This is a genomic window from Streptomyces sp. NPDC034043 (genome assembly GCF_055575675.1).
Window position 1 is genome coordinate 1 of record NZ_JBVISF010000027.1, and the last position, 41,332, is coordinate 41,332.

40 protein-coding genes are annotated in these 41,332 nt (G+C 73.2%); 25 read left to right on the top strand and 15 right to left on the bottom strand.

Annotation, left to right across the window (positions count from 1 at the left end; translation table 11 throughout):
• Positions 1-103: 103 nt before the first annotated feature.
• A complete protein-coding gene (locus ACZ51S_RS33260; protein ID WP_468963014.1) occupies positions 104-1,225 on the bottom strand; it encodes a threonine aldolase family protein in 1,122 nt (373 codons plus the stop codon).
• Between the two features lie 139 nt (positions 1,226-1,364).
• Here ACZ51S_RS33260 and ACZ51S_RS33265 point away from each other — a divergent pair, with 139 nt between their 5' ends.
• The 12 genes from ACZ51S_RS33265 (at position 1,365) to ACZ51S_RS33320 (ending at position 10,480) form a co-directional block, all read left to right on the top strand.
• The gene (locus ACZ51S_RS33265; protein ID WP_468479454.1) at positions 1,365-2,279 is read left to right on the top strand and encodes a Rossmann-like and DUF2520 domain-containing protein; all 915 of its coding nucleotides are present in this window, start codon (positions 1,365-1,367) and stop codon (positions 2,277-2,279) included.
• Positions 2,276-3,283: a pantoate--beta-alanine ligase gene (gene panC / locus ACZ51S_RS33270; protein WP_468479453.1), complete on the top strand. Its 1,008-nt coding sequence runs from the start codon at positions 2,276-2,278 to the stop codon at positions 3,281-3,283. Before ACZ51S_RS33265 ends, panC begins: the two co-directional genes overlap by 4 nt.
• Complete coding sequence (locus tag ACZ51S_RS33275) at positions 3,280-5,010, top strand: L-aspartate oxidase (protein ID WP_468804172.1); 1,731 nt, start codon at positions 3,280-3,282, stop codon at positions 5,008-5,010. Before panC ends, ACZ51S_RS33275 begins: the two co-directional genes overlap by 4 nt.
• A gap of 2 nt (positions 5,011-5,012) precedes the next feature.
• On the top strand, positions 5,013-5,981 hold the full coding sequence (nadC, locus tag ACZ51S_RS33280; RefSeq protein ID WP_468479456.1) for a carboxylating nicotinate-nucleotide diphosphorylase: 969 nt from the start codon (positions 5,013-5,015) through the stop codon (positions 5,979-5,981).
• A gap of 3 nt (positions 5,982-5,984) precedes the next feature.
• Positions 5,985-6,794, top strand: a complete 810-nt coding sequence (locus tag ACZ51S_RS33285) for a type III pantothenate kinase (protein ID WP_467896161.1) — start codon at positions 5,985-5,987, stop codon at positions 6,792-6,794.
• 156 nt (positions 6,795-6,950) lie between these two features.
• Positions 6,951-7,703, top strand: coding sequence for a GntR family transcriptional regulator (locus ACZ51S_RS33290; protein WP_388944808.1), 753 nt, complete (start codon positions 6,951-6,953; stop codon positions 7,701-7,703).
• Positions 7,704-7,840: 137 nt separating this feature from the next.
• On the top strand, positions 7,841-8,032 hold the full coding sequence (locus ACZ51S_RS33295; protein WP_388944811.1) for a DUF397 domain-containing protein: 192 nt from the start codon (positions 7,841-7,843) through the stop codon (positions 8,030-8,032).
• An 89-nt stretch (positions 8,033-8,121) separates the two neighbouring features.
• The gene (locus ACZ51S_RS33300; RefSeq protein WP_468479451.1) at positions 8,122-8,715 is read left to right on the top strand and encodes a hypothetical protein; all 594 of its coding nucleotides are present in this window, start codon (positions 8,122-8,124) and stop codon (positions 8,713-8,715) included.
• Positions 8,716-8,729: 14 nt separating this feature from the next.
• On the top strand, positions 8,730-8,897 hold the full coding sequence (locus ACZ51S_RS33305; RefSeq protein ID WP_388944818.1) for a hypothetical protein: 168 nt from the start codon (positions 8,730-8,732) through the stop codon (positions 8,895-8,897).
• Between the two features lie 81 nt (positions 8,898-8,978).
• The gene (locus ACZ51S_RS33310) at positions 8,979-9,434 is read left to right on the top strand and encodes a BlaI/MecI/CopY family transcriptional regulator (protein WP_468479450.1); all 456 of its coding nucleotides are present in this window, start codon (positions 8,979-8,981) and stop codon (positions 9,432-9,434) included.
• A 9-nt stretch (positions 9,435-9,443) separates the two neighbouring features.
• On the top strand, positions 9,444-9,977 hold the full coding sequence (locus ACZ51S_RS33315) for an amino-acid N-acetyltransferase (RefSeq protein WP_388944823.1): 534 nt from the start codon (positions 9,444-9,446) through the stop codon (positions 9,975-9,977).
• Positions 9,978-10,141: 164 nt separating this feature from the next.
• Positions 10,142-10,480: a histone-like nucleoid-structuring protein Lsr2 gene (locus ACZ51S_RS33320; RefSeq protein ID WP_361599506.1), complete on the top strand. Its 339-nt coding sequence runs from the start codon at positions 10,142-10,144 to the stop codon at positions 10,478-10,480.
• On the opposite strand, the gene ACZ51S_RS33325 is transcribed toward ACZ51S_RS33320, so the two are convergent.
• Complete coding sequence (locus ACZ51S_RS33325; RefSeq protein ID WP_468479449.1) at positions 10,459-11,046, bottom strand: SCO3374 family protein; 588 nt, start codon at positions 11,044-11,046, stop codon at positions 10,459-10,461. The genes ACZ51S_RS33320 and ACZ51S_RS33325 overlap by 22 nt on opposite strands.
• 451 nt (positions 11,047-11,497) lie before the next feature.
• Here ACZ51S_RS33325 and ACZ51S_RS33330 point away from each other — a divergent pair, with 451 nt between their 5' ends.
• Both ACZ51S_RS33330 and ACZ51S_RS33335 read left to right on the top strand, forming a co-directional pair.
• Positions 11,498-14,023, top strand: a complete 2,526-nt coding sequence (locus ACZ51S_RS33330) for an ATP-dependent Clp protease ATP-binding subunit (RefSeq protein WP_468804171.1) — start codon at positions 11,498-11,500, stop codon at positions 14,021-14,023.
• A gap of 452 nt (positions 14,024-14,475) precedes the next feature.
• Positions 14,476-15,144, top strand: a complete 669-nt coding sequence (locus ACZ51S_RS33335; RefSeq protein WP_468479447.1) for a M23 family metallopeptidase — start codon at positions 14,476-14,478, stop codon at positions 15,142-15,144.
• Between the two features lie 6 nt (positions 15,145-15,150).
• Here ACZ51S_RS33335 and ACZ51S_RS33340 read toward each other — a convergent pair whose 3' ends face one another.
• The 7 genes from ACZ51S_RS33340 to ACZ51S_RS33370 form a co-directional block, all read right to left on the bottom strand.
• Positions 15,151-16,284, bottom strand: a complete 1,134-nt coding sequence (locus ACZ51S_RS33340; protein ID WP_468479446.1) for a LamG-like jellyroll fold domain-containing protein — start codon at positions 16,282-16,284, stop codon at positions 15,151-15,153.
• A gap of 154 nt (positions 16,285-16,438) precedes the next feature.
• The gene (gene cseC / locus ACZ51S_RS33345; RefSeq protein WP_388944839.1) at positions 16,439-17,752 is read right to left on the bottom strand and encodes a two-component system sensor histidine kinase CseC; all 1,314 of its coding nucleotides are present in this window, start codon (positions 17,750-17,752) and stop codon (positions 16,439-16,441) included.
• Positions 17,753-17,762: 10 nt separating this feature from the next.
• Positions 17,763-18,476: a two-component system response regulator CseB gene (gene cseB, locus ACZ51S_RS33350; protein ID WP_468479445.1), complete on the bottom strand. Its 714-nt coding sequence runs from the start codon at positions 18,474-18,476 to the stop codon at positions 17,763-17,765.
• An 85-nt stretch (positions 18,477-18,561) separates the two neighbouring features.
• A complete protein-coding gene (locus ACZ51S_RS33355; RefSeq protein ID WP_468479444.1) occupies positions 18,562-19,212 on the bottom strand; it encodes a hypothetical protein in 651 nt (216 codons plus the stop codon).
• 38 nt (positions 19,213-19,250) lie between these two features.
• A complete protein-coding gene (locus ACZ51S_RS33360) occupies positions 19,251-19,811 on the bottom strand; it encodes a SigE family RNA polymerase sigma factor (RefSeq protein WP_007264805.1) in 561 nt (186 codons plus the stop codon).
• A gap of 243 nt (positions 19,812-20,054) precedes the next feature.
• On the bottom strand, positions 20,055-20,948 hold the full coding sequence (locus ACZ51S_RS33365; protein WP_388944850.1) for an HhH-GPD family protein: 894 nt from the start codon (positions 20,946-20,948) through the stop codon (positions 20,055-20,057).
• A gap of 23 nt (positions 20,949-20,971) precedes the next feature.
• A complete protein-coding gene (locus tag ACZ51S_RS33370; RefSeq protein WP_468479442.1) occupies positions 20,972-21,592 on the bottom strand; it encodes a phosphatase PAP2 family protein in 621 nt (206 codons plus the stop codon).
• Positions 21,593-21,752: 160 nt separating this feature from the next.
• Here ACZ51S_RS33370 and ACZ51S_RS33375 point away from each other — a divergent pair, with 160 nt between their 5' ends.
• The gene (locus tag ACZ51S_RS33375) at positions 21,753-22,553 is read left to right on the top strand and encodes a hypothetical protein (protein WP_468888896.1); all 801 of its coding nucleotides are present in this window, start codon (positions 21,753-21,755) and stop codon (positions 22,551-22,553) included.
• 273 nt (positions 22,554-22,826) lie between these two features.
• Here ACZ51S_RS33375 and disA read toward each other — a convergent pair whose 3' ends face one another.
• Positions 22,827-23,951, bottom strand: coding sequence for a DNA integrity scanning diadenylate cyclase DisA (gene disA / locus ACZ51S_RS33380; protein ID WP_388944859.1), 1,125 nt, complete (start codon positions 23,949-23,951; stop codon positions 22,827-22,829).
• Positions 23,952-24,238: 287 nt separating this feature from the next.
• Complete coding sequence (gene radA, locus ACZ51S_RS33385; RefSeq protein WP_388944863.1) at positions 24,239-25,654, bottom strand: DNA repair protein RadA; 1,416 nt, start codon at positions 25,652-25,654, stop codon at positions 24,239-24,241.
• A 554-nt stretch (positions 25,655-26,208) separates the two neighbouring features.
• On the opposite strand from radA, the gene ACZ51S_RS33390 reads away from it, so the two are divergent.
• On the top strand, positions 26,209-27,765 hold the full coding sequence (locus tag ACZ51S_RS33390; RefSeq protein WP_468963017.1) for a BACON domain-containing protein: 1,557 nt from the start codon (positions 26,209-26,211) through the stop codon (positions 27,763-27,765).
• A 56-nt stretch (positions 27,766-27,821) separates the two neighbouring features.
• Here the strand turns inward: ACZ51S_RS33390 and ACZ51S_RS33395 are convergent, their stop codons facing one another.
• Positions 27,822-28,619, bottom strand: a complete 798-nt coding sequence (locus ACZ51S_RS33395) for a DUF3109 family protein (RefSeq protein ID WP_468963018.1) — start codon at positions 28,617-28,619, stop codon at positions 27,822-27,824.
• A 61-nt stretch (positions 28,620-28,680) separates the two neighbouring features.
• On the opposite strand from ACZ51S_RS33395, the gene ACZ51S_RS33400 reads away from it, so the two are divergent.
• The gene (locus ACZ51S_RS33400) at positions 28,681-29,607 is read left to right on the top strand and encodes a Ppx/GppA family phosphatase (protein ID WP_468479438.1); all 927 of its coding nucleotides are present in this window, start codon (positions 28,681-28,683) and stop codon (positions 29,605-29,607) included.
• A gap of 33 nt (positions 29,608-29,640) precedes the next feature.
• On the opposite strand, the gene ACZ51S_RS33405 is transcribed toward ACZ51S_RS33400, so the two are convergent.
• Positions 29,641-30,387: a hypothetical protein gene (locus ACZ51S_RS33405; protein ID WP_468804166.1), complete on the bottom strand. Its 747-nt coding sequence runs from the start codon at positions 30,385-30,387 to the stop codon at positions 29,641-29,643.
• 66 nt (positions 30,388-30,453) lie between these two features.
• Between ACZ51S_RS33405 and ACZ51S_RS33410 the strand changes: the two genes are divergently transcribed.
• The 3 genes from ACZ51S_RS33410 (at position 30,454) to ilvD (ending at position 33,865) form a co-directional block, all read left to right on the top strand.
• Complete coding sequence (locus ACZ51S_RS33410; protein ID WP_467896110.1) at positions 30,454-31,278, top strand: sugar phosphate isomerase/epimerase family protein; 825 nt, start codon at positions 30,454-30,456, stop codon at positions 31,276-31,278.
• The gene (locus ACZ51S_RS33415) at positions 31,275-31,892 is read left to right on the top strand and encodes a TetR/AcrR family transcriptional regulator (RefSeq protein ID WP_388944876.1); all 618 of its coding nucleotides are present in this window, start codon (positions 31,275-31,277) and stop codon (positions 31,890-31,892) included. The genes ACZ51S_RS33410 and ACZ51S_RS33415 overlap by 4 nt, the downstream gene beginning before the upstream one ends.
• Before the next feature lie 122 nt (positions 31,893-32,014).
• Positions 32,015-33,865: a dihydroxy-acid dehydratase gene (gene ilvD, locus ACZ51S_RS33420; RefSeq protein WP_468479435.1), complete on the top strand. Its 1,851-nt coding sequence runs from the start codon at positions 32,015-32,017 to the stop codon at positions 33,863-33,865.
• Positions 33,866-33,890: 25 nt separating this feature from the next.
• On the opposite strand, the gene ACZ51S_RS33425 is transcribed toward ilvD, so the two are convergent.
• The gene (locus tag ACZ51S_RS33425; protein ID WP_468963020.1) at positions 33,891-36,008 is read right to left on the bottom strand and encodes a serine/threonine-protein kinase; all 2,118 of its coding nucleotides are present in this window, start codon (positions 36,006-36,008) and stop codon (positions 33,891-33,893) included.
• Positions 36,009-36,114: 106 nt separating this feature from the next.
• Between ACZ51S_RS33425 and ACZ51S_RS33430 the strand changes: the two genes are divergently transcribed.
• The 5 genes from ACZ51S_RS33430 (at position 36,115) to proC (ending at position 39,546) form a co-directional block, all read left to right on the top strand.
• Positions 36,115-36,420 (top strand): peptidase, encoded by a 306-nt coding sequence (locus ACZ51S_RS33430; protein ID WP_468480154.1) that lies wholly within the window; start codon positions 36,115-36,117, stop codon positions 36,418-36,420.
• Positions 36,421-36,515: 95 nt separating this feature from the next.
• Positions 36,516-37,034, top strand: a complete 519-nt coding sequence (locus ACZ51S_RS33435) for a hypothetical protein (protein WP_388944887.1) — start codon at positions 36,516-36,518, stop codon at positions 37,032-37,034.
• Between the two features lie 70 nt (positions 37,035-37,104).
• A complete protein-coding gene (locus ACZ51S_RS33440; protein ID WP_468804164.1) occupies positions 37,105-37,899 on the top strand; it encodes an ABC transporter ATP-binding protein in 795 nt (264 codons plus the stop codon).
• The gene (locus tag ACZ51S_RS33445; RefSeq protein ID WP_468480156.1) at positions 37,896-38,633 is read left to right on the top strand and encodes an ABC transporter permease; all 738 of its coding nucleotides are present in this window, start codon (positions 37,896-37,898) and stop codon (positions 38,631-38,633) included. Before ACZ51S_RS33440 ends, ACZ51S_RS33445 begins: the two co-directional genes overlap by 4 nt.
• Positions 38,634-38,736: 103 nt before the next feature.
• A complete protein-coding gene (proC, locus tag ACZ51S_RS33450; protein WP_388944895.1) occupies positions 38,737-39,546 on the top strand; it encodes a pyrroline-5-carboxylate reductase in 810 nt (269 codons plus the stop codon).
• 53 nt (positions 39,547-39,599) lie between these two features.
• Here proC and trpS read toward each other — a convergent pair whose 3' ends face one another.
• The gene (gene trpS, locus ACZ51S_RS33455) at positions 39,600-40,598 is read right to left on the bottom strand and encodes a tryptophan--tRNA ligase (RefSeq protein WP_468963022.1); all 999 of its coding nucleotides are present in this window, start codon (positions 40,596-40,598) and stop codon (positions 39,600-39,602) included.
• Positions 40,599-41,332 lie beyond the last annotated feature (734 nt).

Here is a 41,332-nt window from a genome sequence, read left to right on the forward strand (position 1 = left end):
GCCCTTGAGGGACCGGCACGAACCGGAAGGACGATGGGACTGACGGGAAACCCCCAAACCAGCCCTGACCCCGCCCCACCAGCACCCCGCCCCCCGCAGTCCCCTACAGCCGCGCCAGGAACTCCGCCGCCGCCTCGCGGACGTCCTCCGGGGTCCACGTCAGGCCCGGCTGCGTGATCTCCAGCTCCGTCACCGACAGCCCCGGCGGGCCCTCCGCCGACCAGCGGCGGAACAGGGCCGTGCCGGTGTCCTCCGCCAGGCGGGCGCCCGCCTCCGTGAGGCGGTCCGCCTCGTATGGGAGCCACACCTGGAACTGGTGCGTGTGCGGTACCTCCGGGTGGATCCGGGACCACGGCACGCCCGCCTCCGCGAAGGCCTCCGCCAGCGCGGCGGCGACGGTCCGGGCCTGCTCCACGTACGCGGGGAGGCGCGGCAGCTCCCGTTCCAGCCCGGCCAGGGCCGCCAGGGCCTGGGGGAACTGGCGGAAGACCTGGCCCCCGTACCGGTGGCGCCACACCTGGGTCTCCTCCACGAAGTCCCGGGACCCGGCCAGGCAGGCTCCGCTCAGCCCGCGCAGCGACTTGTAGAAGGAGACGTACACCGAGTCCGCGAGCCCCGCGATCTCCGGCAGGGGCCGGCCGAAGTGGACGGTGGTCTCCCACAGCCGGGCCCCGTCGAAGTGGACGACGGCGTCCCGCTCCCGGGCGGCCTCCACCAGCCCCTCCAGCTCCTCCCACGCGGGCAGCAGGAACCCGGCGTCGCGCAGCGGCAGCTCCAGCATCAGCGTGCCGAAGGGCTCGGGGTGCTCCCGGACCTCCTCCGGCGTCGGCTGGCGCGGCTCCGTCACCGGGTGGGTGGTCCGCAGCCCGGCCAGCGCGGTCAGGGCTCCGCCTTCCCACCGCTCCGGGTGGCTCATGGGGTGCAGGGCCACGACCGGGTTCCCGGTACGTCCCGCCCAGCAGCGCAGCGCGATCTGCTGGGCCATCGTGCCCGAGGGGAAGAACGCGGCGTCCTCGGTGCCGAGCAGCTCGGCGACCCGCCGCTCCAGGTCGGCGACGACCCCGTCGCCGTAGACGTCCGCCGGGGCGTCCAGGTCGTACGGGGCGTCGGAGAGCCCGGCCAGCAGCTCCCGGACGGTGTCCCCCCGGCCGCCGTGCGTCAGGGCCCGGCGGGCGCCCTTCCAGGCGGCCGCGAGCCGCTCCGTCCGCTCCGCGTCGTCGGTCATGCCCCTGATCATCGCCGAAGGCCCGGCCGCCCCGCCCCGCCCCGGGCGGGCCTGACCGGCACCGGCGTGCCGAAAGGGCCTAGCATGGCGACGTATCGTCCGGTACCCCCCGCGGACTGGAACGGAAGGCCCTCCCCGCGTGAACTCATCCCAGGAACCGCGTCCCGCCCGGCTCACCGTCGGAGTCGTCGGCGCGGGCCGTGTCGGCCCCGCGCTGGCCCGTGCCCTCCAGCAGGCGGGCCACCGTCCCGTCGCCGTCTCCGGGGTCTCCGACGCCTCCCGGCGCAGGGCCGAGCGGATGCTGCCCGACGTGCCGCTGGTGTCCCCGGCGCAGGTGCTGGAGCGGGCCGAGCTGGTGCTGCTCACCGTCCCCGACGACGCCCTGCCGGGCCTGGTCGAGGGCCTCGCCGGGACCGGCGCCGTGCGCCCCGGCCAGCTCCTCGTGCACACCTCGGGGCGTTACGGGACCGCCGTCCTGGACCCGGCGCGCCGGGCGGGCGCGCTGCCGCTGGCCCTGCACCCCGCGATGACCTTCACCGGTACCGAGGTGGACGTGCAGCGCCTGGCCGGGTGCTCCTTCGGCGTGACCGCCCCCGAAGAGCTGCGGCTCGCCGCGGAGGCCCTGGTCATCGAGATGGGCGGGGAGCCCGAGTGGATCGCGGAGGAGAGCCGTCCGCTCTACCACGCGGCCCTCGCCCTGGGTGCGAACCACCTGGTCACCCTGGTCGCCCAGGCGCTGGAGCTGCTGCGCACGGCCGGTGTCGAGCACCCCGACCGGATGCTCGGCCCGCTGCTCGGAGCGGCCCTGGACAACGCCCTGCGCTCGGGTGACGCCGCGCTGACCGGCCCCGTCGCCCGTGGCGACGCCGGCACCGTCGCCGCGCACGTCTCCGAGCTGCGCAAGCACGCCCCCGCCACCGTCGCCGGGTACCTGGCGATGGCCCGTACGACCGCCGACCGCGCCCTCGCGCACGGCCTGCTCAAGCCCGAACTGGCCGAGGACCTCCTCGGTGTGCTCTCGGACGACGCCGACCCGAAGGATGCCGAGCGATGACCGGCCCGCTCCAGCTGCTGAACACCGCCGAAGAGCTCCACGCGCTGCCGCGCGGCGGCCGCCGCGCCGTCGTGATGACGATGGGCGCCCTGCACGAGGGCCACGCCACGCTCATCCGCACCGCCCGCGAGGAGGTGGGGCCGCAGGGGCAGGTGGTGGTCACCGTCTTCGTCAACCCCCTCCAGTTCGGGGCCGGCGAGGACCTGGACCGCTACCCGCGCACCCTCGACGCCGATCTGCTGGTCTGCGGAGGGGCGGGCGCCGACGCCGTGTTCGCGCCCGCCGTGGACGAGGTCTACCCCGGCGGGGATCCCCAGGTGCGGATCGCCGCCGGCCCGATGGGCGAGCGCCTGGAGGGTGCCACCCGCCCCGGCCACTTCGACGGCATGCTGACCGTCGTCGCCAAGCTGCTCCACCTCACTCGCCCCGGCCTGGCCCTCTTCGGCCAGAAGGACGCCCAGCAACTGGCCTTGATCCGGCGCATGGTGACCGACCTGAACTTCCCCGTGGAGGTGGTCGGCGTACCGACGGTCCGCGAGGACGACGGGCTCGCCCTGTCCTCCCGCAACCGTTACCTCGGCCCGGCCGAGCGCCGTACCGCCCTGGCCCTGTCCCGCGCCCTGTTCGCGGGCCGCGACCGGCTCGCCGCGCAGGCCGCGCTGTGCGCCCGCGCCGAGGCCGCTCCCGCCGGCGGCGGACGCGCCACCGCGCTGGCCCGGCTGGGCGAGATCCGCGCCTCCGCCGACGCCCACGCCGTGTCGGCGGCGGCCACCGGCGGCACCGGCCTGCCCGACGCCGTACGGGCCGCCGCGCGGCACGTGCTGGAGGAGGCGGCCCGGTACGAGCCGCCGCTGGTCCTGGACTACCTGGCCCTGGTGGACCCGCAGGACTTCACCGACGTCGGCCCCGACTTCACCGGACGGGCCGTGCTGGCCGTCGCGGCGAAGGTCGGCACGACCCGGCTGATCGACAACATCCCATTGGAGTTCGGAGCACACGCGTGAGCACCACAGGCAACCCGGGCACCGCCGGTACCGGCATACGGCTGCACGCCCCCGCCCCCGGCTGGGCCCTCGACGCGGACGTCGTGGTCGTCGGTTCCGGCGTCGCGGGGCTGACCGCCGCGCTGCGCTGCGCCGCCGCGGGCCGCCGTACGGTCGTGGTCACCAAGGCGCGGCTCGACGACGGCTCCACCCGCTGGGCGCAGGGCGGCATCGCGGCCGCCCTCGGCGAGGGCGACACCCCGGAGCAGCACCTGGACGACACCCTGGTCGCGGGCGCGGGCCTGTGCGACGAGGCGGCCGTGCGGCTGCTGGTCACCGAGGGTCCCGGCGCGGTGCGCCGGCTCATCGCGGCCGGTGCCGTCTTCGACACCTCCGCCGAGACGGGCGAGATCGAGCTGACCCGTGAGGGCGGCCACCACCGCCGGCGCATCGCGCACGCGGGCGGCGACGCCACCGGTGCGGAGATCTCCCGCGCGCTGGTCGAGGCGGTGCACGCGGCGGGCATCCGTACCGTCGAGAACGCGCTCGTACTGGACCTGCTCCAGGACGCCGAGGGCCGTACCGCCGGCGTCACCCTGCACGTCATGGGCGAGGGCCAGCACGACGGCGTCGGTGCCGTCCACGCGCCGGCCGTGGTGCTGGCGACCGGCGGCATGGGCCAGGTCTTCTCCGCCACCACCAACCCGGCCGTCTCCACGGGCGACGGGGTGGCGCTGGCGCTGCGGGCCGGCGCCGAGGTGTCGGACCTGGAGTTCGTCCAGTTCCACCCGACGGTCCTCTTCCTCGGCCCGGACGCCGAGGGGCAGCAGCCGCTGGTGTCGGAGGCGGTCCGCGGCGAGGGCGCGCACCTCGTCGACGCGGACGGGGTCCGCTTCATGGTGGGCCAGCACGAGCTCGCCGAGCTGGCCCCGCGCGACATCGTCGCCAAGGGGATCATGCGCCGCATGCAGGAGCAGGGCGTCCAGCACATGTACCTGGACGCCCGGCACTTCGGCGCCGAGATGTGGGAGAACCGCTTCCCCACGATCCTGGCCGCCTGCCGGGCCCACGGCATCGACCCGGTGACCGAGCCGATCCCGGTCGCCCCCGCCGCGCACTACGCCTCGGGCGGTGTCCGCACCGACCTGCACGGACGCACCACCGTGCCCGGTCTGTACGCGTGCGGCGAGGTGGCCTGCACGGGCGTGCACGGCGCGAACCGGCTGGCCTCCAACTCCCTGCTGGAGGGCCTGGTCTTCGCCGAGCGGATCGCCGACGACATCGCCGCCCACCCGCCCGTGGGCGGCGGCCCGGGCATACCCGTGCCCGCCACCGGCCCGCTCCAGCCGGCCGAGGCCCGGTACGAGGTCCAGCGCATCATGACGGACGGCGCGGGCGTGCTCCGCTCCGCCGGTTCCCTCGCGGCGGCCGCCGAGGCGCTGGAGAGCCTGTACACGACGGCCCTGGGCGAGCTGGAGAGCCGGGGCAAGACCGCCGTGCCGGGCGTGGACACCTGGGAGGCGACCAACCTGCTGTGCGTGGCCCGCGTCCTGGTCGCCGCCGCCCAGCGGCGCGCCGAGACCCGCGGCTGCCACTGGCGGGAGGACCACCCCGACCGGGACGACGCCGCCTGGCGCCGCCACCTCGTGGTGCGGCTCTCGCGCACCGAGCGGCGGGCGCTGGTCGTCACCCCCACCGACTCCGCGGACTTCCCGTCCGTAGACCACCCCCTCAGCCTGGAGAAGTGACCGTGAGCACCCCCGAACTCCCCCTGATCGAGCAGAACGAAGGCGGCTGCGGCGACGACTGCGGCTGCGGCGACGGCGAGGAGAGCGGTCTCGACCCGGCGCTCGCCCAGCTGCTGGCGGACGCGGGTCTGGACCCGATCGAGGTCGAGGACATCGCGCACATGGCGCTGTCCGAGGACCTGGACGGCGGGGTCGACGTGACCACCGTCGCGACCGTCCCCGAGGACGCCGAGGCCATCGCCGACTTCGTGGCCCGCGAGGCCGGCGTGGTGGCCGGTCTGCGGATCGCCGAGGCCGTGTTCTCCGTGGTCTGCACGGAGGCCTTCGAGGTCGAGCGGCACGCCGAGGACGGGGACCGGGTCGAGGCCGGCCAGGTGCTGCTGTCCGTCCGCTCCCGTACCCGCGACCTGCTGACCGCCGAGCGCAGCGCCCTGAACATCCTGTGCCGCCTGTCCGGCATCGCGACGGCCACCCGCCGCTGGGCCGACGTGCTGGAGGGCACGGGGGCCAGGGTCCGCGACACCCGCAAGACGACGCCGGGCCTGCGTTCGCTGGAGAAGTACGCGGTCCGCTGCGGCGGCGGCGTCAACCACCGCATGTCGCTGTCGGACGCGGCGCTGGTCAAGGACAACCACGTGGTCGCGGCGGGCGGCGTCGCCCAGGCCTTCAAGGCCGTCCGCGAGGCGTTCCCGGACGTGCCGGTGGAGGTCGAGGTCGACACGATGCACCAGGTCCGCGAGGTCGTGGACGCGGGTGCCGACCTGATCCTGCTGGACAACTTCACCGTCCCGGAGACGGAGGAGGCCGTGACCATCGTCGCGGGCCGCGCCGTCCTGGAGTCCTCGGGCCGGCTGACCCTGGAGACGGCCCGCGCCTACGCGGAGACGGGTGTGGACTACCTGGCGGTGGGCGCGCTGACGCACTCCTCGCCGGTCCTGGACATCGGCCTCGACCTGCGCGAGGCGGTGTAGGCCGTGCTGCTCACCATCGACGTGGGCAACACCCACACGGTCCTGGGCCTGTTCGACGGTGACGAGATCGTCGAGCACTGGCGGGTCTCGACCGACCCGCGCCGGACGGCCGACGAGCTGGCCGTCCTGATGCAGGGCCTGATGGGGATGCACCCGATGCTCGGCAGCGAGCTGGGCGACGGGATCCACGGCATCGCGATCTGCGCGACGGTCCCCTCCGTCCTGCACGAGCTGCGCGAGGTCACCCGCCGCTACTACGGCGACGTGCCCTCCGTGCTGGTGGAGCCCGGGATCAAGACGGGCGTGCCGATCCTGATGGACAACCCGAAGGAGGTCGGCGCGGACCGCATCATCAACGCGGTGGCCGCGGTCGAGCTGTACGGGGGCCCGGCGATCGTCGTGGACTTCGGTACGGCGACCACCTTCGACGCGGTGTCCGCGCGGGGCGAGTACGTGGGCGGGGTGATCTCCCCGGGCATCGAGATCTCGATGGAGGCGCTCGGTGTGCGCGGGGCGCAGCTCCGCAAGATCGAGCTGGCCCGGCCGCGCAACGTGATCGGGAAGTCCACGGTCGAGGCGATGCAGTCGGGCGTGGTGTACGGGTTCGCGGGCCAGGTCGACGGGATCGTGAACAGGATGGCGCGGGAGCTGGCGGGTCCGGGCGGCGACCCGGACGACGTGCGGGTCATCGCGACCGGCGGGCTGGCCCCGATCGTCCTGGGCGAGGCGTCGGTGATCGACGACCACGAGCCGTGGCTGACCCTGATCGGTCTGCGGCTGGTCTACGAGCGCAACGCGCCCAACTTCGAGTGAGGGCGCGGCCGGTGGGGCCCCGCGACGGCGGGGCCCCACCGGCCGGTAGCGGACCGTCAGGCGGAATCCTCAGCTTGAACCTGATCGGTTAGCTTGTCGGCGTCGGACGCACACCCTCCCGACGCGGCACAGCCGAGACGGCACAGGACGGCCCAAATGCCCCGTAAATCGCCTTACTTGCAGGTGGTCGAATCGCTCCGGAACCGCATCGAGGCGGGCGAGTGGGCGATCGGCGACAGACTGCCCTCGCGCGCCCGCTTCGCGGAGGAGTACTCCGTCGGGCAGGGCGTGACCCAGCGGGCCATGGAGCAGCTGATCATCGAGGGCTTCCTCGAGGGCCGGGCCGGCTCGGGCACCTACGTGCGCACCCCGCGACGGCGCATGCGGATGCTCCGCACCCGCCGTCGCGTCCCCGGATCCGGCAACACCTTCCGCTCCGAGGCGGCCGCGCACGGCATCGCCGCGTCCTGGGACTCCAGGACCCTGCCGCAGGTCCCGGCGCCCGAGCGGATCGCCGCCCGGCTGGCCATCGAGCCGGGCTCCCCCTGCGTGATGACCCGCTACGAGTTCATGGCCGACGGCAGCCCCGCCGAGCTCTCCGAGTCCTGGGAGCCCCTCGCGATCACCTCGGGCACCCCGATCGTGCTGCCGGAGGTCGGCGAGCTGCGCGGGGCGGGGGTGGTGGCGCGGATGCGCTCCATCGGCATCACCGTCACCTCCGTGGTCGAGGTGCCGCGCCCCTCGCGGGCCAACCAGAACCAGGCCAACCTGCTGGGGATCAGCCTCGGCGCGCTGATCACCGAGATCGAGCGCACGTACCTCGATTCCGACGGCCGCCCCGTGGAGACCGCCGACCTGGTGATCCCCGACTCGCGCTACGAGATCGCGTACGCCTTCCCGGTGGAGTGACCGGTGGCGCGTAGGGTGGGCGGCCGTACTTTCCGACGGCCGGGTTTTTTTACCGGAACCGGCCGGAGCGTGCCTCTCGTGGAGATAGCGTCTCGCTCGAGAAGCACCGCGACCTCGTCCACTGCGGAGGAGACACCATGAACGCGACCGCTCGCCCCGACTGGCGCAAGTCGTCCTACTGCGGCGCCGGCGACGCCTGCGTCTACGTCGCCGCGGCGCCCGGCACCCTGGTGCGCGTCGCCGACCGGGCCGACCCGGCGCACCTGGTGATGGCCACCACCCACGCCGCCTGGGCGCGATTCGTCGAGGCCGTCAAAGAGACCGGCTGATCCATCCGGAGGGGGCGGCGCGTGCCTGCGCCGCGCCGCGACCCCGCACCCTCAGGGGATTTTGTCCGATTAGCGCGTATCTTCGCCCCATGCCCACGCCCTACGGATCCCGCGGCGGCATGGCGTTCAGCGCCGCTGAGCTGCACGTGCTCAGGCGCTCCCTCGCCCACGCCCTCCAGTCCTCCACGGCCCCCCTGACGGCCTCCGAGGTGCAGGACTGCCTGCGCCTCGCGGCGTCGGTGGACGAAGCGGTCCTGGAAGCGGGCCGGCTCAGAGCCTTCCTGCTCGACGACCTGGCCCGCTACCGCGACGCCCTGCCCGGGAGCCTGTCGGGCTACCTGGAGCTGCTCCAGGACGCCCTGGCCGCCGGGTACGAGCCCGGGCCCGACGACCTCGCCGCCCTGCGCGCCCTGCGGGCCAATCCGGTCGCGGCGGCCGTGCTGGAGCGGGCCCGGGCCGTCGCGGGGCGCTCCGTGCGGCGCAGGCTCGCGGCGGCGACCGCCCCGGCGCCCCGCACCCGTCTGCTGGCCCTGGCCGGCGGCAAGGAGCAGCCGTCCCCGCCGGAGCCCGCGCCCGCCCCGCCGAAGGAGCCTCCGGCCCGCCCGGTGCCCACCCCGGGCGAGGTCTTCCCGCCGCGCCGCAAGCCCAGCCCGCCCCCGGCGGCCGGACGCACGGCGGTATAGCTACGCTGGGGGGCATGGACTACGTCTCCGCGCTCGTGCCCCCCTTCGTGATGGCCGCGTTCTTCATCGCCCTCGTCGTGACGATCGTGAAGAGCCAGGGCGGTTCCAACAAGGCCAAGGAGGACGCGGCCGTCGACGCCGCGATCGCCCGCGCCGAGGCCGGCCCGCAGCAGCAGAAGTGAAGTAACCCCTGCCGGGGTTTTCCACCGCGCGTTGCGGCGAATAGTCGGGCAATTCGCCGCAATCGACACTATTGTGCTGCTGTGCCTCGCCCCTTGGGAGAACTCGAAGACGCAGTCATGACGCGGGTGTGGCAGTGGAACCGCCCGGTCACCGTTCGGGAAGTCCTGGAAGACCTCCAGCAGGAACGGTCCATCGCGTACACCACGGTCATGACCGTTATGGACAATCTCCACCAGAAGGGCTGGGTCCGCCGGGAAGCCGAAGGCCGCGCCTATCGGTATACGGCGGTCTCCACCCGCGCCGCCTACTCGGCCGCACTGATGAACGAAGCCTGGTCGACCAGCGACAACCCGGCGGCCGCCCTCGTCGCCTTCTTCGGCATGATGTCCCCCGAACAGCGCGAGGCACTCCGCGCCGCCGTGCACATCGTCCAGCACGACGAACCCGCCCCCGAGAGCGGCACCGCCGGCGAGCGCCCCGAGGGGACCGCGGCGGAAGAGGACTCCGGCGCGCAGGGGAGCGACCCGGGGCGATAGCGTCCGGGTATGGGAGAGCTTTCCACCACAGACGACGCGAAAACAGTGACGATCCGCCGCGCGCGCACCAGTGATGTTCCCGCGCTGCGCCGCCTGCTCGACCAGTACGTGCAGCAGCGGATCCTCCTCGACAAAGCCCCCGTGGTCCTTTACGAGGACATCCAGGAGTTCTGGGTCGCGGAACGCGACTCCGACGGGCAGGTGGTCGGCTGCGGGGCCCTCCACGTCATGTGGGAAGACCTCGCGGAAGTGCGCACGCTCGCGGTCGACCGCGACTTGAAGGGCGCCGGTGTGGGGCACCGGGTGCTCGACAAGTTGTTGGAGACCGCCCGCCGGATCGGGGTCAGCCGGGTATTCTGCCTGACCTTCGAAGTGGACTTCTTCGCGAAGCACGGCTTCGTCGAGATCGGCGAGACCCCGGTGGAGACCGACGTCTACATGGAGCTCCTGCGTTCCTATGACGAGGGAGTCGCCGAGTTCCTCGGTCTCGAACGAGTGAAGCCGAACACCTTGGGCAACAGCCGGATGCTGCTGCACCTCTGATCGATCGCGGCGGCTATTACGGGCCCGGCCCGGTGGTGGCCTATGTCCGAATCGCGCACGTTTCCCGCCTTGTTGAGGTCCTGAACCTCTCGACGGGGGTTTGTGTTTTCCAGGCAAAAGCGGTTTCCTTTCCGCGTACTGCATTTTCGATGAAAGGAAATCCGGTGGCACAGAAGGTTCAGGTCCTTCTTGTCGACGACCTCGACGGTGGCACGGCGGACGAGACCGTGACGTTCGCTCTGGATGGCAAGACCTACGAGATCGACCTCACCACCGCAAACGCTGAAAAGCTCCGCGGTGCGCTGGAGGACTTCGTGAAGGCCGGCCGCCGCACCGGCGGGCGCGCCTCCGCGGGCCGCGCCAAGGGCCGCGCCGCCGCTTCGCCCGGCAGCCCGGACACCGCCGAGATCCGCGCGTGGGCCAAGGCCCAGGGCCTCAGCGTCAACGACCGCGGCCGCGTCCCGGCCGAGATCCGTGAGGCCTACGAGAACGCCAAGGGCTGAGGCGTACGCCGCCCCAGGCGGGCGCGGTGGCATTCCGTCGCCGCCGCGGCCACCAGGCGTACGAGATCGGGCCCGGCCGGCTCCGCACAGAGTCCGGGCCCGGCCCCGGTGCCCTGCCCCGGAACGGGCAGGGCGGGCAGCGATGCCTCACACCCCAGCTCGGGGGGCCGCAGCCACACGGCGGCCCCCTGAGGGTTTTCCCCCGCCCGCCCGGGAGGCACGGGGGCGGTGATCCTGCCGCCCGCGCCCAGGGCGGTCAGGTCCAGCGCCACCCCGCCCCACTCCAGCCAGTCGAGCAGCCCCTCCAGCTCCTCGGCCGCGCCCGGGGCGACCAGGAACCGCATCCGGCGCCCCATCACGGCCACCGGACCGGTGGCGACCCGGCGCCGCAGCACCGCGGCCCCGGCGTCCGAGGGCAGCTCCAGCACGTCGAACCGGATCCCGGTGACCAGCTGCGGGGGCGGCCCGCCCGCGCAGCTCCAGCCGAGCACGCGCTCGTACCAGGCGCGGGTGCCGTCCTCGGACGGGACGCGGGGCGAGGGGACGCTCACGGCGCTCAGGGACATGACCGGAGCAACTCCGGCCGCCGCCCGGGGGTTACGGGGTGCGCCCGCATCGATGCGGAGAGTAAACAGGGGGCGGGTGGAGTCCCACATTCGGGACGCGGGCTTGTTCGCCCGTAGCGGAGGGGACCCCGTCCAGCGGCATGGAGTGTCAGTCCTTACGGGTAAGACATTCCTAGTGGATCGGGGCGACACGCTGATTTGAGCGGGTTCCGTTCGCCATCGGCGTACACCTGTGACGGGTATCTGCCTGGCCTGCGGGAACATCGTCTCGCACCATCGAGTTGGAGCAGTAGTCGGCTCTTACAGCCGGTTTTCCTCACCGACGTGGGGGTGAGCCGTGGACGGATGTCGGCAGTTGGAATGAGCTGTCCCGTCCCGCGGGACTAGCATGCGGAAGGACAGGGCGGGGACCGACCCCGAACTGCCCGACCGCTCTGAGGAGCGATAAACGATGTTCGAGAGGTTCACCGACCGCGCGCGGCGGGTTGTCGTCCTGGCTCAGGAAGAAGCCCGGATGCTCAACCACAACTACATCGGCACCGAGCACATCCTCCTGGGCTTGATCCACGAGGGTGAGGGTGTCGCCGCTAAGGCCCTGGAGAGCCTCGGGATTTCGCTCGAGGCTGTTCGCCAGCAGGTTGAGGAGATCATCGGTCAGGGGCAGCAGGCCCCGTCCGGCCACATCCCCTTCACCCCGCGGGCGAAGAAGGTCCTGGAGCTTTCGCTCCGAGAGGCCCTCCAGCTCGGCCACAACTACATCGGCACCGAGCACATCCTGCTCGGCCTGATCCGCGAGGGCGAGGGCGTCGCCGCCCAGGTCCTCGTGAAGCTGGGCGCCGATCTGAACAGGGTCCGGCAGCAGGTCATCCAGCTGCTCTCCGGCTACACCGGGGGCGGCAAGGAGTCGGCCACCGCAGGCGGCCCGGCCGAGGGCACCCCCTCGACCTCGCTGGTCCTCGACCAGTTCGGCCGCAACCTCACCCAGGCCGCCCGTGAATCCAAGCTCGACCCGGTCATCGGGCGCGAGAAGGAGATCGAGCGGGTCATGCAGGTGCTGTCCCGCCGGACCAAGAACAACCCGGTCCTCATCGGCGAGCCCGGCGTCGGCAAGACCGCCGTCGTCGAGGGCCTGGCACAGGCGATCGTCAAGGGCGAGGTCCCCGAGACCCTCAAGGACAAGCACCTCTACACGCTCGACCTGGGCGCCCTGGTCGCGGGCTCCCGCTACCGCGGTGACTTCGAGGAGCGCCTGAAGAAGGTCCTCAAGGAGATCCGCACCCGCGGCGACATCATCCTGTTCATCGACGAGCTCCACACCCTCGTGGGTGCGGGTGCCGCCGAGGGCGCGATCGACGCCGCCAGCATCCTCAAGCCCATGCTGGCCCGTGGTGAGCTCCAGACCATCGGTGCCACGACGCTCGACGAGTACCGCAAGCACCTCGAGAAGGACGCGGCCCTCGAGCGCCGCTTCCAGCCGATCCAGGTGGCGGAGCCTTCCCTCCCCCACACGATCGAGATCCTCAAGGGCCTGCGCGACCGCTACGAGGCCCACCACCGCGTCTCCATCACGGACGAGGCCCTCGTCCAGGCGGCGACGCTGGCGGACCGGTACATCTCGGACCGCTTCCTGCCGGACAAGGCGATCGACCTGATCGACGAGGCCGGCTCCCGGATGCGCATCCGCCGGATGACCGCGCCGCCGGACCTCCGCGAGTTCGACGAGAAGATCGCGGCCGTCCGCCGCGACAAGGAGTCGGCCATCGACTCCCAGGACTTCGAGAAGGCGGCTTCGCTCCGTGATTCGGAGAAGCAGCTGCTCACCGCGAAGGCCAAGCGCGAGAAGGAATGGAAGGCCGGCGACATGGACGTCGTCGCCGAGGTCGACGGCGAGCTCATCGCCGAGGTCCTCGCGACCGCGACCGGCATTCCCGTCTTCAAGCTCACGGAGGAGGAGTCCTCCCGCCTCCTGCGCATGGAGGACGAGCTCCACAAGCGCGTCATCGGCCAGAAGGACGCCATCAAGGCGCTCTCCCAGGCCATCCGCCGTACCCGTGCGGGTCTGAAGGACCCGAAGCGTCCCGGTGGCTCGTTCATCTTCGCCGGCCCGTCCGGTGTCGGTAAGACCGAGCTCTCCAAGACGCTGGCCGAATTCCTCTTCGGCGACGAGGACGCGCTGATCTCCCTCGACATGTCGGAGTTCAGCGAGAAGCACACGGTTTCCCGCCTCTTCGGTTCGCCCCCCGGCTACGTGGGCTACGAGGAGGGCGGCCAGCTGACCGAGAAGGTCCGCCGGAAGCCGTTCTCCGTCGTCCTCTTCGACGAGGTCGAGAAGGCGCACCCGGATATCTTCAATTCCCTTCTCCAGATCCTGGAGGACGGTCGCCTGACCGACTCCCAGGGCCGGGTCGTGGACTTCAAGAACACGGTCATCATCATGACGACCAACCTGGGTACGCGGGACATCTCCAAGGGCTTCAACCTGGGCTTCGCGGCCCAGGGCGACGTCAAGACCGGTTACGACCGGATGAAGGCGAAGGTCAACGAAGAGCTCAAGCAGCACTTCCGGCCCGAGTTCCTGAACCGTGTCGACGACACGGTCGTCTTCCACCAGCTCAGCCAGGAAGACATCATCCAGATCGTCGACCTGATGATCGCCAAGGTGGACGAGCGCCTCAGGGACCGCGACATGGGCATCGAGCTCAGCGGTGACGCGAAGCAGCTCCTGGCCAAGCGCGGCTACGACCCGATCATGGGTGCCCGCCCGCTGCGCCGGACCATCCAGCGCGAGATCGAGGACCTGCTGTCGGAGAAGATCCTCTTCGGCGAGCTGCGCCCCGGTCACATCGTGGTCGTCGGCGTGGAGGGTGAGGGCGAGAACGCCAAGTTCACCTTCCGCGGCGAGGAGAAGTCGGCCCTGCCGGACATCCCCCCGATCGAGGCCACGGGCTCCGGCCCGGACCTTTCCAAGGGCGCGTAAGCGCCGGCGGCGCTTGCCGCGGGCGTAGGGGCGGCCCCGGGACCCACGAGGTCCCGGGGCCGCCCCTTTGCGTGCCCGGCCGCGGGCGGGCGCCTGGACGGGCCGGATGGGGGGCGGGGTGGGTGAGCGGGGTGGGTGAGCGGCCCCCGCGGGGCCCGGGGTGCCGCGTAGGGGCCGGGGGCCGGTGACAAGCCGCACAGGGCAAAACGGACCTACTAGGAACTCTCGTAGATTTGGCTGCCCCGATTTGTCCCCGCGCTTGCCCAGTACGGACGCCGTCAAGGGCCCGGAGATCCACCGGGCAGCTACGAGCCGGGGTAGTAAAAGGGACGTTTGGGGAAGCCCGGGGGCACGGGTTACCAAGGTGGGGCAAGCCCGGCAGCAGCGGTTCGGTCCGCAGGCGCCGGGATCTTTCTTGCCACCGCTCCTGTCCCCGGCCCCGGAGGTCTCCCATGTCCGCGAAGCGCGTCAGCACCCGCCGCACCCGTACCGCCCTCGCCGCCACCGGCCTCGGTGTGCTGCTGGCACTCGGGGCCGGGACGACCGCCGCCTTCGCCGACGAGGCCCCCGCCGCCGTGTCCGCCGAGGCCGCCGCCCTCCAGGCGCAGGCCGACGCGCAGGCCAAGGCCGCCGCGCAGGCCAAGGCGGCTGCCGCGAAGGCCAAGGCCGCCGCGAAGGCCAAGGCGGCTGCCGCGAAGCCCGTCCTGTGGGCCAAGCCCGTCGTGAGCTACACGCTGTCCGCGACCTTCGGCAGGGGCGGCAGCATGTGGGCGCACAAGCACTCCGGCCAGGACTTCGCCGTTCCCACCGGCACCCCGGTCCGCGCCGCGGGCGCCGGCACCGTCGTGAAGGCCGGCCCGAACGGCGGCGGCGACGGCCCCGCGTACGGCAACGCCGTCGTGATCAAGCACGCGAACAACACGTACTCCCAGTACGCGCACCTCTCGAAGATCCAGGTCCGGATCGGCCAGAAGGTCTCCGCCGCCCAGCGGATCGCGCTGTCCGGCAACACCGGCAACAGCAGCGGCCCCCACCTGCACTTCGAGATCCGCACCACCCCGAACTACGGCTCGGCCGTCAACCCGGTGGCCTTCCTGCGCAACGCCGGCGTCACCATCTGACCCCGGTCAGATCAGCCAGGAGTGGGTCGGCTTGATCTTCCCGGTCTTGTTGTTCTTCAGACCGGTGATCTGCTCCTGGCCCAGCGCCTGGTCGAAGATCCGGATGTGGTCCAGCGGCCCGTCCCACGCGGCGCTCCAGATCGCGTGGTGGCGGGCACGGCCCAGCTGGAGCGGCCCGGGGCCGGGCCAGATGCCGGAGACCTGCGCCTGGCCGCCCTGCTTGTCGTCCACCCACAGCGCGATGGTCTTCTTCTCCGCGTCGTAGGTCCCCGTCAGCAGCACCCACTGCCGCGTGGTGTCCACGCTGTCCACGACCACCTGCTGGGCGGTCGCCGCCTGGCCCTTGTCACCGGTCTGCACCCGGAACACCCAGGCCTTCTTGCCGTTCACGACCTCGAAGCCCAGCTCGAAGGAGTACGAGACCCCGTCGCCCTGGCTCACCGCCATGCGGGAGCCGGTCTCGGCCACGTTGTAGGCGCGGGTGGAGACGGTGAAGCTCTTGGTGACGTCCACGGCCGGCTCGGCGCCCTGCGCGTAGGAGTCCGGCGTGCCCTTGAAACGGACCTCGGTCCGCTTGGCCAGCTCGCCCAGTGAGGCGCCGGGGCCCAGGGCTATGCCCATCTTCCCGCTGCGGTCGCGCAGCAGGTTCGGCTCGCCCGGCACGGTCGGGGAGTCGTCCTCGGGGGTCTTGCCGTCCGGGGACGGGGAGGAGTCGCCCGACGCGCTCGGCGAGCCCGAGGAGGCGACCGCCGGCGGGTTCTTCGGGTCGTCGCCGGAGCCGTTCAGTACGAAGAACCCCGCGCCGCCCGCGACCAGGACGACCGCGAGCGCCCCGATGCCGATGGTCAGCCGCCTGCGCTTGCGCCGCTGGGCCTCGGTGGCGTCGGCCATGGCCTGCCAGTCGGGCGTGGAGGGCGTCGAGGGCGTCGAGGGCAGGGAGAACGGTTCAGCGCCACCGCCGCCGAGCGGGGCCTCCGTCTGCGGCTGCGCCGGAGGCGGCCCGAAGCCCCCGCCGGACGGCTGTCCCTGGGCGGGCCCCGGCTGGTAGGGGTTCGGCGTCTGCGGCGGGAAACCGTAACCGCCGCTCCCGGGGGCGGGGCCGGGCTGGGGGCTGTTCGGGAGATCCGTACCGTCAGTCATGGCACGGATGCTAGAACATCGCCCCGAACGGGGGAGCGCCCGGCACCGATCCCGCTCCCCGGCCCGATCCGGATCCGCTCGCACCGATCCCGGTTCCGGCTCCGGTCACGGGCCCGCGTCACGGGCCCGGCCCCGGCGGGGTACGGAGCCCGGGTCAGCCCGGCAGCTGGATGACCGGGAAGCTGCCCGTCGCCGTCGGCGCGTGCTCCGGCAGCCACAGCACCGCCACCGCCCCGGCGGCGGCGCCCTCGTTCTCCGCGCCGCCCCGCGCCGCGACGTTGCGGAACGTCAGCCGCGCCCCCAGCACCCGGGCCTGCCCCTCCGCGATGGTCAGCCCGAGCCCGTGACCCACCCCGGCGCGGTCCGTGGACCCGGTCCGGAAGCGGCTCGGGCCCTCGCGCAGCAGCGCCTCCGGGAAGCCCGGCCCGTGGTCCCGGACGCGTACGACCCGGCCCTCGACGTCGACCTGGATCGGGGCCCGCCCGTACCGCGAGGCGTTCGCCAGCAGGTTCCCGAGGATCCGCTCCAGCCGGCGCGGGTCCGTGCTGACGATCTCGTCCGCGACGACCCGTACCGAGGCCTCCGGCATCAGCGAAGCCACCCGGCGGCTCACGAACTCGCCGAGCGCCACGTCCTGGAGTTCCGCCCGCTCGGAGGCGCTGTCCAGCCGGGCCACCTCCAGCACGTCCTCGACCAGCGCCCGCATCGCCTGCGCGCGGTCGCGGACCAGCTCCGTCGGCCGGCCCGGAGGCAGCAGCTCCGCCGCCGTGAGCAGGCCCGTCACCGGGGTCCGCAGCTCGTGCGCGATGTCCGCCGTCACCCGCCGTTCGGCCTCCAGCCGCTGCTGGAGGGCGTCGGCCATGGCGTCCACGGCGTGCGCGAGGTCGTCCGTCTCGTCCCGTACGACACCGCCCACGGCGTCCCGTACGCGTACCTCGGGGTCCCCGTGCGCCACGCGCTGGGCGGCGGCGGCGGCCTGGCGCAGCCGACGGGAGATCTGGCCGCCGATGAGCACGCCCATGGCCGAGCCGCCGATCACCACGGCCAGCGAGCCGACGACGAGGGCCCGGTCCAGGTCGCGCACCATGTTGGCGCTCTCGCGGAACGGGTGGTGCATGGAGAGCACCTGCCCGTTGCCGAGCGGTACGGCCGCCCACACCTCGGGGACCCGCTTGGGGGACTCGTGGATGTAGGTGCCGCGCCGCCCCGAGCGGGCCTTCTCGCGCAGCTCCGCGGGGAGCTCGGGGTCGTTGACCTTGGCGCCCCAGATCGGCTTGCGTCCGGCGTCGGGAGTGCGGGAGACGTACTGGACCCGTTCCAGCTCCTGCTCGCGGGCGCTCTCCAGCATCGACACGCGGGCAGCGCTGTGCACCACCAGGCTCAGCGCGAGCGCGGTGAGCGCGCCGACGGCGGCGATGGCGAGGGTGATCTTCCAGCGGATCCCCGTGCGGAGGGTGACACGCCTCATGCGGTTCTACTCATGCCTTGAGCTTGTATCCGAAGCCGCGGACCGTCTCGATCCGGTCCTGCCCGATCTTGGTGCGCAGCCGCTGGACGTGGACGTCCACGACGCGGGTGTCGCCGCCCCAGTCGTAGTCCCAGACCCGTTCCAGGAGCCGGTCGCGGGAGAGGACGGTGCCCGGCGCGGAGGAGAACTCCAGCAGCAGCCGCATCTCGGTGGGGGTCAGGCCCACGGGGGCGCCGGCCCTGCGGACCTCCATGCCCTCCGTGTCGACCTCCAGGTCGCCGAAGGACAGCACCCCGCGCTCGTCCGGGACGTCCGCGCCGGAGGAGCCGTTCGCGCCGTTCCGCGTGCCGCCGGCGTGGCCGAAGCGGCGCAGCACGGCGCGGATGCGGGCGACGAGGACGGAGCCGTCGAAGGGCTTGGTGACGTAGTCGTCCGCGCCCGCCTCCAGGCCCAGGACCACGTCGATGCTGTCGGCGCGCGCCGACAGCATGATCACGGGGACGGTGGACTCGTCGCGGATGCGGCGGCACAGGCTCACGCCGTCCATGCCGGGCACCATCACGTCGAGCAGGGCGATGTCGGGCCGGTGCGCCCGGAAGGACTCCAGGCCGGACAGGCCGTCGGGCATGGCGGTGACCACGAAGCCGTCGCGCTCCAGCGCCAGGGTCGTGGCCTCGCGGATGACGTCGTCGTCCTCCACGAACAGCACGTGGGTCTCGGCCATGCCCAGCCTCACTCCGGTTCTTCCGCTCGGTCGTTCTGTGCGTCGCGCGCGTCCGGTACCACCGCGCGCCGGGTTCTTCGGGCGTTCAGTTCTTCGGGGAGACGGCCGGGGCCGGCTGCATCCCGGGGTTGTACACGTTGCTGTACTCCGAGTGGACCCGGTCCTGCTCGGTGAACCTCTCGCCGTTCCAGTGGTACGTGATCACGTCCTCGCCGGACGGTTCGGACGGCGCGGCGTCCTGCCCGTACACCGGCTTGCTGACCACCAGGTCGCCCCGGTCGATCTCCGCGTAGACCGGCTTCTGCTCGTCCGCGAACACATTCTCGTACTTCCCGCCGTCCGAGCGGTACACGTACGAACCGCGCCCCAGCGCATCGGCGCAGGACAGGACGTTGACCACGACGTCGACGACGGTGCCGCCGGTGATCTTCCCGTAGCTCACGTCGACCGGGTACTCCTTGCCCGTGCAGGGCTTGAGGTCCCGCTTGATCTCGGCGCTGACCCTGGGGTCGGCCTTCAGCAGGGCCACCGGGTCGACCCGCTTGACCTGGCTGCCGGTGGACGCGGCGGGGGAGTGCCCCGGGGCCGGCGGTTTCGAGGCGCCGCCCGTGGGCTGGTTGCTGCGCGCCACCGACTCGGTGCGCGCGGGCCCGCCGTCGCGCAGGCCGGTGCCGCCGGTGGAGCATCCGGCCGCGAACAGCACTGTGCCGACGAGGACGAACGTCCCCGTCGACATGAGTACCAGCGAGCTCCTGCCGCTCAGAAGTTGGCCGTTCAGGCCGCGCACCGCTCCCGCCCCTCGTAGCGCGTGGTGTGGTCACCGCGTTCCAGGGCACGCATGTCCAGGTCCCGGCTCTCCAGCTCCTGTCGGAGCCTGGCCAGGGCGCGGTGCAGTGTGCTCTTCACGGTTCCCGCCGACATACCGAGCGCCGCGGCCGTCTCCTCGGTGCTCATCTGCTCCCAGTGTCGCAGCACCACGACACTGCGCTGCTTGGGCGCGAGCACCTTGAGGATGTCCATCAGCAGGGCGCGGTCGGCGCGCTGGTCCGAGCCGTCCTCGACGGACGCGTCCGGGAGCTGTTCGGTGGGGACCTCGTCGAGCTTGCGGGCCCGCCACCACTCGGTCCGCGTGTTGATCATGACCCGGCGCAGGTAGGCGTCGGCCAGGGACTTGTCGGCGATGCCGTCCCAGCGGCCGTAGGTGCGCACGAGGGCGGTCTGGAGCAGGTCCTGGGCGTCCGTGGGGTCCGGGACCAGGCGCCGGGCGCTGCGCAGCAGGGCGTCCTGCCGGGTGCGTACGTACTCCTCGAACTCGAGTACCTCTCCGTGCGCCATTCAGACCGCCTCCACTGCGTCCCCGTCTCCGCTGTCTTACGGGTCCGAAGTTACGGAGGGGTTGTCACGGCACTGTGCGGGTCAGCCTGCGGTGGGCGCACGGACACCCGTAGGTTGTGTAACAGCGCCGCTGAGCTGCGGTTTCCCGGCTCGAAACGGAATCTGCGAGTCAGCTTCGAGTGGATCCCGGTCCGTGTCCGGGACACGGGCCAGGTCCGCCGGCCGGGGCCGGTCCGCAGGCCGTCAGCTCTGCGGCAGCCGGTACATCCCCTGCGCGAGGGGCTCCACCAGCCCGTCCGACACGAGCCCGTCCAGCGCCCGGGCCCGCTGCACCGGCTCGTCCCACACGGTGTCCAGCACCGCCTGCGGAACCGGACCCACCGCCTCCCGGAGCACCGCCAGCAGCTTGCCGCGCACCTGCCGGTCCGTCCCGGCGTACGTCTGACCGCGCCGCGGCGGCCCGTCGTGCGCCGGCTTCCCCGCGAGCCGCCACGCGCACTGCGCCGCGACCGGGCAGCGCACGCAGTCGGGGCTCTTGGCGGTGCACACCAGCGCGCCGAGCTCCATGGAGGCCGCCGCCCAGCGCGCCGCCGTCGCCTCGTCCTCGGGCAGCAGCTCCCGCGCCAGCCGCCGCTCGGCGGCGGTGGTGGCGTTCGGGGGGTACTCGACCCCGGTCGCGGCGCGCGCGAAGACGCGGCGCACGTTGGTGTCCAGCACCGGGTGCCGCTGCCCGTACGCGAAGGAGGCCACCGCGGCGGCCGTGTACTCGCCGATCCCGGGCAGCGCGAGCAGCTGCGCGTGGTCGCGGGGTACGTCGCCCCCGTGCCGTTCCGTTATCGCCGAGGCCGCGCCGTGCAGGCGCAGGGCCCGGCGGGGGTAGCCCAGCCGCCCCCAGGCCCGTACGGCCTCGCCCGGCGCCTCGGCGGCCAGGTCCGCGGGCCGGGGCCACCGGGCGAGCCACTGCTCGTACACCGGCAGCACCCGGCTGACGGGGGTCTGCTGCAGCATGAACTCGCTGACCATCACCCCCCAGGGGCCGGCCTCGGGGCGGCGCCAGGGAAGGTCGCGGGCGTGCTCGTCGAACCACGCGATGACGGGGGTGTGCAGCGCGGAGGTGTGTGTGGGAGATGCAGTCATGACAGACGGCATCCTGGCACGTTTCAGGGCCGGCGCGCGGGGCCCGGACCGGTGAACCAGACGGCCGCGCGGTTGCCGCTGCCCTGGACGGCGGTGGTGATGGCGGTCATCGGACCGGTCAGTGCCGCCACGGCGATCACGGCCAGCGAGGCGCCCAGCAGCAGGCCCATGCCGACGTCGTGGGGGTAGTGCACCCCGACGAAGACCCGGGAGAAGGCCATCAGCAGGCCCATCGGCACCGTCAGCCACGCGAGCCGGGGAACGGCCAGCGCCAGCGCGACGGCGGCGGCGCCGGCGATGGCGGAGTGGTTGCTGGGGAAGGACCAGTCGCCGTACGGCGGGCAGGGGATCAGGGAGGCGGCCGCACCGGCCACCGCCCGGCAGGGCCGTTCCTCATCGATGGTGGACTTCACCAGCTCCGAGGCCACGTACACGAGCGCGGTGACCAGCGGCGCGAGCACCGCCAGCGCGAGGGCCCGCGGCTCGCCGCCGCGCTGTCCGCGCGCGCGCCACCACACGGATATGAAGAGCAGACCGAAGAGGAGGAGGCCGTATTCGGTCCAGACCTCGACCGTCAACTGCGCCCAGGAGGGCGTGTCGTGGGCGAAGTCGGTGATGTCGCGGTAGAGGTCGGAGCTGTCCATGGTCACTGACCGTACTGGTCGCCCCGACGGGACCGCGCCGGGCCCCTGGCCGGTTATGGCCGTTCACGGGTGACCCCGCAGGATGATCATCGGCAAAACCTGCCGGATACGCGGCATGTGGGGCGCGGAACGCGGCACGAGTTCTCGTAAGGTTCGGTGCGTGGGATCTCTGCGCAATCCGGTCGGGCCGCTCCCCTCCTCCATTTACTGGCGGCGGAGGGCCGTGCTGGCGTCCGTCGCCGCGCTCGTCGCGCTGCTCGCCGTATGGTTCGTCAGTTCCGGTGGCGGGGGCACGAGTACGAACGGCAAGGGCGGCGGCGACGGCTCCGGACCCGTGCGCACGATCACCCCCGGCCCCTCCGGATCCGGCCCGGCGATCAGTCAGGCTCCGGGCGGACGCGCCGAGTCGGGCTCCGGCTCCGGCAGCGGCGGCGGCTCCCAGGGCCCGGGCGGGAACGACGCCCCGGGCGGCACCGGCGCGGCCTCCGGCTCGGGTGCGGGCTCCTCGGGCTCCTCCGGCTCCTCCCCCGCGCAGGTCCCCGCGGACTCCCCGCTGCCGACGTGTCCGGCGAGCGCGCTGCAGTGGGAGGTCAAGAGCGTGAAGAACGAGTACGAGACGAACGAGAAGCCCCGTCTCGAACTGCTCGTCCGCAACACCTCGGGCAGCACCTGCAAGTTCGGGCTCGGCCCGAAGCAGGCGGTCGTGACCATCTTCCAGACGACCGGAGCCAAGGCCGTCTGGTCCTCCGCCGACTGCCCGACGGGCGCGGCCAACGCCTTCTACCGGCTGCCGGCACAGGGCGAGACCAAGCAGACGGTGGAATGGGACCGCAAGCCGAGCGCGGCGGACCAGTGCCAGAACCCCCCGCAGGGCAGCCCGGCCCCCGACACCTACGTGGTCGAGGTCAAGTCCCCGGGCCTCCCGGTGGCCCGCACGTCCTTCGTCCTGAAGCAGGACTGATTTTTTTGACGTGCCGCTCGCGCGGCTCGGCGCCGGGGCGCCTTCCCGGCTTCGCGCCGCTGCGCCGGCCTCCGGCCGTCGGCCCGCCCGGCGGGGCCACGGGCGGTGCCGGTGCCGGTGGGTCTTCCGCGGATGCCGTGCCGCTGCGCGGGGCTTGGCGTCGTCCTTCCGGCCCCGCCGGCGTTTGAGGCGCGGGGCCCGGGGCGGCGCCCCGGGGAACGGGCGAAGGGCGGGTAGGGGGCCGCTCAGCGCGGCGGGAACCCGCCCACCGGCTTAGACGTACCGTTCCAGGATCGAGGACTCCGCCAGGCGGGACAGGCCCTCGCGGACGCTGCGGGCACGGGCCTCGCCGACGCCGTCCACCGTCTGGAGGTCGTCCACGCTGGCCGCCAGCAGCTTCTGCAGCCCGCCGAAGTGCTCCACCAGCCGCTCGATGATCGCCCCCGGCAGCCTGGGCACCTTCGCCAGCAGCCGGTACCCGCGGGGCGACACCGCCGAATCCAGCGTCTCCGGCGAGCCCGTGTAGCCCAGGGCCCGCGCCACGATCGCCAGCTCCAGCAGTTCCGGATGGGTCAGCGCGTCCAGGGCCGGCAGCGCTTCCTCCACCGTGCGGGAACGCTTCGCCGTCGGTTCCGGAACGTAGTCCCGGATCACCAGCTCCCGTTCCTGCTCGATGCCGACCGTCAGCTCGTCCAGCTGGAGCGACAGCAGTCGCCCGTCCGTGCCCAGTTCGACCACGTACTCGGCGATTTCCGTCGCGATCCGGCGGACCATTTCCAGCCGCTGGGCGACGGCGGTGACGTCGCGGACCGTGACCAGGTCCTCGATCTCCAGCGCCGACAGCGTGCCCGCGACCTCGTCCAGGCGCAGCTTGTACCGCTCCAGCGTGGCCAGCGCCTGGTTCGCCCGGGACAGGATGGCCCCGGACTCCTCCAGGACCCGCCGCTCCCCGTCCACGTACAGCGCGATCAGCCGCATCGACTGGGACACCGACACCACCGGGAAACCGCACTGCTTGGAGACGCGGTCCGCCGTGCGGTGGCGGGTGCCCGTCTCCTCCGTGGGGATCGAGGCGTCCGGCACCAGCTGTACGCCGGCCCGCAGGATCTTGGTGATGTCCTTGTCGAGGATGAGGGCCCCGTCGAGCTTGCACAGTTCGCGCAGCCGGGTCGCGGTGAACTCCACGTCCAGTACGAAGCCGCCGGTGCACATCGACTCGACGGCCTTGTCCATGCCCAGGACGATCAGGCCGCCCGTATTGCCCCGGACGATCCGCTCCAGCCCGTCGCGCAGGGGCTGACCAGGCGCGACCGCGCTCAGCGAGGCGCGCATCAACGCCTCGTGCTTGGAGCTCGCGCCGGACTTCCCGGGTGCTGCTGCCCCGTCCTTGGCTGCCACTGCACTCCTCCGGTCGCGGGTTGCGCCGCCGCGTACGGCCGGGCGGACCAGCCCAAAGTCTACCGGCGCACGCTGTGCGCCCGCCGGGGCTTGGCCCCTACCGCCGCCAGGAGGCCCCGTACGCGCCGTGCGCGCCGGCCCCCGGGGTCGCCCCCGGCCGGGCCTGCCGTCCGGCTCGCGTCCGCCCGCTGACCTGCTGCGGGACCCGCCTGCGGAGGCGTGGATTCCGCTGCTGTCCGCGCCGCCGTGGGCGCGGTCGGCCGTTCCGCCGCCCGCTCCCGGGCCGGCTATTCCGCCGCCGCCCGCTCCCGGGCCGGCGTGCGCGAACGCCCGCGCGGCAGGACCCGCAGCGCGTCCCCCATGTCCGCCACCTCGGTCACCTTCATCCCCGCCGGCACCTTCCCCGGGTCCGCCGGGACCAGCGCGTGCGTGAAGCCGAGCCGGTGCGCCTCGGCCAGGCGGCGCTGGACACCGGTCACCCGCCGCACCTCGCCGGCCAGACCGACCTCCCCGATGGCCACCAGGTTCTTCGGCAGGGGCACATCACTGGCCGCCGAGGCCAGCGCCAGCGCGATCGCCAGGTCCGCCGCCGGCTCCGTCAGCTTCACCCCGCCCACGGTCGCGCTGTAGATGTCCCGCTTGCCCAGCGCGGTGATCCGGCCGCGCTGCTCCAGCACCGCCAGCATCATCGAGACGCGCGAGGTCTCCAGACCCGAGGTGGTGCGGCGCGGGGAGGGGATCTGTGAGTCGACGGTGAGCGCCTGCACCTCGGCGACCAGCGGGCGCTTGCCCTCCAGGGTCACGGTCAGGCAGGTGCCCGGCACCGCCTCGGCCCGCCGGGTCAGGAACAGCCCGCTGGGGTCGGCGAGCCCGGTGATGCCCTCGTCGTGCAGCTCGAAGCAGCCGACCTCGTCGGTGGCCCCGTAACGGTTCTTCACGCCGCGCACCAGGCGCAGCCGGGCGTGCCGGTCGCCCTCGAAGCTGAGCACCACGTCCACCAGGTGCTCCAGCAGGCGGGGGCCGGCGATGGCGCCGTCCTTGGTGACGTGGCCGACGAGGAGGGTGGCCATGCCCCGCTCCTTCGAGGCGCGGATCAGCGCGCCGGCGACCTCGCGCACCTGGGCCATGCCGCCGGGCGCGCCGTCGATCTCGGGGGAGGCGATGGTCTGTACGGAGTCCAGGACCAGCAGCGACGGCCGCACCGCGTCGAGGTGGCCCAGCACCGCGGACAGGTCGGTCTCGGCGGCGAGGTAGAGGTGGTCGTTGAGGGCGTTGATCCGGTCGGCCCGCAGCCGCACCTGGCTGGCCGACTCCTCGCCGGTCACGTACAGGGTGCGGTGGTCACCGGTGGCCGCCTTCGAGGCGACGTCCAGCAGCAGCGTCGACTTGCCGACGCCCGGCTCGCCCGCCAGCAGCACCACCGCGCCGGGGACGAGGCCGCCGCCCAGGACCCGGTCCAGCTCGTCCACGCCGGTGCTGCGGGCGGCGGCGGTCCTGCCGTCGACCTGGCCGATGGGCAGCGCGGCCGCGGAGACGCGACCGGCCGCGGTGGTACGTACGGCGGGCGCGCCCATCTCCTCGACGGTCCCCCACGCCTGGCACTCGGGGCACCGGCCGAGCCACTTCGCGGTGGTCCAGCCGCACTCGGAGCAGCGGTAGGACGGCCGGTCCTTGGCGGATGAACGAGATGTACGGGCAGCCATGGCGCCCACCGTAGCCGCCGCCGCCGACAACGCCCGACGCGCTGGGCGCGCGGGCGGCCGCCGGACCACCGGATCCGCGCGCGGCGGGGCCGCGCGTCAGGGCCGCTGTCAGCGGAGTGCCGATCTGTTCACCCTTAAGGGCTAAAACCCCGGAAGGCTTCCGGAGCGTTACCGGCGCGCCGCCTACGGTTCGCCGAGTGAACAGCAGCGACCAGGGAGAGTCCGTATCGCGCACCGGCGCACACCCCGCGCACGGGCGCACGCCCCGAGTGGAATGGGCGGGCCCGGCGGGCGATACGGGTGGTGCGGAGGTTACGCCAGTTGCCGGTGATCCTTCCTATGGGGTAGGAGCGGCGGCAGAAGCGGGTGGTGCCGGTGGTGCGGCCGGTGCAGGTGGTGCGGCCGGTGCCGGTGCGGCTGATACCGCCGGCACCGTCCGGCCCGAGGACCCCGTCCCCGGCGGGGAGCCCCCGCCCCTGCGGCACGAGCCCCATCTGGACGGGCTCTTCACGTACTGCCTGTCGGTCCTGTGCGACCACGACGCCGCCACCGAGGTGCTCGGCGACGTCCTCGCCGTCGCCGAGCGGTACCCCGGCCGATGTCCCGACGAGGGCGACCGGCGGGCCTGGCTCTACGCGCTCGCCCGCTGGGCCTGCCTGCGCCGGCTGGCCGAGCGGCGGCGCGTACGCCAGGGAGCGCATTCCGCCCCGCGCACGCTGGAGCACACGGACCCCGAGCGCGCGCCCCGGGCGCACCGCCCGCTCGACGTGAGCGCCTACCGCCGTACCGAACTCGCCCGGCTCGCCTGGCCCGAGGCCGCCGGGACCACCCCCCAACAGCGCGAGGCCCTCGAACTCTCCGTCCGCCACCGCCTCGGCGTCACCGAACTCGCCGCCGTCCTCGGCACCGCCCCCACCGCCGCCCGGGACCTGCTCTCCGGCGCGGCCTGCGAGGTCGAACGCACCCGCGCCGCCCTCGCCGTCGTCGAGACCGCCAACTGCCCGGCCGTCTCCCGCATCACCGGCGACGACGGCGACGGCCAAGTACTGCTGTCCACCACCCTGCGCGCCGAGCTCGTCCGCCACGTCGACGACTGCCCGCGCTGCCGCCGCGCCGCCGAACGCGTCGGCGCCGCGGCGCCCTGGCCGGGCTCCGGCATCAGCGCCGTCCTGCCCCTGGTCCCCGCGCCCCGCACCGCCGTCCACGCCGCCATGCTGCGCTCCTGCCGGCGCCGCGGCGGCCGCCCCGGCCCGCGCTTCGACCGGACCGGCTTCCCCATGGACCCCAAGGACCGCGCCGCCCGCCGCGAGCGGCTCCGCGCCCGGGCCGTGACCACCACCGTCGTGGCCACCGTCGTCGCCGCGCCCGTACTCGCGCTGTGGGCCGCGTACCGGGGCGCCCCCTCCACCGGCGAGCCCGTCGGCGGCGACGGCAGCCGCGTCTCGGCCAGCGAATCGAAGATCCCGCCCCCCTACGTCGGGGGCCGCCCCTTCACCGGGTACGAGAACACCGGCAACACCACCCACACCACCGGGGAGCCCGGCTTCGCCGCCGGCAGCGCGGCTCCCGACGTCTCCGTCAAGGTCATCAGCGCCGGAAGCCCGGCCGGCCCCGAGGCCGTCGGCCCCGGCCGCCTCACCGTCGCCGCCACCACCCGGGGCGCCACCACCCTGCTCACCCTCACCGCCTCCGGCGGGAACCCCGTCGACTGGCGGCTCTGGTCGGACGCGCCCTGGCTGCGCGCGAGCGAGACGGCGGGCACCCTCGCGCCCGGAGAATCGGTCACCCTCCGGATCACCGTCGACACCGGGGCCCAGCCCGTCGGCGCCTGGACGGCCCGGGTCGGCGTCGATCCCGGCGGGGCGGTGGTCTCCCTCCAGGGCCGCGGCCGCCCCGCGCCCGCCCCCGAGCCGACCCCGCCGGCCCCGGACCCCACCCCGACGCCCACCCCGGACCCCACGCCCACCCCGACCACGCCCGCCCCCGACCCCACGCCGGCCCCGGACCCGACGCCGACCCCGGACCCGACGCCGGCCCCGACGGACACGGCGACCCCGGAACCCCCCTCAGGAGGAACGGTTTCCCCCGACCCGGGGACGCCCGGGGGCTGAGGCCCGGGTCCGGGGCACGGCCGCGGTGCCGCGTACCGGTTCGCGGCGGCCCGGGTCTACGCCGGGTCGGCGGGGTGCGGGGCCACCGGCAGCAGCGAGGCCAGCCGCGCCTCGCACAGCTTCACCAGCTCCTCGTAGGCCTCCTTGCCCATCAGCTCCGTCAGCTCCGCCCGGTACGACTCGTACACCGGCCGGCCGGCACCGTGCGCGGAGGTCGCCGACGTGCACCACCAGTGCAGGTCGTGGCCGCCCGGGCCCCAGCCGCGCCGGTCGTACTCGCCGATCGATACCTGGAGGACCCGGGTGTCGTCCGGCCGGTCGATCCAGTCGTAGGTCCGCCGGATGGGCAGCTGCCAGCACACGTCCGGCTTCGTCTCCAGCGGCTCCTGGCCGCTCCTGAGCGCCAGGATGTGCAGGGAGCAGCCCGCGCCGGCCGGGAAACCGGGCCGGTTCAGGAAGATGCAGGCGCCGTCCCAGCGGCGGGTCTGCTTCTCCCCGTCGTCGTCGAGCTGGGTCCAGCCGGACTCGCTCCCGACGTCGTGGAACTGCCACAGCTCCGGCGTCAGGCGGGCGACGTGCCCGGCGACCCGCTTCTCGTCGTCCTCGTCGGAGAAGTGCGCGCCGAGGGTGCAGCAGCCGTCGGACGCGCGGCCCGCCTGGATGCCCTGGCAGCCGCTGCCGAAGATGCACGTCCAGCGGGAGGTCAGCCAGGTCAGGTCGCAGCGGAAGACCTGCTCCTCGTCGGCCGGATCGGGGAACTCCACCCAGGCGCGGGGGAAATCGAGGCCCTTCTCGTCCGACACCCGGGTCTTCTTCTTGGTCTCGCTCTTGCTGGCCTTCTTCGTATTTGGCACAAGCCCAGCCTAAGCGCCCCTTCCTCCACCGCTCCGCGTCCGGCCCAGTAGCGTTTCCCGTATGAGACTCGGTGTCCTCGATGTGGGTTCGAACACGATCCATCTGCTGGTGGTGGACGCGCACCCCGGCGCGCGCCCGCAGCCCGCGCACTCGCACAAGGTGCAGCTGCGGCTCGCGGAGCTGCTCGACGCGCACGGCGCGGTCAGCCCGGAGGGTGTCGAACGGCTCGTCGCGGCGATCGCCGGCGCGGTGCAGGCCGCCGAGGACAAGGGCTGCGAGGACGTCCTGCCCTTCGCGACCAGCGCGGTGCGCGAGGCCCCGAACGCCGACGCCGTCCTCGCCCGGGTCAAGGCGGAGACCGGCATCGAGCTGACGGTGCTCAGCGGTGAGGACGAGGCCCGGCTGACCTTCCTGGCGGTCCGCCGGTGGTTCGGCTGGTCCGCGGGGAAGCTGCTGGTCCTCGACATCGGCGGGGGCTCGCTGGAGGTCGCGTACGGGATAGACGAGGACCCCGACACGGCCGTGTCCCTCCCGCTGGGCGCGGGCCGCCTCACCTCGGCCTGGCTCCCGGGGGACCCGGCGGACCCGGCGGACGTGAAGGCGCTGCGGCGGCACGTGCGGGCGCGGATCGCGCGGACGGTCGGCGAGTTCAGGCGCTTCGGGTCGCCGGACCACGTGGTGGCGACGTCGAAGACCTTCAAGCAGCTGGCCCGCCTCGCGGGCGCGGCCCGCGAGGCCGACGGGCTGTACGTGCAGCGCGAACTGAGCCGCAAGTCCCTCGAGGAGTGGGTGCCCCGCCTGACGGTGATGACCACGACGGAGCGCGCCGCCCTCCCGGGCGTCTCGGAGGGCCGCGCCGCCCAGCTCCTGGCGGGGGCACTGGTGGCGGAGGCGGCGATGGACCTCTTCGGCGTGGACGAACTGGAAATCTGCCCCTGGGCGCTGCGCGAAGGCGTCATCCTCCGCCGCCTGGACCACCTGCCGTAACCGCCCCGGGGACGGGTCCCCCCGGCGGCGCCGTCAGGCCGTCGCCGCGGCCCACGCCTCCGGGGCGTGGCGGTGGTTGCGGTGGCCCGCCGCGAGGACCGCGCGGAGCGGGGCGAGGTGTTCCGTGGCCGGGGGGAGGGCGAGGCGGTCGAGGAGGGTGAGGGCCGCGGCGGGGTCCAGGTCGCCGTAGAGGTCGTGGTAGCCGGCGCGCAGCGCCCTGAAGAGGGGCTCGTGGAGGGCCGGGAGGCGGGCCGCCGTTTCGTACGCGGGGTGCTTGACCTCCCACGGGACCGGGCCCGAGTCGGCCAGGACGCGGGCGGCGCGGCGCAGGGAGGGCGGCGCGGGGGCGGCCACGATGGCGGCGATGTCGTCGCCCAGGACCTCGGCGAAGGCCGTGGCGGAGGTGGAGCGGTCCTCGAACCAGTCGACCCAGAGCGAGTAGCGCACGGGCTCCGGATCCCGCTCCGCCTCCAGGCGCGTGCGGTAGCCCTCCCAGAGCGGGCCGGCGGGCAGCGGGCCGTCCGGGCCGTCGTGCGCGAAGCCGATCTCGCAGGTGACCCAGTACGCGTCGAGGAGGTCCAGCAGGCCGAAGGCCATCCGTACCGCCGCCGCCCCGTCGAGGTCCTCGTCCACGAAGACCTCGTACGCCCAGGAGTGGGCGATCTCGTCGGCGGTTCGGGGAGCGCCGGGCCTGTCCGGGTCGGTCCAGCCCCCGGGGGTCTGGACGACGCCGCGGTCGGCCAGCCACTGCCGGGCCCGCGCGGTCCCTTCGGTTTCCATCCGAAAAGTATGACGAGAGTGCCGCCGTGTGCGTCCCGCCGGGGAGGCGCCCCGTAATCTGTCACCGTGGCAGATCCACTCCGTATCCCGAGCAGCCGGACCCCGAAGGTCGCCCTGTCCACCGCCTCCGTCTACCCGGAGTCCACGGCGACCGCCTTCGAGATCGCCGCGCGCCTCGGCTACGACGGGGTGGAGGTCATGGTCTGGACGGACCCGGTGAGCCAGGACATCGACGCGCTGCGCCGCCTGTCGGACCACCACCAGGTGCCGGTCCTGGCCGTGCACGCGCCCTGTCTGCTCATCACCCAGCGCGTGTGGTCGACGGATCCGTGGACCAAGCTCCACCGGGCCCGGGCGGCGGCCGAGCGGCTGGGGGCGTCCACCGTCGTGGTGCATCCGCCGTTCCGCTGGCAGCGCCAGTACGCGCGGGACTTCGTGTCCGGGATCTGGCGGATGGCCGACGAGACCGACGTCCGCTTCGCCGTCGAGAACATGTACCCGTGGCGCTACCGGGACCGCGAGATGCTCGCGTACGCGCCCGAGTGGGACGTGACGAAGGACGACTACCGGCACTTCACCGTCGACCTGTCGCACACCGCCACCGCCCGCACCGACGCCTCCGCGATGATCGACCGGATGGGGGACCGGCTGGCCCACGTCCACCTCGCCGACGGCAACGGATCGGCGAAGGACGAGCACCTGGTCCCCGGGCGCGGTACGCAGCCCTGCGCCGAGCTGCTCGCGGGGCTGGCCCGGAGTTCCTTCGACGGGCACGTGGTGATCGAGGTGAACACCCGGCGCGCCATGTCCTCCGCGGAGCGGGAGGCGGACCTCGCGGAGGCGCTGGCCTTCACGCGTGCGCACCTCGCGAAGCCGGCCGGCCGCCGGTGACGGAGCCCGCGAAGCGGCGGCGCGGCCCCGGCCGGCCGCGCCAGGACGAGGCGGACGAGGGCCCCGGTACGCAGGAGCGCATCCGCCTCGCCGCCCGCGAGGTGTTCGCGGAGCGCGGGTACGACAAGACGTCCGTGCGCGGCGTCGCGAAGGTCGCGGGGGTGGACCCGGCGCTGGTGCACCACTACTTCGGCAGCAAGGACGACCTCTTCGCCGCTGCCATCGAGGTGAGCCTGGAGCCGGCCCTGGTGGTTCCGGCCATTCTCGGGGAGGGCCCCGACGGCATCGGGGAGCGGCTGGTCCGCTATTTCCTGGGGGTGTGGGAGAACCCGGTCACCCGGGTGCCGCTGCTGGCCGTGATCCGGTCGGCGCTCACGCACGACGCCGCCGCGAAGGTGCTGCGCACGCTGGTGCTGCGCCGCGTGCTGGAGCGGATCGCCGCCGACCTCGACGTCCCGGATCCGACGTTCCGCGCCGAGCTGGCCGCCTCGCACATGGTCGGGATCGCGATCCTGCGGTACGTGGTCCAGGTGGAGCCGCTCGCGTCGGCGGACGCGGAGGACATCGTGGCCCTCGTCGCTCCCACCCTCCAGCGCTACCTGACCGAGGAATGACCCCCGCGTCCCGGCATCCGGACGAGGTGTCCGGATCGCGGGCGGTGGGCGTAGCCTCGTAACCGAGCCATATCCGCAGTCGCGGCTGACCGTACAGCCGCACTCATGGGGAGTGAAACCGCATGCCCGAGCTGAGGTCCCGCACCGTCACCCACGGCCGCAACATGGCAGGCGCTCGTGCGCTGATGCGCGCGTCGGGCGTAGCGAGCGAGGACATCGGCAAGCCGATCATCGCGGTCGCCAACTCCTTCACCGAGTTCGTCCCCGGTCACACCCACCTGGCGCCGGTCGGCCGCATCGTCTCGGACGCCATCCGCGCCGCCGGTGCGATCCCGCGCGAGTTCAACACGATCGCGGTCGACGACGGCATCGCCATGGGCCACGCGGGCATGCTGTACTCCCTGCCCTCGCGCGACCTGATCGCGGACAGCGTGGAGTACATGGTCGAGGCGCACTGCGCCGACGCCCTGATCTGCATCTCCAACTGCGACAAGATCACCCCCGGGATGCTGATGGCCGCCATGCGCCTCAACATCCCGGTGGTCTTCGTCTCCGGCGGTCCGATGGAGGCCGGGCAGGCCACTCTGGTGGACGGCACCGTCCGCAAGCTGGACCTGATCGACGCCATGGTCGACGCCTCCAACGAGAACGTGTCGGACGAGGACGTCCTGCGCATCGAGGAGAACGCCTGTCCGACGTGCGGTTCGTGTTCGGGCATGTTCACCGCCAACTCGATGAACTGCCTGGCCGAGGCCATCGGCCTGGCCCTGCCCGGCAACGGCTCCGTCCTCGCCACGCACACCGCCCGCCGCGCCCTGTACGAGGACGCCGGCCGCACGGTCGTGGAGATCACCAAGCGCTACTACGAGGACGGCGACGAGTCGGTCCTGCCGCGCAGCATCGCCTCCCGCGAGGCCTTCGAGAACGCCATGGCCCTGGACATCGCCATGGGCGGCTCGACCAACACGATCCTGCACCTGCTGGCCGCCGCGCAGGAGGCGGGTCTGGAGTACGACCTGACGGACATCGACGCCGTCTCGCGCCGCGTCCCGTGCCTGGCCAAGGTCGCCCCGAACGTCGCGCCCGGCGGCACGTACTACATGGAGGACATCCACCGCGCCGGCGGCATCCCCGCCATCCTCGGCGAGCTGCACCGCGGCGGGCTCCTCAACAAGGACGTCACCACCGTCCACTCCAAGGGCCTGGAGGACTGGCTCGCGAAGTGGGACGCCCGCTCCGGCACGGCGTCCGAGGAGGCGATGGAGCTGTGGCACGCGGCCCCCGGCTGCAAGCGCTCCGCCACCGCCTTCTCCCAGTCCGAGCGCTGGGACACCCTCGACCTGGACGCCGAGGGCGGCTGCATCCGCTCCGTGCAGCACGCGTACTCCAAGGACGGCGGCCTCGCCGTCCTGCGCGGCAACATCGCGGTCGACGGCTGCGTCGTGAAGACGGCCGGTGTCGACGAGTCGATCTGGACCTTCGAGGGCCCGGCGGTCGTCTGCGAGTCGCAGGACGAGGCCGTCGAGAAGATCCTGACGAAGCAGGTCCAGCCGGGAGACGTCGTCGTCATCCGTTACGAGGGCCCGCGCGGCGGCCCCGGCATGCAGGAGATGCTCTACCCGACCTCCTTCCTCAAGGGCCGCGGCCTCGGCAAGGTCTGCGCCCTGGTGACGGACGGCCGCTTCTCCGGCGGCACCTCGGGCCTGTCCATCGGCCACGCCTCCCCGGAGGCGGCCTCCGGCGGTGACATCGCGGTCGTCGAGGACGGCGACCGGATCCGCATCGACATCCCGAACCGGTCGATCGAGCTGCTGGTCTCCGCCGAGGAGCTGGCCGCCCGGCACGCGGCCCTCGGCGGCGTGTACGCCCCGAAGACCCGTGAGCGCACCGTCTCGGCCGCCCTGCGCGCCTACGCGGCGATGGCCACCAGCGCCGACAAGGGCGCGGTCCGCGACGTGTCGAAGCTGGGCTGAGTACTCCGGGCCCCGCCGGTGTGGTTCACCACCCGGCGGGGTTCCGCGCGTCCACGGCGAAGACGGTGCCGTCGGGGGCGGACGCGTAGACGTGGCCGCCGGTGACGACGGGGGCGGGGAGGGTGGCGCTGAAGGTGCCCTGGGCCGCCATGCGCGGCCTGGTCTGCCCCACGAGCCGCCCGGCCGCCGCGTCCACGGCCAGCAGCCGGCCGTCCCCGGTCATCAGGAAGACCCGCCCGTCCGAGACGACGGGCCCGGAGCCGCTGGCCGCCCCGGTTTCCAGCCGCCAGAGCTCCCTTTCCGCGCCGACCGCCACGAGCGCCCCGCCGCTGCCGAAGGCGTAGACGGTCCCCTCCGGTCCCACGGTCGCCTCCGCGTCGAACAGCGGTGCGGGCAGCTGGGTCCGGCGGACGGTCCGGGCCGCCACGTCGACCCTGACGATGCCGGCGGTCCTGGCCCCCGCGTCGCTGTCCAGCAGCTGTACCGCACCCTGCGCCACGCCGACGGGCCGCAGCTTTCCCGAGGCCCGCGTCTGCCAGCGCACCGCTCCCGTCACCGGGTCGACCTCGGCGAGCTGCGTCGATCCGCCGTCGAGGGCCGCGGTCGCCACGTACAGTACGGGCGCCCCCGCCGCCCCCGGGCCGCCCCACCACACGGACCCGGCGTCACCGATCCTCCGCGTCCAGCGCGGCGTGCCGCTCGCGGCGTCGAGGGCGGTGACGTTGCCGTTCGCGGTCACGGTGAGCGCGTACGGGCCCGCGGTCACCACGCGCGTGCCGCCGGACAGCTTCCGCTGCCAGCGTTCCGTGCCCGTGGCGGGGTCCAGTGCCTGGAGCCGCTCGCTGCCGGGTGCCGTCACGAGGACCAGCCCACCCGCGTGGAGCGGAGCACCGGCGGACGTCAGGCCGTGGCCGGGGGCGTTCGCGCGGACCGTCCACGCCGTCGAGCCGTCCGCGGGGTCGAGGCGGGTGGCGGCCACGCCGCGCCCGGAGCAGTACAGTCCGCCGGCCTCCGCCGAGCAGGACACCGCCGGGGTGCCCGGTGCGGTCGACCAGGGGGAGAAGCCCTTGCCCGGCTTCCCCGAGGCATGGGAGACCGGCTGCTCCGGCGCCCCGGTGCCGGGCGCCCACCACAGGTAGCCGCCGACCGCCCCCGCGGCGAGCAGCACCCCGAGCCCGGCCGCCGTCAGCACCCGCCCGCGGCGGCGGGGAGGCGTCCGGTCCGTCGGGATCCGCTGCCGCAGGTGGGTGGCCTCCTCCTCCTCCTCCTCCTCCGCCGCCTTCGGCCGGCGCGGCCGCGGGATGAAGGCCTGGGTGTCCTCGGACGTCGGGTACGCGACGGCGCGCATCTCGGCGATCAGCGCCTCGGCGGTCGGCCGCTCCGCCGGATCCTTCGCCAGGCACCGCGCCACGATCGGCACGAGCCGGGCGGGCAGCCCGGTCAGATCGGGCTCGCTGTGCACGACCTGGTACGCCACGAGGTAGTGGCTGTCGGAGTCGAAGGGCCCGCGCCCGGTCGCCGCGTGCACCAGCACCGCGCCCAGCGCGAACACGTCCGCGGCCGTCCCCACCTCCCTCGGCCGCTGGAACTGCTCCGGCGCCATGAACGGCGGAGTCCCGATCAGCTTGCCGGTCTCGGTGCGCAGGTCGCTGTCGGCCGGGCGCGAGATGCCGAAGTCGATGACCCGGACCCCGTCCGGGGCCATCAGCACGTTGCTCGGTTTCAGGTCCCGGTGCACCACACCGGCCCGGTGGATGTCCCGCAGGGCCTCCGCCAGCCCGGCGGCGAGCCGGGTCAGCTCGACGGGGTCGAGCACGCGTTCCCGTACCCGCTCGGACAGGGTCGGGGCGTCGATGAACAGGGTGGCCATCCAGGGCCGCTCGGCATCGGGGTCGGCGTCCACGACGGGCGCGGTGAAGGCGCCGCTCACCCTCCGCGCGGCCGCGACCTCCTGCCGGAACCGCGCCCGGAACTCCGCGTCCACGGCGTGCTGGGCGTGGACGACCTTGACGGCGCGTTTCAGCCCGGAGCTGGAGGTGGCCAGATGGACGACGCCCATGCCGCCGGAGCCGAGCACGGATTCGAGCCGGTACTGCCCGGCGTACTCCGGAAACCCGGCGTAGTCCGCGTGCAGTGACTGCACCGCTCACCACCCCCGCCGGAGCCTAGTCGATGCCCCGTGCGACCATCCAAGGGCTTGCTACCCTGCGCGCGTCGCGCAGAGCAACACCCACGGGGGGAGTTCTCACATGTCCACTGACAACGTTTCCAGCCAGGCGCAGAGCCTCGCGGCCGCCGACTCGGGTTTCCAGTCCTACCCGACCGCGCCCGGCTACCGGGTCAACATCCGCAGCGGCCCCGGCACCAACTACCCGATCATCGACGCGGTACCCGTCGGCGGTTACGTCACGATCCGCTGCCAGTGCCCCGGCACCACCGTCTCGGGCCCGTACGGCACCACGGACCTGTGGGACTGCGTCGGCAACGGCCGCTTCGTCTCCGACGCCTACGTGCGGACCGGCGCCGACGGCTACGTCGCCGGCCGCTGCGGCTGACCGCGTCACCGCTTCGCCGGCGGGGGCACCCCCGGCGGGTCCGCCCGCCGGCGGGGGTCCCCCCGAGCGGTGGCCGGGGGGAGATAATCGCTGCTGTGAGCGACGCAGAGCAGCGAGACGAGACCACCCCCGCCGCGCCGGCCCCCGGGCCGCGGCCCGAGCCGATCCGGTTCTTCGGCACCTCCTGGGTGGACCACGACAACGGCTACGCCCTGCGCCGCGCCGGCGTGGCCGCCGGCTCGCTCGCCGCCGCCGTCATCGGCGCCTTCCTCCTGCGCTTCGCCTACGAGGGCCTGGAGATCGGCGACGTCGGCCCCTTCCTCAGCATCTCCGTCGTCGTCCTCTTCGCGATCGCCAGCGCCATCTCCTTCGCCAAGACCTGGGAGTCCTTCGGCCGCCGCCCCCGGCCGTCGTCCGACGAGGCCGCCCTCAAGGGCCTCAAGACGATCGGCTTCATCGGCTCGCTCGCCGCCTACTTCCTGCGCAGCCTGACCGAGGCCCCCGGCGAGAAGCTCCGCCGTGCCGAGTACGAGCGTGCCGTGGCCGAATTCGCCCGCCGCCGCGGCGCCCGTACGGGCAACCCGGCCGCCCGCCGCCCCAAGCGCAAGAAGTAGCGCGCCTTCCGCCGCTTCCCGAACCCGTGGTCCATTGACGCCCGGCACAGCCGGGAGCATTATTCATCACATGATGAATAACCAGCCGGAGGAACCCCCTCCCGCCGTCCACGCCCACGGCCTCACCGTCCGGCGCGGCACCGGACGCCACCCCCGCACCGTCCTCGACGGCATCGCCTTCACCGTCCCCCGCGGCCGCATCACCGGCCTCCTCGGCCCCTCCGGCTGCGGCAAATCCACCCTCATGCGCGCCGTCGTCGGCACCCAGGCCCACGTCAGCGGCACCCTCGACGTCCTCGGCCACCCCGCCGGCCACCCCGGCCTCCGCTCCCGCATCGGCTACGTCACCCAGGCGCCCTCCGTCTACGACGACCTCACCGTCCGCCAGAACCTCGACTACTTCGCCGCCGTCCTCGACCCCGGCCGCACCGCCGCCGACCGCCGCCGCGCCGCCGTCGAACGGGCCATCACCGACGTCGACCTCACCAGCCGCGCCACCGCCCTCGCCGGCGACCTCTCCGGCGGCCAGCGCAGCCGCGTCTCCCTCGCCGTGGCCCTCCTCGGCACACCCGAACTGCTCGTCCTCGACGAACCCACCGTCGGCCTCGACCCCGTCCTGCGCCGCGACCTGTGGAACCTCTTCCACGACCTCACCGCCCGCCGCCGCGCCACGATCCTCGTCTCCTCCCACGTCATGGACGAGGCCGAGCGCTGCCACGACCTGCTCCTGATGCGCGAGGGCCGCGTCCTCGCCCAGGACACCCCCCAAGCCCTGCGCACCCGCACCCGCACCGCCACCGTCGAGGAAGGCTTCCTCCGCCTCGTCGACGAAGCCGGCGCACTCGCGAAGGAGAACCGGCGATGAACCGCGCCCGCACCCTCGCCACCGCCGCCCGCGTCCTGCGCCAGCTCCGCCACGACCCGCGCTCCATCGCGCTGATGCTGCTGGTCCCCGTACTGATGCTCACCCTGCTGCGCTACGTCTTCGACGGCAGCCCCCGCACCTTCGACAGCATCGGCGCGTCCCTCCTCGGGATCTTCCCCCTCATCACGATGTTCCTCGTGACCTCGATCGCGACCCTCCGCGAACGCACCTCCGGCACCCTCGAACGCCTCCTCGCCATGCCGCTCGGCAAGGCCGACCTCATCGCCGGCTACGCCCTCGCCTTCGGCGCCGTCGCGGTCGTCCAGTCCCTCCTCGCCACCGGCCTCGCGCTCTGGCTCCTCGGCCTCGACGTCATCGGCTCCCCCTGGCTGCTCCTGCTCGTCGCCCTCCTGGACGCCCTCCTCGGCACCGCCCTCGGCCTCTTCGTCTCCGCCTTCGCCGCGTCCGAGTTCCAGGCCGTCCAGTTCATGCCGGCCGTGATCTTCCCGCAGCTGCTCCTGTGCGGCCTCTTCACCCCGCGCGACACCATGCACCCCGTCCTCGAAGCCATCTCGGACGTCCTGCCCATGTCCTACGCCGTCGACGGCATGACCCAGGTCCTCACCCACACCGACATGACCGCCGGCTTCGTCCGCGACGCCGTCGTCGTCGCCGCCTGCGCGCTGCTCGTCCTCACCCTCGGCGCCGCCACCCTCCGCCGCAGGACCCCGTAGCCCGCCCCCGGCGCCCACGGACCGGACACCCGCCCCGGCCGCACCCTCCCGGTGCGAGGATGAGCCCGTACGTCCCACGTTCGTTCGGCGAGGTGAATCGGGCATGACCCAGACAGTCGCAGTCCTCGGTACCGGCAAGATCGGCGAGGCCCTGCTCAGCGGGATGATCCGGGGCGGCTGGCCGGCCGCCAAACTGCTCGTCACCGCCCGCCGGCCCGAGCGCGCCGAGGAACTCCGCACCCGCTACGGCGTCGAGGCCGTCACCAACGCCGAAGCCGCCAAGCGCGCCGACACCCTCATCCTCACCGTCAAGCCGCAGGACATGGGCAAGCTCCTCGAAGAGCTCGCCCCGCACGTCCCCGCCGACCGCCTGGTCATCAGCGGGGCCGCCGGCGTCCCCACCGCCTTCTTCGAGGAACGGCTCGCCCCCGGCACCCCCGTCGTCCGCGTCATGACGAACACCCCCGCCCTCGTCGACGAGGCCATGTCCGTCATCTCGGCCGGCAGCCACGCCACCGCCGCCCACCTCCAGCACGCCGAGGAGATCTTCGGCAGCGTCGGCAAGACCCTGCGCGTCCCCGAGTCCCAGCAGGACGCCGCGACCGCCCTCTCCGGCTCCGGACCCGCGTACTTCTACTTCCTCGTCGAGGCCATGACCGACGCGGGCATCCTCCTCGGCCTGCCCCGCGCCCAGGCCCACGACCTCATCGTCCAGGCCGCCATCGGCGCCGCCGTCATGCTCCGCGACAGCGGCGAGCACCCGGTCAAGCTCCGCGAAGCCGTCACCTCCCCCGCCGGTACGACGATCAACGCCATCGTGGAGCTGGAGAAGCACGGAGTACGCGCGGCCCTGATCGCCGCCCTCGAAGCGGCCCGCGACCGCAGCCGCGAACTCGCCACCGGCAACAGCTGACCCACGAAGGCACGGCGGCCCCGGTACGGCGGGGCCGCCGTCCCCCTCACGCTTCAGGGCGCCAGCAGCCCGATGGCCTCGTAGGCCCGGTCCACCACCGGCCGCGCGAGGGCCCGCGCCCGCCCCGCCCCCTCGCGCAGGACCCGCTCCACCGCGCCCGGATCGGCCGCCAGCTCGGCGTGCCGCTTCCGCAGCGGCCGAAGCAGCTCCACCACCGCCTCGGCGACGTCCCGCTTCAGCGGCCCGTACTGCTCGTACCCCCCGGCCAGTTCCTGCGGATCCCCGCCCGTGCAGGCGGCCAGGAGGTCCAGCAGGTTGGCCACCCCGGGCCGCGCCGCCCGGTCGTAGACCACCCCGCCGTCGCCGCTGTCGGTCACGGCCCGCATCACCTTCCTGGTGATCACCGCCGGCTCGTCCAGCAGATAGACGATCCCGGCGCCGTTCTCACTGGACTTCCCCATCTTCGAGGTGGGGTCCTGGAGGTCCATGACCCGCGCGCCCACGGCGGGCAGCGTCACCCTGGGTACGGTGAAGGTCTGCCCGTACCGCTGGTTGAACCGCACCGCCAGATCCCGCGTCAGCTCCACGTGCTGCCGCTGGTCCTCGCCCACCGGCACCTCCTCCGCCGCGTAGGCGAGGATGTCGGCGGCCATCAGCACCGGATACGTCAGCAGCGACAGCCGTACGCCCTGACCGGACGCCTCTGCCTTCGCCGCCTTCTCCCGGTACTGGATCATCCGCCGGAGCTCCCCGTCGGCGGCGGTGCACTCCAGCAGGTAGGACAGCCGGGTGTGCTCGCTGACGTGGCTCTGCACGAAGAGGGTGCACCGCTGCGGATCCAGCCCGGCGGCGAGGAACAGCGTCGCGGCCTGCCGGGTGAGGCGCCGCACCCGCGCGGGATCGTGCTCCACGGTGAGCGCGTGCAGGTCCACGACGCAGAACAGGGCGTCCGCGGGCGCGTGCTCGGCCGCGACCCACTGCCGCAGGGCCCCGAGGTAGTTGCCCAGCGTCAGGTGCCCGGACGGGGTGATCCCGCTGAAGATCCTCGTCATGTCTGCTGCTCTCCCTGTGAGTGGTGGTGTGGCCTCGCGGTCACCGCGCCGGGCGACCGAGCCGCTCCCGGGAGGGGAGAAACAGAAACGGCCGCCGTAGCGGCGGCCGTGAGCGCATGCGTGCTCGTGTGGAAGGTCGGCCGCCGTCAGGCGGCCCACCAGCGGAGGCTGAGCGTGAGCGCATGCGTAGTCATGGGAGCCAGCGTAGCCCTCGTGGGGTGAGGCGCGCGGGAAGTTCGCCGACCGGTCGTCCGCCGGTCAGCCGGGAGTTGACACGCGTGTGCCTGATCCGTAAGGTTCTTCGAGTTGTCCGACGTGAGCGCCGACCCCGGTCGGTCCCCGGACAGCCATCCCGCACTACACATTCGAACGAACGACGCACTCCGTCGTCCCGTTTTCATGCGTATTTGCGAATGAGGAATCCGCGTTCCAGGACGCAGCCGCCGATTGGCTTCGGGGGCAAGGAATCCGCTACTGTCTCACTCGCCGGAAGGGCCCAACAGCCCGGAAGGCAAAACCCGCTGACTGGGAGTCAGGCCCGAAAGGATCTGATAGAGTCGGAACCGCCGGAAAGGAAAAGCGCGAAAGCGCAGGACCTGGAAAGCAAGCGAGAAAGACTCTGATAGAGTCGGAAACGCAAGAACGAAAGCCCGGAGGAAAGCCCGAGAGGGTGAGTACAAAGGAAGCGTCCGTTCCTTGAGAACTCAACAGCGTGCCAAAAATCAACGCCAGAA

Bases quoted from the DNA above. Each gene is read 5' to 3' on its own strand.
- ACZ51S_RS33260 (WP_468963014.1), bottom strand. From the start codon at position 1,225: ATGACCGACGACGCGGAGCGGACGGAGCGGCTCGCGGCCGCCTGGAAG.
- panC (WP_468479453.1), top strand. From the start codon at position 2,276: ATGACCGGCCCGCTCCAGCTGCTGAACACCGCCGAAGAGCTCCACGCG.
- ACZ51S_RS33290 (WP_388944808.1), top strand. From the start codon at position 6,951: ATGCCCCGTAAATCGCCTTACTTGCAGGTGGTCGAATCGCTCCGGAAC.
- ACZ51S_RS33295 (WP_388944811.1), top strand. From the start codon at position 7,841: ATGAACGCGACCGCTCGCCCCGACTGGCGCAAGTCGTCCTACTGCGGC.
- ACZ51S_RS33300 (WP_468479451.1), top strand. From the start codon at position 8,122: ATGCCCACGCCCTACGGATCCCGCGGCGGCATGGCGTTCAGCGCCGCT.
- ACZ51S_RS33305 (WP_388944818.1), top strand. From the start codon at position 8,730: ATGGACTACGTCTCCGCGCTCGTGCCCCCCTTCGTGATGGCCGCGTTC.
- ACZ51S_RS33315 (WP_388944823.1), top strand. From the start codon at position 9,444: ATGGGAGAGCTTTCCACCACAGACGACGCGAAAACAGTGACGATCCGC.
- ACZ51S_RS33325 (WP_468479449.1), bottom strand. From the start codon at position 11,046: ATGTCCCTGAGCGCCGTGAGCGTCCCCTCGCCCCGCGTCCCGTCCGAG.
- ACZ51S_RS33330 (WP_468804171.1), top strand. From the start codon at position 11,498: ATGTTCGAGAGGTTCACCGACCGCGCGCGGCGGGTTGTCGTCCTGGCT.
- ACZ51S_RS33335 (WP_468479447.1), top strand. From the start codon at position 14,476: ATGTCCGCGAAGCGCGTCAGCACCCGCCGCACCCGTACCGCCCTCGCC.
- ACZ51S_RS33340 (WP_468479446.1), bottom strand. From the start codon at position 16,284: ATGACTGACGGTACGGATCTCCCGAACAGCCCCCAGCCCGGCCCCGCC.
- cseC (WP_388944839.1), bottom strand. From the start codon at position 17,752: ATGAGGCGTGTCACCCTCCGCACGGGGATCCGCTGGAAGATCACCCTC.
- cseB (WP_468479445.1), bottom strand. From the start codon at position 18,476: ATGGCCGAGACCCACGTGCTGTTCGTGGAGGACGACGACGTCATCCGC.
- ACZ51S_RS33355 (WP_468479444.1), bottom strand. From the start codon at position 19,212: ATGTCGACGGGGACGTTCGTCCTCGTCGGCACAGTGCTGTTCGCGGCC.
- ACZ51S_RS33360 (WP_007264805.1), bottom strand. From the start codon at position 19,811: ATGGCGCACGGAGAGGTACTCGAGTTCGAGGAGTACGTACGCACCCGG.
- ACZ51S_RS33365 (WP_388944850.1), bottom strand. From the start codon at position 20,948: ATGACTGCATCTCCCACACACACCTCCGCGCTGCACACCCCCGTCATC.
- ACZ51S_RS33370 (WP_468479442.1), bottom strand. From the start codon at position 21,592: ATGGACAGCTCCGACCTCTACCGCGACATCACCGACTTCGCCCACGAC.
- radA (WP_388944863.1), bottom strand. From the start codon at position 25,654: ATGGCTGCCCGTACATCTCGTTCATCCGCCAAGGACCGGCCGTCCTAC.
- ACZ51S_RS33400 (WP_468479438.1), top strand. From the start codon at position 28,681: ATGAGACTCGGTGTCCTCGATGTGGGTTCGAACACGATCCATCTGCTG.
- ACZ51S_RS33405 (WP_468804166.1), bottom strand. From the start codon at position 30,387: ATGGAAACCGAAGGGACCGCGCGGGCCCGGCAGTGGCTGGCCGACCGC.
- ilvD (WP_468479435.1), top strand. From the start codon at position 32,015: ATGCCCGAGCTGAGGTCCCGCACCGTCACCCACGGCCGCAACATGGCA.
- ACZ51S_RS33430 (WP_468480154.1), top strand. From the start codon at position 36,115: ATGTCCACTGACAACGTTTCCAGCCAGGCGCAGAGCCTCGCGGCCGCC.
- ACZ51S_RS33440 (WP_468804164.1), top strand. From the start codon at position 37,105: ATGATGAATAACCAGCCGGAGGAACCCCCTCCCGCCGTCCACGCCCAC.
- ACZ51S_RS33445 (WP_468480156.1), top strand. From the start codon at position 37,896: ATGAACCGCGCCCGCACCCTCGCCACCGCCGCCCGCGTCCTGCGCCAG.
- proC (WP_388944895.1), top strand. From the start codon at position 38,737: ATGACCCAGACAGTCGCAGTCCTCGGTACCGGCAAGATCGGCGAGGCC.
- trpS (WP_468963022.1), bottom strand. From the start codon at position 40,598: ATGACGAGGATCTTCAGCGGGATCACCCCGTCCGGGCACCTGACGCTG.